This window comes from Rufibacter immobilis (genome assembly GCF_003721565.1).
GTDB classification, from domain to species: domain Bacteria; phylum Bacteroidota; class Bacteroidia; order Cytophagales; family Hymenobacteraceae; genus Nibribacter; species Nibribacter immobilis.
In genome coordinates this window covers 114,596-172,266 of the sequence record NZ_RJJE01000001.1, presented here as the reverse complement: position 1 = coordinate 172,266, position 57,671 = coordinate 114,596, and the positions used below count along the sequence as shown (strand labels likewise).

The window sequence follows — 57,671 nt, the reverse complement described above, 5'->3', positions numbered from 1 at the left end:
GGCACTGGTCCAGAAAGGACCACCCTTGCTGTTCCTTCTCAGGAAGAGCAGACGGTTACGGTTCATGTAGTATGTCTTTAACACAGACTGCTTGCCCACCGAAACAGATTCTTTATGGAAGATGGATGAGTCTGCCACATAATGGCAGGTAAACCCGGCGCGCTTAATGCTTTCGCACCAGTCCAGTTCTTCATAGTACAGGAAGTAAAGTTCAGGCATGAGGCCCACCTGCTGCACTACCCGCATGGGTACCATCATGGCCGCACCGTCTGCCAATTGGGTAAGACTGGAGGTATTGTGCTGTCCATTGTCTTTTTCCAGATGACCGATGGTGATGCTTCTGCCCGTCCAGGGGTTGATTCCCTTGGAACCGGCGTATTGTATCAAAGCATTGGTGCCGTGATACAGAATTTTGGGCGAAGCCACTCCCGCATCAGGGGTTGTCTCAAACAAGCGTACCAACGGTTCCAGAAAGCCAGGGTGCACCTCAGTGTCATTGTTCAGGAAGAGGAGGTATTTTCCTTTAGCCTGCGCAATTCCAAGATTATTGCCTCCCGCAAAACCCAAATTCACTTCAGATCTAATAAGGGTTACTTCCGGGAAGGATTCTTTGATGACGTGCACATCTGCGCCAGTAGAGGCATTGTCTACAATGATGATCTCTATGTTATGGTAGCTGATTGCCCGTAGGGAGGTCAGCATTTCCAGCGTAACTCCCACCTGGTTATAGTTCACAGAAATAATTGAGACTAAGGGGCTATTCATCTGAGTCTGGTTGCGTTTCGTTGTCTAGTCTGGGGCTCATAAAAACCAAAGCCCATGATGCATACACTATGATGGAAGAAGGCATGTTATTGATCACCTCATTGCCGTAACTGCAGATGATGATGCCCGCTGACCCAGCGGTGAGGGCAATGAGCTTGGTTTTAAGGCTCTTGTTTTGGATGCCCCAGACAATGCCACAACACTTGCCTAGGATGTACATCACCATGCCTATCCAGATCATGAACCCTACAATGCCGTACATGGCCCATACTTTAACCCAATAACTGTCTGGCGGAATGGTGGAAAGGTATTTGTCTGCGTTGTGCAGGCGGCCAAAGTGCCCAATAACTCCCACACCACCTCCAAACGGGCGTGAACTCAGGTACTCCCGCAGTATTTTCTGGTTTTGGAACCGTACATTCAATGACGCATCTTCTGGGTTCAGAGAAGACCTGAGGCGCCTTATCTCGTAGTGCTGGTTCCCTATCTGGGTATACTTAAGACCATACAAGCCTGTTAAAACCAGTGCCGTGCCCAAGATCAATGTCTTGATGCTTTTGCTTAAGAACAGCGCCACGGCTACTCCAACTACTAAGGCAAACAAAGCACCCCGGGTGCCAGAAACCAGCATCCCATAAAACAGAATACCTGCCGCCACTAGCAGCAATCCTTTTTTCCACCATTTGAAAGGCCCAAAAGCAAGGATGAGCGCCACCAAGCCAATGTGCGCCTGAGAGGCTCCAAACTGCCCGGCATCGCTGTAAAAGGAGAAAGTCCTGAGCTTCCCGAAAAGCACGTGGGTTTTGGCGGCTCCCTGGTCTAGAAACCATTGCTCACCCGGCGAGAGGCCAAGATGCACCTGTTTGGCGCCGTTCAGGGCAGCTAACACAGACAACGCCAAGACAAGAAACAGGAAGAGATTTAAGTCACTCTTTTGGCGGAATAAGATGAAGACCAAAGGAGTGATCAGAAGCCAGTACAATGCTGAACTTCTCATTTCCTGAAGCCAACCCATGACACTCGCTCCGGCAGGGTTGGCTAGCTCCAGAACCGTTATCCCAAACCAGATTAGCGCCAGAAGGCATAAGTCATTGTTCACTCTATTCCAGATATACCCTCTGGTGCGGGTAAGCAATACAGACACGCAGGAGATCAGAAGCAAAGCATCAATTCCCAACCCGAAAGGTATTCCCTTAGACTCCCTCACCAGTATAAACAGCACAAAGCAATAGGTAATTGTAGAGACTAAGCCCAGCTTGGGCCTGGTCATTACTAAGGCTATGTACACAACGGTTAGGAAGAGTGCCATCAAGAGCCCGGGTACCTGAAAACCATTGGTAGCGGTAAGCCAACCTATACCAATAGCGGCAAGTATACCCAAGGGCAATGCCAGGCTTCTGGTTCTGGAGGCAGAGGTAGAGATGAACTCGTGCATACGTGGGGTCTGTGCTGGAATAGAAATGTGCAGTATGAGTTCTAAGACTCAAGCAGCTCCTGTTTTTTAGGATAGTCTGTGGTGCTTTGGGGCAACTGTAGAGGTTTGTCTCCTCTGTTCTTCTTCACTTGCATGCCTACAAAGTCCTCTACATGGCGTGGGATGACTCCATTCAATACAACCTCAATGGGAGCTTTGGTGACTCCCTTTATGCTGTCATATACATCGCGGTCCGCGTCTTTCCAGTTGCGGTTAGCCTTAATGGTGAGCAGGATCAGGTCAAGGTGCTGCAGGAGGGACGTAGGGTAAATGGTTTCCAGTAGTGCCGGAAATTCTATGATGATCACAGAATGCTTAAAGACTTCTACCCCATCTAGCAGTGTGAAAGGATTATTAGGCGTTAAAGCTTGTAAGGGCGAATAATAACTGCTGTAAGAACTGGTGAACTTTTGGTGGTCTTCATCATCGGGGAGAAGGCAGAGAGTGTCTATTCCCAGCTCATTCAGGTTCATGGTAAGAGTATTGGACACAGAGGTCTTGCCCTCACCCGAGTGACTGCTGAGCACGCCAATCACAAAAGGGGTGTGCGGATTCTGTTTTTGCTGAAGCCTGAGCAGAAGCTGCCGGGTGAGATGGTCTTCGGCTTTCTTCACGTCAATGTATTGGTTTGCTTTTGAATTGCTGAGCAACGGAAGAGATCCTATTACTGGGAAGGAGGTCACCTTCACTACCTTGGCAGGCTCTGTCAAAGATTCGTTCAGCAGACTGGAAGTAACAATGCAGCCGGCTACCACAAAGAATGAACTGCACATGCCAAACATGATCAGCAGTATCAGCTTTGTGGTTTCTGGATCTTTGGGCGTGTAGGGAGGGTCCACCACTTTGAGCTGAGAAGCCATGTTCACATTCTGCTGTGAGAGTTTGCTTTGCTTCAGCCCCTCTACCTGAGAGATATACTCCTGTTCGGCTACTTCTACCTCACGTTTTATCTTGCGTATGTCTGCGCTCAGCGGTACAAGACTGTTGTATTTCCCGCTGGAGCTGCTCTGCTGTTTGCGCATTAGGTTGAGCTGGCTCCGCAGTTCTTCTACCTGTGCAGCGTTCTTGGCATAGTCGTTTAATAGGTCTTTCACCGGCACCCCCTGAATAGAATTGCTGCTGCCGTAATAACTGTTAATAGTTTCATTGATCTTGCCGGTAATGGTTTCGGCCTCCTGTTTCAGGCGGGCCAATCTGGGGGCACTTTCTGGGAGGACGGTACTGGCCATTTCCAACTCTGCTATCTGGGAGTTGACCGCTGAGAGTTGGTTTCTGAGCCGCACAATTTCCTGGCTTTGCAGGTTAGAGGCGTTTCGTTTCTTCAGGAATTGCTCTCTGGCTTTGAGGGCAGAACTGGCGGCGGCATATTGCATCTCCAATTCATTCCGTCTTTCAACGGCCAGTTGATTTTCCTCTGTAGAGGTTACTATTTGCTGGTCATAGTCTACTATGTTATTGCTCTTGTTAAACTCAAACAATTTTCTCTCAGCGGCCTGCAATTTATTGTATGCCTCACGGGTGGCAGAGTCAAAGTAGCCGATCACTGCCTCGTTCTGCACTGAGAACAACTCCTTGTGCTTCTTGGTAAGTACCTGGGTTAACAGTTCCAACGTTTGCCGGCAAACGCTAGGGTCGGTAGAGTTGTATTCTATTTTGATCAAGTCACTCTGCCCAATTCTGTTTGGGGAAATCTCAGACAAAGCGGCTATGGAATAGGCTGAATGGATAGGGTCTGTCTTGGTGGGGTTTACAATTCTATAGATGGAGTTGCTGGTGTTGCGTTTGTAGTGCTGGAACACGTTGCGGGTAGTTTCTTCAAGGGTATTGCTCACCAGCTGTTTCTTAAGCGTTGCAGGCACAATTTGCTGTAAGGTTTGGTAAGATTTAAAGGTCAATACCGCAGGGTCATGCTGTTTTAGCATGAGGTGTGACGCCAGCAGGCGCAGGCCAACCTCTTCCTTCATCTTCCTGGAGTTGATGAGCGACATGAGGTTCCCGAAAGCAATCTCGTCTGTGTTCCAACCCCCGGCTTTATTATTGCCCCCGTCAATCTTATACCCAGACGTGATACCAGTGTACAGCACCGTGTCTGACACATATTTCTGGTCTTGGTTTCTGGTAAAGAAATAGATAGAAGCTGCGGTGGTGAGGGGAATTGTGATCAACAACAGCCAGTTCCGTTTCATTAACTTGTAGAATTGCTTTATTCTCATGGCGTCTTGATTAAGTTTTGTATAGGCATGCCAATGATCTCTTCTAACAGATAGAGTTCTGTCTGATACTTGTTTTTAGCCTGTGTTACGGCCAGTGAAGCTTTGCTATGGAAGTCTAAGGCCGCCATTTGCTCATCTACCTGTAGATCACCTTCCGTGAACCGCTTGTTGGCAATCTGTTTGTTCACGCTTGCCGTTTGCAGGGCGTCTTGGTAGTGTTCTAGTTCGGTTTTAGCTAATAATATTCTTTGGTACTGTTCAATCACAATTTTCCGTACCTCCTTTTCCCCTACTTTGCGGGCCGCTTCCGCCTGCTTAAGCAGTAGTTGCTCTTTGCCTATTTCATGTCTTCTGCTGCCCAGTTCGCCTAAAGACAGAGTGAATCTCAACCCCACGTTGTACTGGGCTCTGGCAGGCAGATTGAAGGCATTGATCTGGTTGACTTCCTGAGCGCCGTCTATGTAATTGAGCATAGTGCCGTACCCGTACCCCGTGTTTAAGGCTAAGCCGTTCATGAGCTTTTTGCGGGCCAGAAGAATGTTTTTATTCGCAATCTCTTTCTCTGCGTCATTGATCTCCAGCGCGGCCGAATGAGTAAGGGCGGCATCAATCAGAAGAGGAAGAATAGTATTGGGAGAATTGAAGAAGGTTGTCTGCCAGGTGCTGTTCGGCTGGGATTTTGTCTGTCCAAAGCCCCAGGTAACCTGAAAGAAGAAGAGGAAGAGTAAAGTATATTTTCTCATTACACGTTTTCTTTTTGGTACAGCGCCGGAATCGTTTTCAGGATGATCTCCATGTCTTTTTTAAAGGAAAAGCTTTGGGCATACTCAACATCAAGGGCTTTGCGCTCTTCTTCTGACATGTCTTCTTTGCCTCTTCTGCTCACTTGCCATAATCCTGTAATTCCGGCCGGAGCCATAAACCTTGACGCAGACTGATCTGTGGTAAGTCTTTCGGCTTCATAGAGGGGGAGCGGCCTATTGCCTACAATAGACATATCGCCACGTAAAACATTGTAGAGCTGTGGGAGCTCATCTATGCTGGTGTTCCTGATGAATCTGCCAATTCTGGTAATTCTGGGGTCGTTGGCAATCTTGATGAAGGCCGAACCACTTTCATTCTTCCGCATGATCTGGAACTGGTTTTCGCAGATCATCTGGCCTTGGGCGTCATAGAGCTTATGCTGGCAGCCGGTGCCCTGTCTGATGCAGCTGGCACAAAGTGCCAAACTCTGGCTTGGGGCTTCTTGCTGGGTTGTTCTGTACTGGTTCAGGTCTTTCATGGAAGAAAGCAACTGGTCTGCATCTTGCCGCATGGAACGCAGTTTCCAGAACTTGAAGATTTTGTAGCCGGTGCCCACGCGGTAAGAATAGTAGAAAATAGGACCCTTAGACTCAAGCTTTATCAGAACCCCAATTAGCAGGAATAAGGGTGCCAGGCAAAACAACGCTAGGGAGGCAAAGACAATGTCAAAGACTCTCTTGCCTACGGCCATCTTATTAGTATACACTTTAGGTGCCGGCACTGGAGGGATGAATTCATTTAGCGCCGAGGTGCTGTTCAGGCGGTGCAGAATCTGTTCTTTGGCTGGGGTTTGGTAGAAGATATCAGTAGTGCCAGCAGCGATGAGCAAGGCTTTCAGCTTGGGTGAAGCATTAGTGTTCAGAATCCAGAAGACGGGCACGTTCACCTGTTTTTCCTGCCTAAGTAACTTGATGAGGTTGAGACCCAACGGCGAGGCAAGGCCAGCGGAGTTCAGAATACCGTGGATAACCTCGCCTTTGTCTAGCCATGCGAGAAGCCGCTTAGGGTTGTTAAAATGGATAATTTCCAGCGCTTCCTCACATTGCGCTTGGAAGAGCTTGGCTTCCTGCGCATCTGCCGAGAGATAAAGTAATTTTCTTTTCATGGCGCTCCCTGCTTAGAGGTTGATCTTCTTTACCATATTTTTGATGCGCAGGTCAAGTTCCTCAGGATTGAACGGCTTAACCATGTAATCATCTGCTCCTAACCGCAGGCATTGGATTTTGTCTCTGGTTTCGTCTTTGCCAGATAGCATGATGAGCGGAATGTCTTTTAAAAGGGAACTTACCCGTAGAATCTTAATGAATTCTAAGCCATTCATGAAGGGCATTTCCAGATCGGCCACAATACAGTCGGTAAGGTTCCCTTCCTGTAGCCATAGCATAGCCTCCTGTCCGTTTTTCTTTACTACCACTTCATATTCTTTGGAAAAGAAATGCTCCAGAATGAGGCCAATAGAGGGTTCATCATCAATCACGAGTAATCTTTTTTTCATATAGGGGAATGGTAAAAAGAGGAATAGGAATATGTTATTAGTTATCTCATATTTATAATAACTTGGTTTATATAAGGGGAAAAGTGTGCCAAACGCATCATTAGCTGTCAGATATTTTAAAATGATGCCTGGAAGCGAATAGGAGCTATTTATATGCAATTCTAGCCTGGAAGGAGAGCCGCCTTTCTAGCCATGGTTTCCCAGAATGAAACAAACTAGTTCATATTGGGAAATCGATTGAGCTTTACTTTTTAAAGGAATGCTGGAATGAGGAGAGCCTTTTCCGAACACAGGACGTGTGGTAGACGAAGGAGAAAACACGCTTAGCCAAGTTCCCGCGTGAAAATAGCCACCACTCTATCTGTGATGTCGCGGGCGTGCTGCAGCAAAGTAGGAATCTGCTCCAGGTCTTTTCTGGTGGTGGCGTTTTCCTCAATCTTTTTCATGGCGGTAGTAGCCTCAGTTATTTTTATATTGGCGTACGTTGACTTCAGCTTATGAGCAATGGTGGCTGTTTCCTTCCAATCTCTTTTAGCCACAGACGTTGTGAGGGTGGTAAGTTGCTCAGGCACAATGTCTATGAACAAACGCTGCATCTTCTGAATAAAAACAGCATCTTCCGCAATATTGCCCAAGCAAGAGAAATCATAGAGTATAGGTTCTGGGGGTGAAGGCTGAAGCTCTTGTGTTGGGGACATGTCTTCTGCCACTGGAGGGGAGACAAGAGCGGCAAGCTCGGCCTCCATTTTACCTGAAAGGGAGTTAAGAGCCCTAAGGCTTTTTTCCTGTGCCGGGGTAAGGGGAACAGATAATAACAAGGGCAAGAGTTCTTGGGTGGCTTTGATATAATTGAGGAAATATTGGCGTATTTGGTCCACTTGTTCTTGCTGTAGCTGGGCATGCTCCTGGCTTTTCTGAAGGGCTGTTTTACAGGCTGTGATCTCCCCAGAGATAGACAACAGGTATTTTTCCCCCTCCGGACCAATAAATACTTTCTTGGTGGTTTGGAACCAGGCGCCAGCACCGGTGGCGGTTTTATAGTATTCCTCAAGAGAAGCAACTTCATGGGCGTTCAGAAGGCCTAGGTCCCGCTCCAGTGAATAATCTTCTTCCAGAACACCTTTCTCAATGATTGCTTCTGGCGTAAGACCAAATAAATGCGCGAAGGCCCTGTTCACAATCACAAATCTTCCCTTCGCGTCTTTCACATACATGGGGTGAGGAGTAACCTCAAAGAGGATACTTAGGAGCTTTATCATGGAGAGCCTGTTCTTTGGGAGATCAATGACTGCGTTACTGTACTGGTAATTGGATTGCTGTTGAAAGTAATGGGTGATTGTTGGGGTAGTTTGCGTTTAGGAGCCGTTTTTCCAAAAAGAGCCCCTAAACGCAGACCCCACAACTGCAAGGGAGCAGCCAAGCGCTTGGGTTAAGGATAGGTAGGTTCCAGCTTGTGAATGGTCACTTCCTTTTTCCTGATCATCCGGTAGATGGTAGACTTGCCAATTTTGAGCTTGTCCGCTACGTGCACCACGTTGTAGTTATACCTGATCAGGTAGCGCTGCACAATGTCTGCGATGTACTCATCCAGAGTCTTTTCCTCATTTGAATCAATAGGCTGTGCTTCCTGGAGGTGAATGTCTTCTGGCGTAATGGTTTCTTTGTCTGAGAGAACGGCCGCCATTTCCACCACTGCCTTCAGTTCCCGTATGTTGCCCGGGAAAGGGTAACGGCGTATCGCCCGCAGGGCTTCGGCCGAAAAGCTTTTGGCAGGCAATTGGTTCTGGAGGCAGAATTCTTTCAGCAGTTTGTTGGCAATGAGCAGGGCATCGTTCTCGCGCTCGCGCAAAGGAGGCAGATGAATCTGAATCCCCAGCAACCGGTAATACAGGTCCTCCCGGAAGTTGCCTTTGCGAACCTCCTCCAGCAGGTTCTTGTTGGTGGCGGTTAGCAGGCGCACGTCTACCGGTATGGTCTCATTGGAACCAATGCGGGTAACCTCGCGCTCCTGCAGCACCCTGAGCAGTTTGGACTGCAACAGAATGTCCATTTCGCCAATCTCATCCAGAAAAAGGATGCCACCGTTCGCCTCCTCAAACTTACCTATGCGCTGACTTACGGCCCCCGTGAAAGCACCCTTCTCATATCCAAACAACTCGCTTTCCAGCAGTTCTCTGGGAATGGCCGAGATGTTGACGGCCACAAACCGTTTCTTGGCCCGGTCTGAGTGCTGGTGAACAGCCTTGGCAATGAGTTCTTTGCCGGTTCCGGTCTCGCCGGTGATGGTTACGTTGATGTTGCTGGAAGCCGCTTTTTCTACCAGATTGAAAACTTTCTGCATGGCGGGGGAGGTGCCTACCAGTTCATTGCCCAGGCTGTATTTCTGCTTTACCTCCTGCCGCAGCTCCTCAATTACCTGCTTTAGGCTGGTGTTGTGCTTTATCTTCTCCACAATGCTCCAGAGGCGCTCTTTGGTGTCGCCGTTTTTGGCCACGTAATCATAGGCACCTAGCTTTATGAGATTCACGGCTTTGCCGATGTCTTCCTGCCCAGACACAATAATGGTGTAAGACGCAGGGCTTACTTCCATGATCTTGCCCAACACCGCTTCGCCGGAATGTTCCGGGAGGCAATAGTCCAGGGTGACAATGTTGGGGGCTTCCGGTAAGCGCTGCAGGAACTCCTCTACGCTGGTGAAAACCTCCACGTCATGGTCTGGGTTGAGCGAAAGGTGGTACGTGAGAAACTGCGAATACCAAGGGTCGTCTTCCAGTACGAAGATTTTGGTACGGGCTGTGGGGGAAGATTCTACCATAGTTTCATCTGGTAAGGGTGGGCGAAAAGAAGCAGGTGACCGGTCTCTATCTCTGCTCATGGGAAGTAGGTATTCTTCCGTTACAAGGCATATTCAGTGAGGATGCAGTAGGTTTGCGTTTAGGGGCTCTTTTTGAAAAAACAGCCCCTAAACGCAAAATGACTTACACCATAACCACCGTTTTCTCCTCCAGCAGTTGCAGGTGTTTTGAGAGCTTCTGGTACAACTGCTGCGGGCTGAAAGGTTTAGCCAAATAATCATTGGCACCAACGGCTGCAATTCTCAACTTCTCCTCCTGGCCCACGGTAGCGGTTAAGGCCACAATGGGTATCTTTAGGCCCAGTTTCCTGATTTCAGCCATGGCATCATAACCGTTCATGAAGGGCATGTGGAGGTCCATGAGAATTATGTCATAGGCTTTGTCTTTGAGTTTCTCCAAGGCCACCAAACCGTTTTCGGCCAGTTCAGCGGTGGCCTGCCAGCCCGCCAGCAATTGGCTTACCACCATCTGGTTGAATTCATTGTCTTCCACCACCAAAACCCTTGCTTCCTTCAGGCTGTTGGGGTCTTGGGCTTGAGCGGTGGCGGGTACCGCTTTCACGGCAGGGGCCTGTTCCTTCAGATACCGTAGCTTCACAGTAAACACAGAGCCTTTGCCTGGCGTGCTTTCTACCTTTACAGTGCCTTTCTGAAGCTCCACCAACTGCTTGGTGATGGCCAGGCCAAGCCCGGTTCCGCCGTAATGCCGATGGATGGACGCATTGGCCTGCACAAAATTCTCAAAGATTTGCTCCTGCTGGTCTGGATGGATGCCTATACCGGTATCTGAAATAGCAAACTGAAGCACGCAGTCCTTGTCTGACTGATAGAGCACCTCCGCTGAGATACTGACCCGCCCTTGCTTGGTGAACTTAAGGGCGTTGCTGGTGAGGTTGTTGATGATCTGCGTCAGTCTTGCGGAGTCACCGGTGATCTCCTGCGGAAGATGCGGATCAAGGATCAAGTCAAAAGCAAGTTGCTTTTCTGCGGCTCTCAGGGCCAAGGATTGGTAGATGTTCTTCAGGAGGTCTTTCAGGTTGAAGTTCACTTGCTCCAGCTCTACCTTGCCCATGTCTATTCTGGAGTACTCCAAGGTGTTATTAATGAGCGAAAGCAGACTTTGCGCCGAAAAATTGATGCTCTGTAGATTCCGGTTTTCCTGCCCTGCTTTTTCCTCCTGCAGCAACAGGTGCGTAAGGCCAATGATGGCGTTGATGGGAGTTCTTATCTCATGGCTGATGAGGGAGACAAATTCCGTTTTAGCTCTGGTGGCTTCCTCTGCGCTGGTTTTAGCGCGGATTAATTGCTGTTCTTGGTGCACATGCTCAGAAACATCTTGTACAGTGCCAACAACCTTCAAAAGCGCAGTGTCTTTGAAAACAGGCTTAGCTTTCATCTGCAGCCACACCTCTGTGGCTGTGTGGTCGGCTAGGCGTACTGTTTGGTCAAATGTAGCGCCGTAGGCCACCGCCAGCTCCCAGTGTTCTCTCAGGCTCTTCTGATCTTCTTCCCGTAACAAATTTATTATCGTTGAGAAACTGTTGAAAGATTTTGATGGCGCCTTGAAAAGAGAGGGGAGATTGTCTGTACTTAAAAAGTGATCTGTTTGCACGTTGTATTCCCAACTTCCTGCTTTGAGAAGATCTGCGGTGAGTTGCCACAGGCCAATTGGTTGCGCAGGGATATGGGCTGTTCCTATTGGGGAAATAAGCCCCCAGTTGCCTGCAAGTAATCCGCCAGGCATATCTACGGGAGTGTATTTATGGCTGGGTGAATGGGTACGTTCCTTTGGAACAGAACTATAAAAGTTCAAGTCTTGAGTTCCGGTTTCTTCCGGGAGTAAGTAGTGGGGGACGGGTGTATGGAAGAAAAGCTCCTTCAAAGATCCTTTTTGCAACTGACAGAACTGATAGGTAAGCCATTGTTTCATCTGCACTACCATAGATGCCAAAAGGGGAGTTGAGCGGTAATCAGGGGGTAATACTGATTTTTCCATAATTCCGAGATTAATAACAGCCTAGTCTTTTTTTGCTGGACGCAGCTGTTCTTATGTTCATGCAGCACATTATCAAAAGAGATGGTAGACGCATTGACGCACGCGGCTACGTTACCAGAAATCATTCTTGAAAGAAGCCTGCTCAGACAGATCAGTAAAGTTGCATTGAACTCTAATGGTCTGCCTATGGATTCTTTTTCAGGTTCTATCCAGAGAACACTCCAGATCTATATATGTTTAAATTGATATTTATTATGGTGTTGCTAAGGGTGAGCGAAGTAGATACGTTGAAACTAGTTGATTTGGTTTGTAAAAAATGAACTTTAGTCCTGAGAATATTTAATTTTACTTAGCTATAACGTATGGGTAATGTTAAGGTAACAGAACCAGATAACCTCAACGTTCTTGTTCTTCCATAGACACAGCAAAAGCAAAATTCTGGAGTGGGGAGCTGTGAAAGGCGCTTATTGAGAGTGTTTTAGAGTGTTGCTAACGCCTTGCTGAACTAATATGTTAAGGTTAGAAGGGGTAAAAGCTTTTCATTTTGACTAATGAATTATGTGAAGGACTCATTCATTTTCAGCTATCCTTGCCTTATTAATAGCAGCAATACCGGCAGATCTTTATATTAGGTTTATTCTATTTTTGTACTTGTCTTTGCTTAGCTACTTCTTCTAATGCAACTACTAAATTAAATCAATCCAGATCTAAATCAAAAAAATATAATAATAAATAAACATAGTTTAAATATTGGCAATTAATGCACTCTATGTGAAGGCAATTTTTAATTGTAGCTATTGAAAGTACTATGATGTTATATATTTAATAAAATATTGACTTATTTAATTGAGCCATGAACAGAGAAAGCCTCAGGAAAAGTGCTTAACATCACGTTTGGCTTAATAAAATACTTATTAGTGAGTAGTCATCTTCCGCTGGTTTTGCCCAAAACCAGCGGAAGGGGGAATGCCATAGCCTCGGAATCTTGGGCTGGGAAGAAAGCCCTTTAGAGAAGGATAGGTAACCAAGGAGGGTGGAGAGGCGTTTAGCGGCTTATTTTCCAAAAACAGCGCCAAAACAAGAACGCCCGCTACTTGGTAACGGGCGTTCTTGTTTTGGCGCTGTCAGCTGTTTTTGTCATAGAGTGACTCCAGGGCCTCTTGCAGGTGGTTGTACTCAAAAGTGAAACCCGTTTGCAGTACTTTGGTGGCACTTACGCGGGAGCCACCCAACACTACCTCACTCATTTCGCCTAAGACTAATTTCAAGCCAATGGCCGGAATATTGGGGAAGACCATGGGCCGGTGCATGACTTTGGCAAGTGTTCTGGTCAGTTCCTCGTTAGAGGCTGGGTGCGGCGCTACGGCGTTGTACACTCCCTGTATCTGGCGGTCTTCCATGGCCCTGATAAACAGGCGGCACAAGTCGTCAATGTGAATCCAGGACATAAACTGCTTGCCGGAGCCCAAGGGAGCGCCCGCCATCATTTTCACGGGTTTGGCTATTTGAGGGAGGGCGCCTCCTTTGTTGCTCAACACAATGCCAATCCGGAAGATAACGGTCCTGATGCCCAGGTTATGCACTTGCCACGAAGCCTGCTCCCATTGTTTGCATACTTCGGCCAGGAAATCTGAGCCGTAGCTGCTTTCTTCGGTCATGAGCCGGTCACCGGAGTTGCCGTAGATGCCCACCGCCGAGGAAGCCAGAAAGCCCTTCACATGATTAGGCGTTTTCTCCAGATAGTGGCAGAGCAGGTTCGTGGACTTGATGCGGCTGCTCAGGATCTGGCTTTTGCGCGCCGCCGACCATTTCTCGCCGGCTACGCTGGTGCCCGCCAGGTTAATGACATAGTCAGCGTACCTAATGGCGTTTTCGTCAATAAGACCTTTTTCTAAGTCCCACTTAAAGGTTTTGTAACGAGCGTACTTGTTAGGGGTACGGCTGAGGTGGCCCACCTCATAACCGCTGTCAATCAGCATCTCTGACAAACGTGTTCCCACTAAACCGGTACCCCCGGCAATCAGTATCTTTTCTGACATGTTGCGTTCTCTACAGTCTAGGCTCAGACCAACTTATACGGGAATGTACCGGGTTGGTAAGGCAGTCACTCTTTTTAAGACTAGCGAAAATGGAAACACAGCGTTCGCCTGAAAAATTCATCTTTATGCCTATTCCTCTTTTAGGTTATTTATGGTGCCGGATGGCCTGCAAAAACTCCAGTCGGTACGCTTCCTGCTCAAACAAGCCGGAGTACTCAGAGGTGATGGTGCTGCTGCTCACATCGTTCACGCCGCGGCTCATCACGCACAGGTGGTCGGCCTCAATGTAGACGGCTACGTTCTCGGTCTTGAGCACATCGCGCAGTTCCTGGGCAATCTGGCGGGTGAGGCGTTCCTGCACCTGCGGGCGGCGGCCATAGTACTGCACAATACGGTTTAGTTTAGACAACCCGATCACGTGCTCATTGGGGATATAGGCCACGTGGGCTTTGCCAATGATGGGCACAAAATGGTGCTCGCAGCTAGAATATAAGGTGATGTCTCGCTCCACCAGCATCTGGCGGTACCCGTATTTGTTCTCAAACAGGCGGGCGTTAGGCCGGTTCTCTGGGTTAAGTCCGTCAAAAATCTCCTTCACGTACATTTTAGCCACCCGGCGCGGTGTGCCTTTGAGGCTATCGTCTTCCAGGTCCAGGCCCAGCAGTTGCATGATCTCCCGGAAGTGGTGCTCAATGCCGTTTATCTTCTGCTCATCAGTGAGGTCAAACGCGTCTGGGCGCAGAGGCGTGTCTAAAGAACCAGCCAAATGCTCTTCTTCGGGATCTTCCTCGTTCCAATCCCTTCTATCCATGGTATTCAACAAAATTTCGTTCGGTTTCAAATAAAGTGACGGACAATGCAAAGTCTTCCGGGAGGTGAGGGCGCAGGCGCTGCCAGATGACTACGGCGATATTCTCGGCGGTGGGGTTAAGCTGTTGAAACTCCTCAGTGTCCAAATTCAGGTTTTTGTGGTCAAATTTATCTAAAATTTCCGCTTTTATCAGAAGACTCAGCTTTTTCATGTCATAGACATAGCCGGTTTCCTCGTCTACGGGGCCGGTGAGCTTTACCACCAGGTCATAGTTATGGCCGTGATAATGGGGGTTGTTGCACAGCCCGAAGACCCGTTGGTTCTCCTCCTCGGTCCAGTGGGGGTTGTGGAGCCGGTGGGCAGCATTGAAATTTTCTTTTCGGCAGACGGTCACGTTCATAGCTCTGAAAACAGGAATGGAGGCAATTTAGTTTTGATTTGCTTCTTTTAAACTATGGCGGGGCCGTTTAAATTTGTGAGGGCGCAGGGTGTCCTGGGCTGCTATTCCAGTATTTCATCAAGACAAATCAAGGGAAGGAGAAACATGAAAGGAAACTATACAAAGATCATTGCGGGCCTGGCGCTGCTTATTTTTCTGGGGGTAAGCGCTTCTGCCTGGGCGCAGAGCCCGCAGGTGGAGGAAATCGAGGTGGAGGTGAACGGCATTACCCGCAAAGGCCAACGCATCATGGTTCCCTCAGACAGCAAAGCGGTGGAGAAGGCGTGGGCTTCGTATCTGAAGGAAAAGTCTGGCGGCGCGGTCAAAGGTCCTTCCCTTCTGCCTACCCCCAAAGCCTTGGCGTCTAAGGGGATTTATACCGTGGAAAGTGGCAAGATGGACACCATCAGCAGTAAGCCCTTACGCATTGTCTCCAAAGTGGAAGCCGCCCAGGGAGGAACCATGGTGTGGTGGTCTTTAGACATGGGAAATGCTTATGTGAGTAAGAAAGAGACCGCCCAGGAGTGGGCCCGGGCTGAGGCGCTGTTGCAGCAGTTCGCCCGCAGCATGTACCTCCAGGACATTCAGCAGCAGGTAGCGGACGCCGAGAAAGTAGTGGTCAACTCCCAACTGGAGGAAGACCGGGTGGTGCGCCAGGCTAATGAGATCCAGACCAGAATTGCCAAAAACCACCAGCGGAAACTGGAACTGGAGGCGGCTTTGGTGGCCAATGCCCAGGAGCTGGAACAACTGAACAAAGAAGTGGAAACCAACCTGAAACAGCAGGAAGCCGCCCGGCTACAGGTACAGAACATGCGTCGTGCCGTGGAGCTTGTCAAAGCCAAAGCCGATAAAGTTAAGTAGCCGTTAAACCATTGGAGGAAATAACGGCAGCGCCCGGTGCACCAACACCGGGCGCTGCCGTTTAGGGGCTGTTTTTGGAAAAAGAGCCCCTAAACGGCAGGCAACAGCCGGAGGCACGGGAGAGGGGAGACCATTTGCTTTTGACTTGTAACCGGCGCCCGTACCTTTGCGGGTGGGCAACCTGCCTGGGAGAAAACACCGTAGCAGTTGTGCAATGATTGTAAGAGAAAGAGAGAACTGGTTTAAAATGCTCTTCGTCTGGAAGGGCTCTGTGTTACCGGCCATTCTGCCCCGGCTGGGCGCGCTGTTCCTGGTTTCTGTGGGCGTGGTGTACGTGCAGGGGAAACTGTTTGAATACAAGATTCCGTTGAACCCGGCGGCCTTTACCTTGCTGGGCGTGGCGCTGGCCATTTTCCTGGGTTTCCGGAACAGCGCCAGCTATGACCGTTTCTGGGAGGGCCGAAAGCTCTGGGGCGCCCTGCTCATTGACACCCGCTCCCTCACCCGGCAAGCCATTACCATGTCGGGGTACACGGCAGGCTCACGGGAAGTGCTGGTGTTTGTGCGCCTGCTCATCGCCTTTACCTACGCCCTCAAGCACCAACTCCGAAAGACAGATCCGCAGGAAGATTTCAGGCGGTTGCTCCCGCCAGACTTGGTGCAGCAATTGCAGAACGCCAGATTCAAACCTATTCTGCTCTTGAGGGAGATGGGGCATTGGGTGCAGACCGGTAAAGAAACCGGAAAAATAGATTCCATCACCCAGGCCGCCTTTGACCACAACCTGAACCAGCTCTCCAATATTGTGGGAGGCTGCGAGCGCATTGCCAGCACGCCCATTCCGTATACCTACAGCGTGTTGCTGCACCGCACGGTGTACCTCTACTGTTTCCTGTTGCCGTTTGGTCTGGTGGACAGCATTGGCTGGATGACCCCGCTCATAGTGGTGTTTGTGGCCTACACCTTCATGGCCCTGGATTCCATTGTGACCGAAATTGAGGAACCCTTCGGCACGGAGCCGAATGACTTGGCCCTGAACGCCATCAGTCAGACCATTGAGGCCTCGTTGCTGGAAATGGTTGGGCAGGAGATTCCGCCTGCGCTCCGGCCCAGGAAGAAGTTTATCCTGGATTAGACCGCGGCCGCCATAAAAAAACAAAATTGCGTTTAGGGGCTCTTTTTCCAAAAACAACCCCTAAACGCGATTTCTTCTGATCTTTATTCTTTCCTTAGTGGTTCCAGGAACCGAACTTGCCCTGTTGATAATCTTGGTACGCCTGGTAGATTTCGGCCTCGGTGTTCATCACGAAGGGACCTTGGGCCACCACCGGCTCCCTGAACGGCATCGCGTGCCCCAAGAGCAGGATGCTGTCTTCTGAGGCCTCTATCTGTAGTTCTGGCGCGTCATTGTTGAACTCCACCAGATTCCTGAACGGCACTTCCTGTCCGTTCACGGTGAGGGTGCCTTTGATAATATAGAAGAAGAGGTTGCGCTCAGCGGGTACCTGTAGCGTAAGCTTTCCGCCAGCCTGGAAGTACACGGTGCTGAGCATGATGTCTGACAGCGTTTCAAACGCGCCGGTGTGTTCCTCCCAGTTCCCCGAAACCAGGTTTACGGAGACCTTCCCTTCGTCTAGCGTGAAGCTGGGAATGTCTTCCTTTTGCAGGCCCTCATAGCGCGGTTCGGTCATTTTGAGTTTGGCCGGCAGGTTTACCCACAGTTGCAGAATCTCCAGCGGCCCGCCCGTTTTCTTGAACTCAGACGAAGAAACCTCTGCATGGATGAGGCCCCGGCCCGCGGTCATCCACTGCACGCCGCCTGCCGTGATCACGCTCTCGTGGCCCCCTGAGTCTTTGTGCATGATGTCGCCCTCCAGGATGAAGGTCACGGTCTCCATGCCCCGGTGCGGGTGCGGCCCGAACGGAAGTCCGCGGTTATTGGGCTTGTATACCTGGTGGCCGTGGTGGTTGAGGAACAGAAACGGATCTATCTGCTGCAGGCTGCGCGAAGGCAAAGGCGAATACGTGACCAGATCGGCGATGGGCGAATATTCGGCTTTATGGATTTTCTTGATGGTTCTCATGTGGGTACATTAAATATGCTGCTATATACGCAAACGGCACGGGACAAGTAAGATACCGCACTTACTTTGAGGAAAGCGCCCGCCTTAGAGGCAGTATTGCTCAATGGCGATGGCCACGCCGTCTTCTACGCTGGGGGCGGTTACCTCCTGAGCCACGGCCTTTACCTCGTCGCGCGCGTTGCCCACGGCTATGCCCAGCCCCACCGCTTGCAGCAACTCAATGTCATTGTAATTATCGCCGAAGGCTATGACCGCCTCCATCCCGAAATCATAGCGGTGTTGCAGGAGCAGCTCCAGCGCGGTGGCCTTGGAAATGGTTTTGGGCGCAATCTCCAGGTACGTGCTCTTGGAACGGTAAACGTGCAGTTGGCTGCCGTACTCCTGGGTAAGTGTTTCCCACAGCCGCTGGATTTCCGCCTCGGGACCCATGCACATGACCTTGTGTGCGCCGGTAGAGGTACTTTGCCATTCCTGTAGCACGTCTGTGATGGTGCAGATATGGGGCATTACCTTGGTGTTCCTGATTTCGCGGGCGGTCCACTCGTCTTCCTGCGGCGCGTGCCAGGCATCGTCTTGGTAGAGACTCACGTGGATGCTGGTGCCTTGGGCCAGTTCGGCTATGCGCCCGCAGACCGGAGCCGGAATCTGGACGGTGTCCAGTACCTGAGGGGCTTGGGCGCTGTCTTCATACAGCAGCACGTAGCCGCCGTTGAAGCAGATGAGCGGGTGGTGCAGAATACCCAGTTGCTCCTGCAAGTGGCGCATGGCGCTGGGCATGCGCGAAGAAGCCAAGATAAACGGCACGTCTTTGGGCAGGCGCTGCACGGCGGCAATGGTTCTGGCAGAAAGTTCGCGGTCACGGTTGAGCAGGGTGCCGTCAATATCTGTGCAAATGGCGCGTATGGTCATGGAGCGAAACGAAATTTGTTTGCCCAAAGGTAAGGCGGGATTTCGCTTGCGCGGAAGGTTTTACAGAAAAAGCGTTTAGCGGCTCTTTTTCCGGAATCTGGCCAAAACCAGGCGCAAAGGGGGATTAGGGGTTGGTGGTGTTTTGCATTGCTATTGCCAGAGTTTGATCAGTTCTGCCGTGCCTAAGGAAATACCCTCATATAATTTGCCTTTCTGGAAGTTAGGAACCATAATCTGGTCAACAACCCGTTGGCATACCTCATCTGTGAGAATTTTTTCAGTACCAAGCCCGGTGGAGATTCTTACCCTGGTTAATGTCTTGCTGAAAACAATGGTTAGCCCATTATTCTTGCCTTTTTCTCCTACGCCCCATTCTTTTGACAACTCCAACGCATACTCGTCGAAATCTGAGTAAGGCGCAATAGAAGGTACGGTCACTACTGCTATCTCATTTGTTCTTTTTTGCTTGTAATCAACAAGTATCTTGTTTAGCGCTTCAACCTGCTCAGGGGTTAGAATATTCTCAAAGTCATTTACATACCCAACAGGCCTAGGGAATTTCCTTTCATTTGATTCTGAGGAAACTAATTGTTTAAGTTGGCTTTGGCCTTCAGTCTCTGGAGCGGTACAGCCAAGAGAAAGGGAGCTTATTGTAAGGATTAGTAATGCAATAACTTTTGTGGATTTCATGAATAATAAGATTGGTGAATATTGATGTAATATAAATGGCGGGATGGCAATGTGCTGGAGCAGGGGTTATGTAGTTAGTGCTGTGTAGGTTTTATTTCTCCAGATTCCACCAGAAGTAAACATGGCTTATGCACCTTGTTAGCCAAATTTATTTTAATGCAAGCAGTTTCCAGGCCCCAATTTGCTTAAGGATATCAATCTTTCCCTTCATTGTAGAACTCTCTTTTAGAATACCGACGGGAAAGGCAATATCTTCACTTTTGATATTATTGGTTATTATTAAAAATCCTTTGCACTTGCCAATGGTGTAAGTCTCCTTTGGGATTGGCTTGTTCTCCGATTTTAAAACTCTTTCTGGAACATTGGTATTGGTTTCGCTTTCTTCATTATGATAATAACTCACTAACTGTGGTTCAAACTCCAACGTTATCTGGTTTCCTTTCAGTTTGTAGTTTCCTTTTCTCACGTAATGCCCTTCGCATAGGTTGTCGTACACAAACAGCTTTTCTGATATGAACATTAAGTCTGCGTTGCAGCAATCGCATGCCTCTGTTATTTCGCAAACGTTTCCGTCGATTCCTCCTCCCAGCACAAATGCTTTGCCTTTCAAATCAGTAAGTTCTATGGGCGTAGCCGGATTGGTCTGTTCAGCTTCATTTATCTGTTTACTAGAGACGATTAATGAAGTCCGGTTTGTCGTATCTTCAACTGCATCAGCACTTGGCTCTGAACCTTGATTATTCTCTTTTGAATCGGAACATGAGAAGAAAATGCCTATTAAAATGATGCTTATCGTTTTTTCATCTAATGATTTTAATTTTGGCTAACTAGATCATAAACAAAAATTCATCCTGGTGATTCGTTCATAGGAACAAATCACCAGGATGAACTACCTGTAAAATCTACAACTTTTAACGCTTATTTCCTAAACGCCTTGAACTGATTGATCAGGCCGTTGGTAGAGCTGTCATGGCTGGTAACTTCCTCTGCTGAGGTAAGCTCCGGCAGGATCTTCTTGGCCAGTTGCTTGCCCAGTTCCACGCCCCATTGGTCAAAGCTGTAGACGTTCCAGATCACGCCCTGCACGAAGATTTTGTGCTCGTACATGGCAATAAGGCTGCCCAGGGTTCTGGGGTCCAGTTGCTTGAACAGGATGGAGTTGGTGGGGCGGTTGCCTTCAAAAATCTTGAACGCTTTCAGGGTTTGGATCTCTTCCTCTGAGCAGCTCAGGCGGTGCATCTCGTCAATGACCTGGGCTTCGTCTTTGCCGTTCATCAGGGCCTCGGTCTGCGCGAAGAAGTTGGCCATGAGTTTAGGGTGGTGGTCACCGATGGGGTTATGGCTGATGGCCGGGGCCAGGAAATCGCAGGGGATGAGTTTGGTGCCCTGGTGGATGAGCTGGTAGAAGGCGTGTTGCCCGTTGGTGCCCGGTTCGCCCCAGATGATAGGACCAGTCTGGTAGTTCACCGGCTGGCCGTTGCGGTCTACGTACTTGCCATTACTTTCCATGTCGCCCTGCTGGAAGTAGGCGGCAAAGCGGTGCATGTACTGGTCATAGGGCAGCAGCGCGTGGCTTTCGGCCCCGAAGAAATTGTTGTACCAGATGCCCAGCAAGGCCAGAATCACCGGCAGGTTCTCTTCCAGTGGTGCCTTCCGGAAGTGGTTGTCCATGGCGTGTGCCCCGGCCAGCAGTTCTTTGAAGTTCTCGTAGCCCACGGTGCAGGCAATAGACAGACCAATCGCCGACCACAGCGAGTAACGGCCCCCCACCCAGTCCCAGAAGGCAAACATGTTCTGCGTGTCAATCCCGAACTCGGCCACGGCCGTGGCGTTGGTAGACAGCGCCACGAAGTGCTTTTTGATGTGCTCCTCGTCCTGAGCGTTCTCCAGGAACCAGCTGCGCGCGCTGTGGGCGTTGGTCATGGTCTCCTGCGTGGTGAACGTCTTGGAGGCGATCATGAACAGCGTGGTCTCTGGGTTGATCTTTTTCAGCGTCTCGGCAATGTGCGTGCCGTCTACGTTAGACACAAAGTAGGTGGTGATGTTGGGTTTCTGGTAGGCTTTGAGCGCCTCCGTCACCATCACCGGGCCCAGGTCAGAACCGCCAATGCCAATGTTCACAATGGTGTCAATAGACTGTCCGGTGTAGCCTTTCCAGGCACCGCTGAGGATGGCGTTGGAGAATTGCTCTACCTGCGCCAGCACGCGGTTCACCTCGGGCATTACATCCTGGCCGTCTTCCAGAATGGGCGTATTGGACTGGTTGCGCAGGGCCACGTGCAGCACCGAGCGGTTCTCCGTGAAGTTGATTTTCTCGCCGGTGAACATGGCCTCAATGGCATCCTGCAAGCCACATTCCTGGGCCAGCTGTACCAGCAGTTGGCGGGTTTCCTCTGTGATGCGGTTCTTAGAGTAGTCCAGCAGGATGTTCTCAAACGTGACGCTGAAGGTCTCAAAACGGGTGGGATCCTGCGCGAACAGATCTTTCAGGTGCGTGTCTTTGAGCTGGGCGTAATGCTGCGATAGTTTCTCCCAGGCTTGGGTAGTGGTAGGGTTTATAGAAGGAAACATGCGTTCTTGGTTAGTTCAAATTCTATTGTTGAGAGCGAAGTTAGGGATTGTGCCGGTTTTAGGAAAACCGCTTGGGCATGGCCCGCCTCCGCGGGATTTGCGTTTAGCGCCTGTTTTCGGAAAAAGAGCCCCTAAACGCAAGCCTCACTGCACCCATTGCTGAATAAGCTGATCGGCGAAGGTTTCGTCTTTCCAGGCGGCCAGGCGCGTGGGTTGTCTGGGGTTCTGGTGCAGGTACCATTGCTCCAAGATCTTCTTCACCGCCGGGTAGCGCCCAGAAAAATCACTGAAGGAATTGGGGGTGATGGTTTGTTCGCTGGGGCGGGCGGGCACGGCCACCACCAGATGGTGCAATTCTCCGTCGCGCTCCAGCACCAGCACGCCCACCGGCAGAATCTCCAGCACGGTGCCCGGCTCCTTTTGGTTGCCGAGAATAATGACGGGCACCGGGGCCGCGGGCCTTCCCTGCGCAGAATCTACCAGCGTAGACGGGATAAACCCTTCATTGCCGGGGTACGGCAGAAACTCCAGCTTACGCGGTTGTCCGGTCTCCAACTGGGGCACAAACTCCTTCTCCGTGGCGTCATACACCAAGGGCTGCGTAGAACCCGACGGCGTGGTCACCACCGCCTGCCAGTGTTTGGTTTCTGAGAGGGCGGGTAAGGTTTGGTAATCGGTTTGGCAACTGAAACAAGCCAGTGCCAGCAAGAGCAGAGAAAGCTGCCAGGTCTTGTGAAGGAGGGAATGCATAGGTTCTGCCAAAGATTGTAGTTGCTGTTCGCTTTTCTGTAAGATAGCCCAAAAACGGCAGGATGTCCAGAAAATTGACCAAACCACCGCAATCTCGCCAGCAGAAGCGCCTTCCGCAACCGCCACAACGGCAATTGGCGTTTAGGGGCTGTTTTTCCAAAAAGAGCCCCTAAACGCCGGTGGGCCTTGCCCTTAACTTATTGCAGTTCCTCCAGGAGCCGGAATGGGTTCACTGCTTTTAGGTTGAGGGTGTACCTAATGCTGTTCCGGAAGTCTTTGAAGCTCCTGGGGAAAGAGTCTGCGTAATTGCTGCCCGCCACGGGGAAGTAAATCTGGATGGCTTTGTTCAGGAAAGACCACTGGAGGCCCGTGCCGTAGAACAGTTTGTCAACTTCCTGCACGCGGCCCAGATCCAGGTAAACGGCAAAGGGCGTCACGGGCAGATCAGCGGTGAGGTTGAGGGCGGCCATCCATTCCTGGCTCACCACCGGCACCCCGTTGCGGAAGCCGCCGTCCTGGCGGTCGGTCTGCCGGATGGCCGCTGGTCCGCTTGCCGAGGTGAAGATTTCCGCTCGGTTGAAGAAGGGTGTCTGTTTAAGGTAGTCGGGACTGCCGGCCAAGCCTAGATAAAAAGGGCTCTGGGCCACATTCTCGGCCATGAAACCCACGAAGGCCCGCACCCTGATCTCCTTGTCTTCCTGGTACCGGTGCCAGTTCTCCAGACTCAGCCGTATGCGGGTGGGGGAGAAGCGTTGCTCTACCAAAGCGTCGCCCGTGGCTCCGGTTGCCGGGGTTACGCCGCCTTCCTGAACTTTGGTCTTATAACGGAATTGCGTTACCTCTAAATCAACCTGAGTACCGCCCACCGCATTTTTAGAAACGAGCTGGTACGCCAGGCGCGGGGCCTGGAAGTTGGGCAGCAGATCGTCCTGCACGTAATGCCAGGCCAGCGTGAGCTGCTGGCGGGGAGTAGTGGAGTTGTGCAGCCGGTTCTGGAACGTGAGGCTGGGCGCCAGCGTGTGGAAATTGGCGAATCGCTGGCCCTGTACGCCCAGCTCTATCCTGCGCAGAAAGCCCTGCGGAAGTACCCTGAACCGCACATCGGCGAGGCCGGTAAGGCGGCTGCTCCCAAAACCGTACAAGGGCATGACCAGGTAGTTCAGTTTATGTTCCGTAACAAATGAATTGTAGAAGGCCGCGCCTAACTGGAAGCCGTCTGTGGTGTTGTAGCCCAGGGCCGGGGCGTAGAACAGTTGCTGTTTATCAGAGCGCGGCACGCCCAGCAGCGGTTGCAGGTGCAGCGGCTCAGATTTTGGGAAGAGACGGCCCAGGCGGTATTGGTTGTCGCGGCGGTCCAGTTCCGGGAAAACGTAGTCGGGGTCCAGCACTACGCGATCTATGCCGCGGGCCTTGAACGTGATTGTTTGCGCGCGTGCGCCGGGCTGGGTCCAGTGGGCTTCCAGGGTTTGGCCTTCGGCGTTCAGCGCCGCCACCTGTACCGGCAGCGCCAATTTTCCCGTCTGTCGCACTGTAGCCTGCGTAATTTCGCCGGAGGTCCTAACCTTTTGCAGATGCGCGTCTGGCAGCGTGGTGGACGGCAACAGCTCCTGGAAAAACCAGGCTAAAGATTCTCCGGTAGATTTCTCCAGCACGGTCTGTAAATCTTGGGGGGCCGGGTGCCGGAACTGCCACTGGCGGTAATACGCCTGCATGGCGCTGTCATAGCGGGCGGTGCCCAGGTACTTTTCCAGGTACAGGAAGAGTTGCGCAGTCTTGAGGTACACGCCGGTGCCGTAGTTCATGCTTCTGAACTGCGCAGACGGGGCCGTGACCGGCTGGTCCAATCCTCGGCTGGCCGCCGAAAGAAAAGCGGGGGCATCAATGGCTGCCGGAGGCAAATCGGCTACGCCTAAGAGACGGCCCAGTTTGTTCTGATTTACCTCGCTGGAGATCATGCCGGCGTAGGGAGTACGCTGGGCTTTCACCCGGGTCTCATAGTAAGAATTGATGCCTTCGTCTAGCCAGGGGTGCGCGCGTTCGTTGCTGGCCAGAATGCCGTAAAACCAATTGTGGCCCACCTCATGGATAATGGCCTCCGGCTCCGTGACCGTGACCATGGGGTATTCCATGCCCGCCCCCGCACTCAGGGCTCCGTCTACGGCGGTGGCGTGGGCGTAGGGGTAATCGCCTAACCAAAGCGAGTAATAGTACACGGCATCGTTGATGTCCTGCACACTTTTGACCCACTCATCGGCATCCAGATTGGTGAACAGCAGCCAGGTGGTGACTGGGCGTTTGGAGTACGGCAGCGTTACCTGGCTCTTGAGTACGTTGAACCGCTTGTCTGCGAACCACGCGAAATCATGGATGCGGTCTTGGGTGTAGTGCAGGGTTTTGGTGGCCTTGCTTGAGGGCGGGAACGCCAGATCATGCGGGTCAAACTCTTTTTTGGCGGCGGTGAGCTGGGCCAGGCTGTCCAGACGTTTTTGTTCCTCTTGGTTCTGTAATTCGCCGGTGGCGCCCACGGTATAGTTGGCGGGCAGGGTAATGCGCACATCAAAAGACCCGAACTCAGAATAGAACTCGCCCTGGTCCAGGTACGGCATGGGGTGCCAGCCTAGCTGGTCAAAGACCGCCGGTTTGGGGTACCATTGCGTGATCTGGTAAGACTGCCCCACGTGCCCTAGCCGGGAGAAAGAATCCGGCAACTTCACCTGGAACGGAGTACTGATGGTGATGCGCCCGCCCGGGGGCAATGGCTGGTTGAGGGTAAGCTTCGCGATGTCTGGGTTTTGGGTGTCCAGTTCCCACTTCACCGGCTGGCCATTTACCTTAAAATCCAGTCCTGATATATGTCCCCGCGCCTTTGGGGGGGCAAAATGGAATTCAGCGTCGTTGTTGGCTAACTGCTGCTTCGCAAACGCAGTCTGGCGGTTTTGGTAGGCGTTGGGCCACAGGTGGAAGTACAGAAACGGAAGCGCCTGCGGCGAGTGGTTCACGTATTCTATCTGCTGGGTGGCAGAAAGGGTGTGGCTGCGGTCATCCAGGGTTACGTCCATGGAGTAGTGTACTTCCTGCTGCCAATAGCCCTGCTGGGCGAACACGGCAGACGGCAACAGAAACACGAGCGCAAGCAGAAGGCGGGAATACAGCATTACCAAAGGTGAAATTTTTCTCCTAAAGTACGATTTTCCGGCGGCATGGCGGTGGTTAGTAGTGGGTGCGCCCATGGGGAGGGTATTATGTTTTATGCGGCCTAAAACCTATTTTAGACGTTTAGAGCCTGTTTTTCGAAAAAGAGCCCCTAAACGGAAACGGCTATCGGTTTTCAGTTCTACCTCCATAATGAAATTGATCTTAAGCTATCCTCTATGAATTCACTCAAAACGTGGGCCTCGGCGGCGGCGCTGCTGGCGTTGGTGCAGACAACCCAGGCCCAGACTCCCGACCTGTACAGGCAGATAGACCAACTCGCCGACCAACTGGAACCCAAGGTGATCCAGTGGCGCCGCGATTTCCACCAGAACCCCGAGCTCAGCAACCGGGAAGTCAAAACCGCCGAGAAAATTGCCAAGCACCTGAAGCGCCTGGGCTTTGAGGTAAAAACCGGCGTGGCCAAAACCGGCGTGGTAGGGATTCTCAAAGGCGGCCAGCCCGGCCCCGTGGTAGCCCTCCGCGCCGATATGGATGCCCTGCCCGTGACGGAGCGCAACAGCCTGCCCTTCGCCTCCAAGGTGCGTACCACGTTCAATAACCAACAGGTGGGCGTGATGCACGCCTGCGGACATGATACGCACATGGCCATGCTCCTGGCCGCCGCCGAAATTCTGGCCCAGCACAAGAAAGACCTCAAAGGCACCGTGAAATTCATCTTCCAGCCCGCCGAGGAAGGCGCTCCCGCCGGGGAACAAGGCGGGGCCGATGTGATGGTGGACGAGGGGGTGCTGGAGAACCCCAAGGTAGACGCCATCTTTGGGTTGCACATCAACTCAGCCACGGAGGTGGGCACCATGAAATACCGTCCGCAGGGCACCATGGCCAGCTCAGACAATTTCAAGATTACCGTGAAGGGCCGGCAGGCGCACGGGGCGTATCCCTGGGCCAGCGTTGATCCTATTGTGGTGTCGGCGCAGATTGTGAACGGTATTCAGACCATTGTGAGCCGCCAGATGGAGCTCACCAAAGACGCCGCCGTAATTACCGTGGGTGCTATTCACGGCGGGGTGCGCTCCAACATCATCCCGGAGGAAGTGGAGATGATTGGTACCATTCGGGCGCTGGACACTACCATGCAGAACCAGCTCCATGAGAAACTACGCCGCACCGCCACCCTTATTGCCGCCAGCGCCGGGGCCACCGCCGAAGTGGAGATCGTAAAAAACACCCCCGTTACCTACAACCACGAGGCCCTCACCGCCCACATGGTGCCTACTCTGGAACGTGTGGCCGGCAAGCCGAACGTGCTGCTCACCAAAGCTGTGACCGGGGCCGAGGACTTCGCGTTTTACCAGCAGAAAGTGCCGGGGCTGTTCATCTTCGTGGGTGGCATGCCCAAAGGACAGGACCCCACCAAAACTCCCGCGCACCATACCCCAGACTTCATGATTGATGAAAGCGGCCTGAAACTGGGCGTGCGCACCCTGGCCTACCTTACCCTTGACTACCTGAATACACCCTTGGAATAACGGACGTAGGGACAATTCTACATCTTATTTCTACCTGTTTCCCTGCGGTGCGTTTAGCGGCTCTTTTTCCAAGAACAGCCGCTAAACGCACTTTCTGCTTTTCTGCCCGCCTGGCTCCTGCAAGAACCATCTGTACCAGAGGTCGTACCAGTTTAGAGTTGATTTTCTAAATCAGTTTTTCGCAACGACATCTAAACGAGAAAGATATGCCACAGCAGGTCAGTGATTTTATAGTGGAAAGAATGCGCCAGTGGGGCGTGACGCGTATTTTTGGCTACCCCGGCGACGGTATCAACGGCGTGATGGGCGCGCTGGACCGCGCCGAGGGAAAGCTGGAGTATATTCAGGTTCGGCACGAGGAAATCGCCTCGCTCATGGCCTGCGCCCACGCCAAATTCACCGGTGAGGTGGGCGTTTGCCTGGCTACCTCGGGCCCCGGAGCCATCCATTTGCTCAACGGGTTGTATGACGCCAAACTAGACCATCAGCCGGTGGTGGCCCTGGTAGGGCAGAAAGGCCGAACTTCCTTGGGCGGGCACAGCCAGCAGGAAGTAGACCTCATGTCCTTGTTCAAAGACGTGGCCAGTGAGTTTATCCAGATGGCCACCGACGCCAGCCAGGTGCGCCACCTCATAGACCGCGCCTTCCGCATCGCCAAAGATCAGAGAACCGTGACCTGCGTCATCTTGCCCAGCGATGTGCAGGAACTGGAGTATGAGGAGCCCAAGCACGCCCACGGCACCGTGCACTCCGGCATCGGCTATCTGCCGCCGCGCGTGCTGCCCCGCGACGAAGACCTGCAGAAAGCCGCCGAGGTGCTCAACGCCGGTAAAAAAGTAGCCATTCTCATTGGGGCCGGGGCCAAAGACGCTGCCCAGGAAGTAACCCAGATAGCCGAGGTGTTAGGTGCCGGGGTGGCAAAAGCGTATCTGGGCAAAGCCTCCCTACCCGACGACCTGCCGTTTGTGACGGGCGCCATCGGGTTCTTCGGGACGGAGGCCAGCCACCAGATGATGGCCCACTGCGATACACTGCTCATGATCGGTTCCAGCTTCCCGTACGCCGAGTTCCTGCCCAAGGAAGGCCAGGCGCGGGGCGTGCAGATTGACCTGGACGGCCGCATGCTCAGCATCCGCTACCCCATGGAAGTACCGCTCATTGGCGACAGCGCCGAAACCCTGCGGGCGTTGATTCCATTGCTGAAACGCAAGGAAGACCGCAGTTGGCGGCAAACCATTGAGCAGAACATCCGGAACTGGTGGAAAGAATTAGACGAACTGGCTACGCACCCGGCTAACCCGGTAAACCCCAGGCTGGTGTTCCAGAAGCTTTCGCCGCGCCTCCCGGAAAACGCTATCCTGGCCGCCGATTCCGGTTCCTCCTCCAGCTGGACTGCCCAGTACCTCAAAATCAGGGAGGGCATGAAGTTCTCGGTGTCGGGTACCTTGGCGACTATGGGCTGTGCCGTACCTTACGTCATTGCCGCCAAATTCGCGTTCCCAGACCGGCTGGCGCTGGCCTTTGTGGGCGACGGGGCCATGCAGATGGGCAGCACCGAAGAACTGCTCACCATCCAGAAATACTACCGCCAGTGGAGTGACCCGCGCCTGATTGTGCTGGTGCTCAACAACCGTGACCTCAACTTTGTGACCTGGGAGCAGCGCATGAACGAAGGCAACCCCAAATTCAATGAATCACAGGTGGTACCGGATTTCAACTACGCCGCCTACGCCGAGAGCATCGGCCTGAAAGGCATCCGGATTGAAAGCCCCGACCAGATTGACGCCGCCTGGGAAGCCGCCTTACAGGCAGACCGCCCCGTGGTCATAGATGCTGTCACAGATCCGGAGATCATGCCCATTACGCCGCAGGTGGCCGCGCAGTCAGCGGAGAACATCGCTGAGGCCATTGCCAAAGGCGATACCGCCGCCCAGCAGCACCTGGAAGAACCGCTTAAATCTGAGGTGGAGAAAGCAAAAGACAAGTAGCAAGGCAGCGTATTTCCTGAGAAGCGTTTAGGGGCTGTTTTTCCAAAAACGGCCGCTAAACGCATTTTCGTTATCAAAGCAGGCGCGAAAGCTTTGGACAAACGGCAGGTTCATAGCATCAATGGAAATGAGAGTTGGCTGTAGAATTCCTTTTCCCGGTTGGGCGGTGTATTTTTGTGTTTAGGGGCTGTTTTTCCAAAATCGGCGCTAAACCAGAACATGTATACCCCTAAAACTGCTTCTTTCCTGCTGCTGCTGGCAACCGTGCTCGGTTTTTCCTCCTCGGGCCGCGCCCAAAGCGGGGAGCTCCATGCCCAGATAGACCAACTGGCCGGGAAGGTGGAGCCCAAAGTGATCCAGTGGCGCCGCGACCTGCACCAAAACCCTGAACTGGGCAACTATGAGGTGAAAACCGCCGCCAAAATAACTAAACACCTGAAAGCGCTGGGGCTGGAAGTACAGACGGGCGTAGCCAGAACCGGTGTGGTCGGGATCCTGAAAGGTGGTCAGCCAGGTCCGGTGGTGGCCCTCCGCGCCGATATGGATGCCCTGCCCGTGACGGAGAACAATACCCACAACCTGCCCTTCGCGTCTACGGTCAAGACCACGTTTGAGGGGCAGCAGGTGGGGGTGATGCACGCCTGCGGGCACGATGCGCACGTGGCCATGCTCATGGGCGTGGCCGAGGTGTTGAGCAGCATGAAGAAAGACCTCAAAGGCACCGTGAAATTTATCTTCCAGCCCGCCGAGGAAGGATCGGCGCCCGGACAGGTAGGCGGCGCGAAACTCATGGTGCAGGAAGGGGTGCTGGAGAACCCCAGGGTAGACGCCATTTTCGGGCTGCACATCAGGTCAGATGTGGAGGTGGGCACTATTACCTATCGCCCACAGGGCATGATGGCCAGTTCAGACAATTTCAAGATTACGGTGAAGGGGCAGCAGGCGCACGGTGGTACCCCGTGGCTGGGCGTAGACCCGGTGGTGACCTCGGCGTATATTGTGACGGCCCTCCAGACCATTGTGAGCCGACAGGTAGACGTGACCAACGCCGCCGCCATTGTGACGGTAGGGGCTATCAACGGGGGCGTGCGCGCCAACATTGTGCCTAGCCAGGTGGAGATGATCGGCACCATCAGGGCGCTGGACGTGCCCATGCAGCGGCAGATCCATGAACGGCTGAAACAGACGGCCACCAGCATCGCCACGGGCGCCGGCGCCACGGCCGAGGTTTCTATTCAGGAAATGACGCCAGTGACCTACAACCACGAGGCACTCACTGCCCACATGTTGCCCTCGCTCCAGCGTACGGCGGGCCAGAACCAGGTGAAACTCACCAAACCCGTGACCATTGCCGAGGACTATGCCTATTTCCAGCAAAAAGTGCCGGGGCTGTACCTGTTTCTGGGCGGCATGCCCAAAGGCGCAGATCCCGCCAAAGCCCCTTCGCACCACACGCCAGATTTCTACATTGACGAAAGCGGCCTCAAACTGGGCGTGCGTGCCTTGGCAAACCTGGCCGTTGATTACCTGAACAATCCTTTAAAATAGTGTTTAGGGGCCGTTTTTCTGAAAATTGCCCCTAAATGACTTTCCCACTGTTGCCCCTCCTGGAAAGGCTAGGGGAGGTTTTACTTTTTCAGACCACGCTTTCAAAACATATTTACACCATACCTTGAAACTAGCATTAGTAACCTATGACGCCATTACTAGCTATGGCTCATTAAGCGGCGCTGAAGACGGGCTGCTCATTCAATACCTCAGCTCCAAAGGCCTGGACATTACCCCTGAAGTCTGGGACAACCCGGCGGTGAACTGGGAAAAGTATGACCTGGCCCTCTTCAAATCTCCCTGGGACTACTTTGACAAGTTCCCTGCCTTCCGGGCTTGGCTGGACCGCATAGAGGCGCTGGGCCTGCGCACGCTCAACCCCATCTCCACCATCCGGTGGAACGCTGACAAACATTACCTCTTGGAGGTAGCCCAGGCCGGTTTGCCCGTAGTGCCTACCGCTCTGCTCAAAAAAGGAACCCGCGTGCACTTGGAAGGTTATTTCACCCAGTTCAGTACCACAAAGCTGATCATAAAACCCAGCGTGAGCGGCGGCGCGAAGAATACGTTCATTGTAACCCAGGACGAAGCGAAAGCGGTGGTGCCCAGACTGGAGGAACTGCTAGCCGATGAGGATTTTCTGGTGCAGCCGTTCATGCCCCAGATTCAGGAAGAGGGCGAGTGGTCTTTCCTGTTCTTCAACGGCAAGTACAGCCACTGTCTGCTTAAGTCGGCCAAGTCAGGTGATTTTAGGGTGCAGCATTTCTTTGGGGGGACCATCCATCCGCAGCCCGCACCGGCGCACCTGCTGCCCCAGGCTCAGAAATTGGTAGACCAATTCGCCAGGGGTTGTCTCTATGCCCGCGTAGACGGCGTGGCGGTAGGGGAGGAACTTCAACTCATGGAACTGGAGCTGATTGAGCCGTTCCTGTTCCTGCACACGCATGAGCCCGCCCTGGAGAACTATTACCAGGCGCTTCGGGAATTGATGTAGGCGGATAATCCTAAAACGCGTTTAGGGGCTCTTTTTCTGAAAATGGCCCCTAAACAGAAAATCCTCCCAGGTTCTGTAGCCGGGGAGGATTTTTTATGTGTTTAAGGTAAGTTACCCGAATAAGTTGATGCTCATGCCTCCGTCTACGGCAATGCACTGGCCGGTGATGTAGGCGGCGGCGGGCATGCAAAGGAAAGCCACGGCGGCGGCACAGTCTTCGGGGTTGCCAATGGTGCGGGTGGGGGTGCGGCTGAGCACGCTTTCCAGATACTCCTGGTTTTGCAGCACCTGTTCGGCCAGCGGTGTCCTGATGTACCAGGGAGCCACGCAGTTTACCCGTATGCCGTCTGGCGCCCATTCACCGGCCAGGTTCTTCGTGAGCTGCACCAGCGCTGCTTTGGTCATGCCGTAGATAGCCCCCGTGCGCACGTGCCCCAGCCCCGCCACCGAAGACACATTCACCACATTGCCCTGCGCAGACTGCTTCAGGAGTGGATAGGAGAGCCGGCACAGCTCAAACGCTGAGGTGAGGTTGGTCTGCAACAGGTAGTTGTATTCTTCTGGCGTGTACTCGCCTATTTTCTTCCGGATGTTGGTGCCCACGTTGTTCACCAGAATGTCCAGCGCGCCCCAGGTGTTTTCCACCAGTTGGAGCAGGTTGTGGCGGTCGGCGGGCTGGCTCACGTCGGCCACCATGCCGGAGGCGTTGAGGCCGCGGGCGCGCCAGTCGGTCACAGCTTGGTTTACCTCCAGTTCTTTGCGGGCCACAATGAGCACTTCGGCTCCAAAGGAAAGGAGTTCTTCGGCAATGGCAGCGCCAATTCCCTTGGTACCCCCGGTCACCAGCGCCTTGCGCCCCTCTAAACTCCAGCGGTTGTTCTGCATGTTCTTCGTTCTACTTGTAGTTGGGTTCAACGTCTAAGTGTACGCATAAAAAGGCAAACGGGGAAACGGCAGACCAATAGTTTGTTTAGGGGCTGTTTTTCAAAAAAGAGGCTCTAAACGCAACATCAAGAGAATGTGCGTTTTGCCGGAGCAGATGCCAGAGGCAAACAGCAAAAAAGCCGATCTCGTGGGAGATCGGCTTTCCTGGAACTAAAACTATGGAAAAACTAAACCGGAAGGAATTAGCTTCTTTTTTCTTTGATACGAGCGGCTTTACCAGAAAGACCTCTCAGGTAGAACAGACGGGCTCTTCTAACTTTACCGCGGCGGATTACCTCAATTTTCTCGATGTTTGGAGAAAGAACTGGGAAAATACGCTCAGTTCCGATTTGGTTAGACACTTTTCTTACAGTGAAAGTCTCGCTGGCACCAGAGTTTCTGCGTTGCAATACCACGCCTTGGAATTGCTGGATACGCTCTTTGTTACCCTCACGGATTTTCACGTGAATATTCACGGTGTCGCCAGCAGCAAAAGCAGGGATTGAGGCGCGTTTCTCAGCGTATTCCTGCTCTACTAATTTAATTAAATCGCTCATGACTATAATATAGTGTCTATTTATCTGCAAAATTCGGAGTGCAAATATAGACGTTATTTTTCTAATTGTAAATCAACAACTACTAATTTTTTTCATCGCGCAGCAAATCAGGCCGTAGTTGGTGGGTGCGCTGCACGGCTTGTTCAAACCGCCACTCCTCCACTTTAGGCGTGTTGCCGGAAAGCAGAATATCGGGTACCGTATGTCCTTCAAAGTCAGCGGGACGGGAGTATACCGGCGGAGCCAGCAGATTGTCCTGGAAAGAGTCTGACAAGGCGCTGCTTTCATCGTTCAACACCCCCGGGATGAGCCGGATGAGGGAGTCTGCCAGCACGGCGGCGGCCAGTTCCCCACCGGACAGCACGTAATCCCCAATGCTGATCTCGTGGGTCACGAACATATCCCGCACGCGTTGGTCCACGCCTTTGTAGTGGCCGCACAGAATGATGATGTTCTTCAGGAGAGACAACCGGTTGGCCATGGGCTGGTTCAGCGTCTGGCCGTCTGGGGTCATGTAAATCACCGCATCATAGGTGCGCTGGGCCTGCAGTTCCCTAATACATTTGGCGATGGGTTCCACCATCAGAACCATGCCGGCGCCCCCGCCAAAGGCGTAGTCGTCAATCTGGCCGTGTTTGTTGATGGCGTACTTCCGGAGGTCGTGCAGGTGCACTTCCACCAGACCTTTGTCCTGCGCCCGCTTTAAAATGGAGTGGTCAAAGGGGCCGGTAAGTAAGTGGGGCTGGCAGGTGATAATATCAAACCGGGTCATTGTCTTCGTCCTCCTCGCCTTCCAGGGGCGGTTCCTCTACTTGGCAGTTAGAAGGCTGGGTGTATACCTCCAGCAGGCCCTCGGGCAGGTTCACGTAGATTTTGCGTTCCTCTTTGCTGGAGCGCAAAATGATCTCATCCTGTACCGGAATCAGGACCTCATGCCCTTGGTAGTCCATGGCCAGCAGATCCTGGTTGGGCAGGTCAAAGAAAGCCTGCACCGTGCCCAGTTCGCCTAGTTGCTGGTCTACCACCGTGTAGCCAATCACCTCATGGAAGTAGAACTGGTCTTCCTCCAGCTCTGGCAACTGGTTCAGGGGAAGGTAAAGCGAAACGCCTTTCAGTTTCTCGGCTTCCGGCACGGAGTTCACATCCTCAAACTTGATGATGCTGCGGCCTTTGTCCTGCGGGTTGAGGTCGTCAATGAAAAAAGGAACCAGCTTCCCGTTGATTAACAGGAAAACTGATTCCAATTCATCGTACTCTTCCGGAAAGTCAACGTCAAAAAACGCGACTACCTGGCCTTTGGTGCCATGCGTTTTCACAATATACCCCAATTGGAAGCATGCGTCTAACGTCATGGCAGTAAAATTAAGCTTGAGCTTCTTCGGTTGCGTCTGCAGCAGGAGCGTCAGCGGCGCCTTCAGTGGCATCACCTTCAGCAGCAGGAGCTTCTTCAGCAGCCGGCTCAGGCGTGTTTTTCAAACGGATCGCTTCAGCACGGGCAGCGTTCACTTTAGCCTCAGCTTCCAGAGCAGCTTGTCTCTTAGCGGCTTTGTCTGAACCTAATTTGGCAACTTTTCCAGTGATTTTGGCTTCTTTGGCGGCTTTCCACTCAGCGTAACGGGCATCTGCCTGCTCCTGAGTAACAGCACCTTTCAATACACCAATCTGTAAGTGTTTTCTGAACATAACACCAGTGTAAGAAAGCATAGCTTTCACGGTGTCAGTTGGCTGAGCGCCTTTCAATACCCAATCCAACGCTTTGTCTTCGTTGAAGTTGATAGTGGCAGGGTTGGTAAGTGGGTTGTACGTACCCAATTTCTCGATGAAACGACCATCACGTGGTGAACGAGAATCAGCTACTACGATGTCGTACATAGCTGCTTTTTTGCGGCCTCTGCGGGCCAGTCTGATTTTAACAGGCATAACTAAGTTTGTTAAAGCGCCGGAACCCGTCCGGCATTGGGGTGCAAATGTACGGCAATTATTTTTAATGTGCTAATAATTTGGCAATGAGCTGCATTGCCTGGTGCGTTTAGGGGCTCTTTTTCTAAAAACGGCCCCTAAACGCACCTCAATCGGCTAGGGCCGGAAAGGGATAGGTGAAGGACCGAAGGCTATGGGAACCCCGGCCAAACAGATCTCCGGCTAAAAAATAGCGCTGAGCGGAAGGAACATCTGCGTCTAAAAGCGAAGGCCCATACTGTTGCCGCACCCAGGCCGGAGCATATCCCTGTAGGGAAAGCAGTGTTGGGAAAACATGGGCGTGGCTGTGGCGGTGTTTGGTGGTTGCCCCGGGCGAAAGTCTGGTGAGACGGGCGGGATCCCAGATCCAGAGCGGCACGGCGGCTTCCTGGGCAGACGTTTCATGCACCGAGGCGTGCGTGATACTAATGCCCGATTGGCTCAGATTCTGGCCGTGGTCTGAGGTGTAGACCACCACGGTGCTGTCGGTGGGTGAAATAGCGCCCATCAATTTCTGCCAGAACATATCTACCGTCCATCTCAGGGCATTGTGGTACGTATTGAGGGTGAGTTCCCGGTCTTTGTAAACACTGCGCGGCGAGAGGACCGGCTGGAAGTGCGCCAACTCTGCGGGGTAGGTACGGGCGTAAGGCCAGTGCGCCCCGGCTTTTACCACGTACACAAACACTTTAGCAGGCGTTTTGGATAACTGCGCCAACCGGGTTGCCACCAGCATGTCGCGGTTGTGGTAAGGTTCCTCCGGGTGTTGGGCACCGGGCCGTTCCACGTGGTCAATGTAACGCAGGTCTTCGGGAGTCATGAAATTCTGGAGCACGTTTCCGCCTAGTTGGGCATCTATGTAGTAGGTGGTGTAACCTGCTTTCTGGGCATACTGGAAAATGTTGGTGCGGGAAAAGGTGCGGTACGCCGTGTCTGGAAGTTCGGTAGGGCGGGTGCCGCTCATCAAGGCAATATTGGAGCCGCCGCTCTGGTTGGTGAAGGAGCTGGCTATGCCAAAATCAAGGAGCTGTTCCCGCCGGGAGTAGAGAAAGGGCGTGGTCTGGAGGTTGGGTTGCTGCAACGTGAGTTCTGTGGCGGTAATGCTTTCGTCTACCACCAGGAAGAGGTGCCGTACACCGGGGGCAACCGGGGAAACAGGAGCGGGCTTTCTGGTAGGTTGCGGTAATTGATCAGTGGCGGCGGCCAGAAGCGTGATAGGTACCCGGTACAGGGCAGGATAATCATCTACAATGCCGGTGGTTCTTTTGAGTAGCAGGAACGCCGCCAACCCCACTAACAGAACCAACCAGCCGCTGGTGGGGGCAGTACGCCATGGTGTCTTTTTTCTGATCCCGTGCACCAGGGCCAGGAGCAGTGCGGCTGCCAGAAAGGCGGCCGACATTTGCCAGAAGTAATTTCGGAGGGCAGTGTCAGCCAGGTTCAGGTTGTTCCAGGCCAGCACCGCATCTGGGTACATAAAGTTGTAGCCACTGATGAACCGGTAGGAGAGGCTAATGAGCAGGCAGGGGAACAGCAACACCAGTGTTGCCGCGTAAAGGCTCTTGCTGCGGTTGAAAAGTAAGGCCAGCAGTCCCAGCAGGGAAGAAGCGAATACCAGCAGGTACAGCAGCAGGTGCAGGACACTGTCCTGGAAAAGCAGGTACGTGAGAAGGAAATACAGCCTCCCAGGACGCATTTCTATGGTAGCCACGTATAGCCCGAGGAGCAGAAACAGTAGTAGAAACGTCTTGAAATGCTTTCGGGGCACGGAGAATGGGGTGGATGCCATATTTTTGTGTGAACTTCGGCAAATTAATAAAAGCAACCGTGACAAAAGTCTCTCCAGGCACTCTTTCTGAACCTGCTTTCTCTTCATCCCGGCGGGAACTGTCCCTGGATGTTCTCCGTGGCTTCAGTCTGGTAGGGGTGGGGGCCGCCAATTTGATGGTGTTCAACGCAGAGGCTGGTCATATTGAGGCGTATGCCCAAGCTTTCACGGGAACTTTGAATCACTACATCGTTTCATTCTTTATCATATTTCTGTGGGGGAAGTATTTCCCCGTGTTCGCGTTCCTGTTTGGACTCTCAGCGGCCCTGGCCCTGGAATCAAAAGGAGTTCGGCCATTCTGGAAGCGGGCTTGGGTGCTCGGGGCGTTGGGCGTGCTTCAACTAATTTTCATTTGGAAGGGCGATGTATTGCACCAGTATGCACTCATGAGTCTGCTTCTGTTGCCCTTGAGGCATTTATCCGTCCCAGCGCGCATATATCTAGTGGTGGCACTCTATCTGGTGAGCTTTGCCGATGTATTTTTGCCACATGGGCTGGGAGACGCTTCTTTGCCCTTGCAACTTTCTACCTCAGATGTGTTCAGGGAAGGAACTTTTGGAGAGGTGTTCCAGAGGCGGATGGAGTTGTACTGGAAAGAAGCCTGGTCTTGGGAAGCGTTGTTTTACCAACTCAGGATCTTTGCCTGGCTTCTGCTGGGTTATTTGGTGGGGGAGAAAAAGAGATTCAGGGCCTATGTGCAGCCATCCAGAGTATATCTGGTTTTAGGTGTGGGAGTTTTGGTCATGGTATCGGCCGCATTCCTGATTCATGTAACCGGGCTCCGCGGAGAAGCGGTGCGGCCTTTAGGTGAGAATCTGCTCAAAGCATTCTTTTCTTCCTTATTCTATGCCGGAGACGTGCTCTTACTGCTGGTTTTGCCGCTGGCCTTGTACGTAACCGGGATTGGTAAAAAGGTCTTGGAGGCCTTGGCCCCATTCGGGAAAATGACGCTCACTCATTATCTGACTCAGAATCTGTTGTTCAGCTTCGTTTTCTATGGGTATGGATGGGGGCTGTACGGGAAGGTGGCACCGGTAATTCTCTGGATGGGTTACCTGTTGCTGGTAACGGTTCAGGTATTGGTTTCAATCTGGTGGCTCCGGCGGTTTGGGCAGGGCCCTATGGAGAAGGTGGTCCGGTATTTCACTACCGCCCGTACATAAGAAAGCCCCGGCAGTTTCTGTTGCCGGGGCTTTCTTATCTGTATGCAAGAACTAGGCGCGGGCCTTTTTCAGCTTAATGATGCCTATTTTATCCAAGGTCCAGATAACGGGATAGGTTGGGTCCACTTCCCACCATTTCACCCCGAAGTTGACGCGGTTAGGCAGTTTGTGGTGGTTGTTCTGGAAGAGCTCGCCGCCGGTCAGGAAATCAAAGAAGAGCGAGTTCTTGGACTTGTCATGGTTGTCAAAGTTCTGATAGCCGTATTTGTGGCCGCTCCAGTTCACAATGGCACCATGGATAGGGCCCATCAGGAAGTGCACCGGCAACAGCAGGTACATCCACCACTGCGTGGCGAAGGTGATGTAGAAGACCACGTAGAACGTTCCCCAGGCAATGCGCGATATCCAATGGTCGCCAATGCTTTCTACCAGGCGCCAAACCGGATAGTTGCCGTCAAAGCGCATCTCAGGCTCCACGCGGTGCTTCAGCACGTCATTGTAGATGTTCTTGGTTTTCCACATCATGGTGAAGGCGTTGCTGGAGAAGTGCGGCGAGTGCGGGTCGCGGGCGGTGTCTGAGAAAGCGTGGTGCATGCGGTGCAAAATGGCGTACGCCCGCGGCGAAAGGAAAGAAGACCCTTGGCTAATGTAGGTGAACAGGAAAAAGAACTTCTCCCAGAAAGCGTTCATGGTGAACATTTTATGGGCCGCATAGCGGTGTAGGTAAAAGGTCTGCACAAACAGAGACAAGTACCAGTGTGCTACAAAAAAGACAAGAATGATCATGCTGGGTGATGCAATCGATTAAGTATGGGCTACAAGTAAGCAGCTGTGTATGTAACAGCCGCACTATAAATAAGTTCACAAAGCTACAACGCAAGGGGCAATCCTCGCAAAAGCAAAAGAGAAAATTGCGCCAAAATGACGAAGATCATCTTTTGGAAAGGCAAAACAGCTTGGAACTTTGGCTGGCGTTTAGCGCCTGTTTTTGGAAAAGAAGGCCCTAAACACCAGCCCTCCTCAGCGCCTTGTAACGTTCTAGCGCTTCTGTCAGGCAGAGGGTTACGGCTGGAACGGCTGCCAAACCGGAAGCGCGGGCGGCGGGGCCTGTACGGTGACCCAGGTTTTCAAAACAGGGTGTTCAAAGCCCAACTCACGGGCGTGCAGACAAATGCTCTTGTTGGGCAATGGCTCCGAGGCGCCGTATTTTACATCGCCTAAAATAGGGCATTTCAAAGACGCGAGCTGGACCCGTATCTGGTGGGGCCGGCCGGTGACAGGGCGTACCTCTACCAGGAATTTCCCCTGGCTCCCCGAAAGCAGGGTGTAGCTCAGTTCGGCGCGTTGGCTGCCCGGTTTCTCTGCGGTCAAGGCTTTGGTGACGTTTCTGGTGGCGTCTTTCACCAGCCAATGCACCAGGGTGCCTTCCTGTGGCTGCGGGGCTCGTTGGGTAAGGGCCCAGTACGTCTTTTTGGTTTTGTGCAGCCGGAACTGCTCGTTTAATCTGGAGAGGGCTTTGGAGGTTTTCGCCAGTAGGACTACACCACTCACGGGCCGGTCTAGCCGGTGCACCACGCCCACAAACACGTTGCCCGGCTTCTGGTATTTCTCGCGCAGATAGTCTTTGGCCAGCTCAGAGAGAGGAATATCGCCGGTTTCGTCGCCCTGCACCAACACACCGCTCGGCTTGTTCACCACCAACACATGGTTGTCTTCATAAAGCACTTGGAACGGAACGGTGGGCATGGTGTTTTAGGCGTGTTTTCAGAAAAAGAGCCGCTAAACGGCTACTGGCTGGCAGTTCATTGCTAATTGCTTTTTGGGTACAACAAGCAATCAGCAATGAACTGCCAAACAATCAATAAGCTTCATTGGGGCTGGGGAAATCCTGTGACTTCACATCCCGGATGTAGCTGCTCACTGCCGTGGTGATGGTCTCGTGGAGTTCGGCGTAGCGGCGCAGGAAACGGGGTTTGAACTCTTTGGTGATGCCCAGAAGGTCATGGATGACTAGCACCTGCCCGTCTACGTGCGGACCAGCCCCAATCCCGATGATGGGAATCTGCAGTTCCTCGGCCACGCGCTTGGCCAATGACGAAGGAATTTTCTCCAGCACAATAGCAAAGCACCCCAGCTCCTGCAACACACGGGCGTCTTCCAGTAGTTTCTCGGCCTCGGCCTCCTCTTTGGCTCTCACGGAGTACGTCCCGAATTTATAGATAGACTGCGGGGTAAGGCCCAAATGGCCCATCACCGGTACCCCGGCGCTTAAGATACGCGTGATGGAATCTTTGATCTCCACGCCGCCTTCCAGCTTCACGCCGTGCGCACCGGACTCTTTCATGATTCTGATAGCCGAACGCAAGGCCTCAGAGGAATTGCCCTGGTAAGAACCGAAAGGCAGGTCTACCACCACAAACGCGCGTTTGGTGCCGCGCACCACAGAGGAGGCGTGGTAAATCATCTGGTCCAGGGTGATGGGCAGCGTGGTGTCATGACCGGCCATCACGTTGGAGGCGGAGTCGCCTACCAGCAGCACATCTGTACCGGCGGCATCCAGAAGGGTAGCCATGGAGAAGTCATAGGCGGTGAGCATGGAGATTTTCTCGCCGCGCTGTTTCATGCTGTGCAGCTGGTGGGTGGTAACAATTTTTACCTCGCTTTTGTGAACCGACATATCAAATTTGTTTAGGCTTGGGCAAAGGTAAGGAGTGAGAAATTAGAATACCGGAATAAAAGCCCAAAAAATGGCCTGTTAAGTTAAATGCTTTCCCGCAGGATACCAGCGCTCATTCCCAGTTTGGGCGTGTTTTCAGAAAAAGAGCCCCTAAACAGACGGGCCACCCAAAGTAGGTGGCCCGTCTGTTTAGCTGTGGGAGTCAAAGGTTTAGAATGGTCGGCCGGTGGCGCTCTCGCTGCGTCTGATGCGAAGGTCTCTGAGGAGCGCAGATTTGGCGTTGATGTTGATGGAGTAGCGTTGCAGCACCCCAAACGGCACCCAGTCAATGGACATCTGCCAGCAGTGCAGGTCTCTGGTAATGCCTATGTTGGTATAGCTCAGGATTCTGTTCTTCAGGTCATAGCTGGTGGTGTAATTCACCGCCCATTTGTCTGTAAGCGTCACGGAGCCGTTGATACCCGCAGAAGTGGCGTTGTTCACCAAGCGGTCTGTGAGGTTGTCACGGGTGAAGTTAGATGTTAAATCCACAGACAGGGTCCAGGGAATGTTGAAGTCTACGTAGTCGGCGGCGGTGAGTGTGCGCTGCAGGGAAGGCAGGTTGGTGGGCGCTGCCGCCCCTGATTCGGTTTGCTGTTGGCGGGCCTTCTGGTTAAACTCAAACCCGGTGTTAAAGTTCAGGTTCATGAGGCGGGCTAGCCTAAAGCCTCCGTCTTCCACCAAGTATCTGTTGACGCGTCTGCCGTTTACATACTGATATGGGTCAAAGCTTCCGCTTAAAGTAACGCCTACGTTGTTGAACAGCTTGGTAGACAGGTTCACATTAATGTTGGAGAGCTTAAAGGAGTCTGCGGCCATGTTGTAGGAACCTGCCAGGTTAAAGGCGTCAATAAGGCTCACTTTCTTGAACACTCCGGCACTGTCTGTCTTTACCTTCATCTCCACGTTGTTGTTGATGGAGAAGGAAATGGCGCTGCTCAGGCCCGGCCCCGGCACGTTGCCTTCCAGCCCCTGGAACCGGGAGAGAAGCTGCGTGTTGCCCAGGCTGTCGCGCTGCACTCGCTGGTAGAAACCATATTCGGGCCGGCCGAAGTCTGGGCGGAAACTGTAGGAGATGTTAGGGGTAATGGTGTGCCGAATGGCTTCTACCTTCTTGCCTCTGATCTGGGCCGTTCCGTACAAGTTGGTGGTAAGGGAAATTCCGCCTTGGTACTGGTAAGCACGGTGCAGGCCGTTGGTGGTGTCTACCGCCAGCATGTTAGACCCCGGTATGTTGCGGTACGAAAATTTCTTCATGAACCAGCTCTCGCTGTAGCTTACGCTGGGGGTAAGCTTGAAATGCTTGAAGAGACTGAGCGTTCCCAGCGTGATGGGAATGTCATGGTTGATGCTGGTGCGGGCGTTCCGGAAGATCTGCGACAAATTGCCACCGTTGATGGCCACAATGGTATCTCTGCCCTGCCTGTTGGAAAAAGGATAGCCCAGGCCTGAACCAGTGGAGAGGCTGTTGGTGACATACTGGCGGGCGCTCAGGTTATACCCAATCCTGATGCCTTCAATCCACCGCCCGGTAAGGGTGCCGCCAAACCATTCAATAGGGCTCTGGCTGGCCACCCCAAAGCTGAAATCCGGCAACGTGAAACTCATTTGCTGCACCGGTACTACTTCACCCTCGGCATTGTACTGGTTTCTGGTGGTCTGGCTTTGTGAGATAGTGACCGCGTAATTGATAGGTGAGTTGGGGCTGCTCTTGCGGTAAGACACCGTGGAGTTAAACGCCGGCGACAGCGCATTCTGCGGACTGGTGGAGTTCCGTTGGTTATAAAACTGGCTACCGGCGTTCACGCTGGCGGAGAACTGCCCCTTGCCCGGTCTGGTGATGGGGGAGTGGCTCCAGCTAATCCAGATGTCACGGGAATCTGAACGGTAGTTGTACACGGGGTCTGTGGTGGCGCCCGCGCCAATGTTCTCGCTCGCCTTAATAAAGGTATGGCTCACCGAGAAATTACCGTTGAATTTATAGCGCTTGGTATAGTTAGACTGAACCCTTAGTCCATAGCCGCCCAGTGAGAAAATGTCACCGGTGATGCGCATGTCCATGTAGTCGTTCATGGCCCAGTAGAAACCACCTTCGCGCAGGTAAAAGCCTTGTTGGGCAGACTCGCCAAACGTGGGAATGATGATCCCGGACCCTCTTTTGCGGGGCGAAGGGAAGAACCCGAACGGTAAACCAATGGGAGTGGGCACATCGGCGAAAACTAAATGGAAGGGGCCGGCCACCACGCGGTCATTAGGAATGACCTTCATTTTGGTGGCTTTTATGTAAAAGTGCGGGTGTTCCAGGTCACAGGTGGTGTAGCGGGCGTGGCGGCCGTAAATGCTGCCCTCGTTGTCGCGCTTGATGGTTTCGGCGTGGATGTAGCCTTCGCCCTGCGTGGTGACGGCCCCAAGCACGCGGCCTTTCTTGGTCTTGTAATTGTAGCTCATCCGTTCCGCCTGGTAAGTCTCGGCCCCGTTCTTGAAGAGGGGTTTCTGCTGGAGTACCCCGGCAGAGTCTAGCATGCCTTCGGCGTCAATGATATTGGTTTTCCAGTTGATCTGGATATAGGCTGCGTCCAGGGCAATCTCGCCGTAGTCTATGTGGGCATCGCCGTACAGGTACATGATCTGCTGCACGGCATCATACCGGATAGAATCTTTGGCCTTATAATTGATGGTGGTTTCAATATCGCCGCGGCGTTGCGCGTTAGCGGTATCAGTGGGGGGGGAGACGACAAGGGTGTCTGGTCGAGTAGCCGTAGGGGCGTCTTGCCGCCTGGGACGTACCTGGGCGCTTCCCTCCGGGCCGGAAAAAAAGGCGATCACAGAAAAAAGGGCGATAGCCAAAAACTGGAGGGATCTCTTCGGATTCAAGTAAACTTTTAGTTATTTTGTTAACTAGGACAAAGTTATTAACAATAGCTTTTAACTAACGCATCTCGTGAAAAATATTGTCTCGCTTACCGTTTTTGCTTTTCTGCTTTTCAGCTCTTTTACTACGTTTGACAGGAAGGAGGTAAAAATACGCACGGTGGTCATTGACGCCGGCCACGGGGGGAAAGACACCGGCTGCCACGGGGCCTCTGCCAAAGAGAAAGATGTGGCGCTGAAAGTGGCCTTGCAGCTTGGGGAGCACATTGAGAATAACCTGCCCGATGTGAAAGTAATCTATACCCGCAAAGACGACCGGTTTGTGGAGTTGATAGACCGGGCAGGCATCGCCAATAAGAACCACGCCGATCTTTTCATTTCCATTCACTGCAACTCCGGGCCTAGCTCTGCCTTCGGGACGGAAACCTACACTATGGGGCTGCACACGTCCAACGGAAACCTGGCGGTGGCCAAGCGGGAAAACTCGGTAATCTTGCAGGAAGAGAACTACGAGAAAAAGTACAACGGCTTTAACCCTAATTCGCCGCAGAGCCATATTCTGTTCAGCCTGTACCAGAGCGCTTACTTAGACAACAGCCTGCGGTTTGCCCAGAAGGTGGAGAAAGAGTTTAAGACCCGGGTAGGGCGCTCCAGCCGCGGCGTAAAGCAGGCCGGGTTCCTGGTGCTCTGGAAATCTGCCATGCCCAGCACCTTGATTGAGATCGGTTTCCTCACCAATCCGCAGGAGGAGAAGTTCCTCAACGATAAATCCAACCAATCGTATATGGCATCAGGCATATACCGGGCTTTCAAGGAGTACAAACAAGAGCTGGAAGCCATGAACTAACTAATTCTATCTACGTGAAATTTTCCAAAGAACTCAAAGTAGCACTGCTAGGGGTTGTCTCTCTAGTGGCGCTCTACGTGGGCTTTCTCTTTCTAAAAGGAAGTAATATCTTCTCTTCCACCCGTACCTTCTATGTGACGTATGACACGGTAGAAGGACTTGCGGCCTCCAATCCGGTTTTGATCAATGGCTTTAGGGTAGGCATGGTGAAGGAAATGGTGCTGGAGCCCAAGAAAGGCAACAAAATTTTGGTGACCCTGGACATCAACAAAGACATAGACGTGGGAGACTCCACCGTGGCCATGCTTGTGAGCTCAGACTTACTGGGTAGCAAAGCCGTGGAATTGTACATGGGCCGTAACCGGGTACGCTACAAAGGAGGAGAACACCTGATCCCGTTTGTGAAGCGCAGCATCACAGACATGCTTTCGCAGCGGGCTATGCCTGTGCTGGGAACCGTTGACACCACCTTGCAGCGCCTGAATGCCTTCCTGGACAAAGACGCGAAGAGAAGCATACAGGCCATTCTATTGAACGCCCAGGCAACCTCAGAGGCCCTTCGCTCCGTGGCGCTGGCCAACCAAGGCAATATCAATGAAATTACCGGTAATCTGGCGCAGTTAACGGCCGCTTTGCGGGGCACTGAGGCCAAGTTCAGCCGCCTGGCTAGTAACCTGAACACCATTACAGACACCTTAGATGTGCAGTCTATGAACAGCGCCATCAGAGGCCTGGACAGTACCATCGCGCAGGCGCAATTGACCATGCAGCGCATCAATGAAAGCAACGGCAGCCTGGGCAAACTCATGCATGACGACTCCCTCTACCGTAACCTCAACGCCTCCAGCGCCAGCCTCAATGATCTCTTGATTGATCTGCGCACCAATCCTAAGCGGTATGTGCATTTCTCGCTCATTGGCGGCGGTACCAAAGTGAAGGAAGCTAAAAACGTGAAAGAGGCGGCTAAAGTGCGGAACGCCGAGCGGGTGGAAAACGCCGGTGCGGTTCAGAAGCAGTAGCCTTAGGTAAACCACTTTTATAATTAAAAAGCGTTTAGGGGATGTTTTTCCAAAAACAGCCCCTAAACGCTTTTTTGTTTCTTCCGTTTGAGGAAAAGAAAACATTGCCTAACAAGTGTTAGGCAATGTTGCGGGAATTTCTATATTTGTAAGCCCCGCCGGTTAGCGCCGGTGAATACCTGATGAAGAGTCCATCAAATCCAATCAGGCTAGGGTACACGCAAACCCTCATCATACTTCCATGGATATTGAATTTAATAAGAACGAAGACGCCCTTAAACAACTTTGCTTTCAGCTCAAGTCCAGACACGCCAAGGTAGCCTTAGGCGGTGGCGAGAAAGCCATTGCCAAGCAGCACGAAAAAGGCAAACTCACCGCCCGTGAACGGATTCAATATTTGATAGACGATGCTTCTGATTTCCTGGAGATTGCCGCCTTTGCCGGCGAAGGCATGTACCAGGAATACGGCGGCTGCCCCAGCGGCGGCGTAATTGCGGGTATTGGCTACGTGAAAGGGCGGCAGTGCATGATTGTGGCCAATGATGCCACGGTAAAGGCCGGAGCCTGGTTTCCCATCACGGCCAAGAAAAACCTTAGAGCCCAGGAAATAGCCCTGGAAAACCGCTTGCCGGTCATTTACCTGGTAGACAGCGCGGGCGTGTTTCTGCCCATGCAGGACGAAATCTTCCCAGACAAAGAGCATTTCGGGCGCATGTTCCGGAACAACGCCATCATGAGCAGTGAGGGTATTGTGCAGATTTCGGCCATCATGGGTTCCTGTGTGGCGGGCGGCGCGTATCTGCCCATTATGAGCGACGAGGCCATGATTGTAGAGGGCACCGGCTCCATTTTCTTGGCGGGTTCTTACCTGGTGAAAGCGGCCATCGGGGAAACCATTGACAACGAAACCCTCGGCGGAGCCACCACCCACTCAGAAATCTCCGGCGTCACGGACTATAAGTTTGAAACTGACCAGGAGTGTCTGGACCACATCCGGAACATCTTCGACAAAATGGGCGATACTCCCAAAGCCGGTTTCAACCGCGTGGCATCGGCGCAGCCCAAACTAGACCCCAAAGAGATTTACGGGATTCTGCCGCAGGACCGTGTGAAGCCCTATGACATGATGGACATCATTCTGCGCCTGGTGGACAATTCTGAGTTTGAGCCTTACAAAGACCTCTACGGGCAGAGCCTGATTTGCGGCCTGGCGCGCATTGACGGTTGGGCCGTGGGCATTGTGGCCAACCAGCGCAAGATTGTGAAAAGCAAGAAAGGCGAGATGCAGATGGGCGGGGTGATCTACTCAGACAGTGCAGACAAAGCAGCCCGGTTCATCATGAACTGCAACCAGAAGAAGATTCCGCTCCTATTCTTACAGGACGTGTCCGGTTTTATGGTGGGCAGTAAGGCCGAACACGGCGGCATCATTAAAGACGGGGCCAAATTGGTGAACGCCATGAGCAACTCTGTGGTGCCTAAGTTTACTATTATTGTGGGTAACAGCTACGGCGCGGGCAACTACGCCATGTGCGGGAAAGCCTATGACCCGCGCCTCATCTACGCCTGGCCCACGGCGCAGTTGGCGGTAATGAGCGGCGCCTCGGCGGCGAAGACTTTGTTGCAGATTCAGGTGGCTTCTCTCAAAGCCAAAGGCGAAGAGATCACCCCGGAAGCTGAGAAAGAACTGCTGGACAAAATCACCGCCCGCTACAATGAGCAGCTGAGTCCGTATTACGCCGCCGCCCGCCTGTGGGTAGACGGCATCATTGACCCGCTGGAAACCCGCAAAGTGATTTCCATGGGCATTGAGGCGGCCAACCACGCCCCCATCACCAAACCCTTCAACGTGGGCGTGATCCAGACATGATGAAGAAATAGGAAGTAAGAATCAGGCACAGCTCCAGTACAAAATATTTCCACTCGTGCGTTTAGGGGCCGTTTTTTGAAAATCAGGCCAAAAACAGAAAGGTGTGCGGCTGGTGCATGAATGGATAAGGGAGGCAAACAGAACCTACTGCCAAAGCATAGAAAGAACCGTTGGAAGCGTTTCGGGGCTGTTTTTCCAAAAACAGCCCCGAAACGCTTTTGCCTGCAATCACGTTCTTTGAGAGAGGCGTTGCGTTGGGCTGCCGCGGAGTTTTGCCACTTCGTGCGGCAGATTCAATTCTTAATTCCTAATTTTAAATTCTTAATTCAACCCGAGCTCTTGACCAATAAAGAAATAAAAGCCCTCATCTCCCTCCTGGACGACCAAGACCCGGAAGTGGTGGCGCACGTACACCAGAAAATTGTGGAACTAGGCGATACCATCACTCCTTTTCTGGAGGAGGCGTGGGAGGAAAGCCTGGACCCCGATCATCAGAAAAAGCTGGAAGACCTGATCCATGACCTCCAGTACGGATCTTTGGAGCGCCGCCTCAAGGCCTGGAAAGACGAAGGCGCCACAGATCTACTCAAAGGCATGTGGCTGGTGAGCACTTACCAATACCCAGACGTGACGCTGGAAAAGATTAAGCAGATTTTTGCCGAGCTCTACTATGAGGCCTGGGTAAACGTGCGCCCCGAGATGCACCCCTATGACCAGGTGAAGGCCCTCAACCACGTGCTCTTCAAGCTGCACAAGTTCTCCGCCAACACCAAGAACTTCCACGCGCCCGCCAACTCCATGCTCAACCAGGTGCTGGAAACCAAGCGCGGCAACCCGTTGAGCCTCTGCGTGATTTACCTCACACTGGCCCAGAAACTGGGGTTGCCGGTCTACGGCGTCAACCTGCCCAACCTGTTCATCCTCACGTTTAAGAGCGAGGTCATTCCGCAGTTCTACATCAATGTGTACAACCGGGGTCTCATTCTCTCCAAAAGCGACATTGACAATTACCTGCTGCAACTGAACCTGAGCCCGGTGGATATTTTCTATGAGCCCTGCGCGCCCATAGACATTGTGCGCCGCGCGCTCAGAAACCTTTCTCTGTCTTACGAAAAGCTCAACGACCCAGAGAAAGCCACCGAGATTGAGAAACTCATAGACGTGCTGGGCGATGAAAACGCCGCCCAGGCCGCTTCCTCCCCAGACGATGATGAAGACGACAATGACGAGGAAGGATACGATGATGAGGACGAAGACCTGTAGCGTTTAGCGCCCGTTTTCTGAAAAACGGCCCCTAAACGGAAATCCCCGAAGAAGCTGCTCTGCGAAGAGGGCCTTCTCGGGGATTTCTTTTTTTATTGCGTTTAGCGGCTCTTTTTTCTGAATCTGCCCTAAAACAAATTTTCACAGCTGCGGCAGAATACTATCTTTAAGGTTCATGCCTTACTTATGATACAGAAGAGTACCCGCCTGGACAACGTCTTTTACGAAATACGCGGCCCCATCTTTGAGAAAGCCATGGATCTGGAACGGCAAGGGTACAAGGTGACCCGGCTGAACATAGGCAATCCCGCTCCCTTCGGGTTTGACACCCCAGACGAGATTGTGCATGACGTGATGGTGAACCTGCGCAACGGCCAGGGCTACACAGACTCCAAAGGGCTCTTCGCCGCCCGTAAAGCCATCATGCACTACAGCCAGAGCAAAGGCCTGCGCCACGTGCATGAAGACGACATAATTATTGGCAATGGCGTGAGCGAGCTCATTATGCTCAGCATGCAGGCGCTCCTGAACCCCAATGACGAAATCCTGATTCCCGCGCCAGATTACCCGCTCTGGACGGCGGCCGTGAACCTGTCTGGCGGCAAGGCCGTGCATTACCTCTGCGACGAAGCCTCTGACTGGTACCCAGACCTGGCCGACATGGAACGGAAAATCACGTCCCGCACCAAAGGCCTGGTCATCATCAACCCCAATAATCCTACGGGCGCGGTGTACCCGGCCGAAGTCCTCCAGCAGATTGTGCAGTTAGCCGAGCGCCACAAGCTCATTATCTTCTCAGACGAGATCTACGACAAGATTCTGTATGACGGGGCGGTGCACCATTCTACCGCCGCATTCACGGAGGAAGTGCTGTGCCTCACGTTCAGTGGCTTGTCAAAAAATTACCTGGCTGCTGGTTTCAGGGCCGGTTGGCTGGTGGCCTCCGGAAATAAAACCATTGCGGCTTCTTACCTGGAAGGCCTCAACGCCCTGGCCAGCATGCGCCTGTGCAGCAACGTGCCCTCCCAGTTCGCCATCCAAACGGCTTTAGGTGGGTACCAGAACATAACTGATCTGGTGTTGCCCAGCGGCAGGTTGCACAAGCAGCGGGAGGTGTGTTATGAGAAATTGACGGCAATACCGGGTATCACTTGCGTAAAGCCTGCGGGGGCGTTCTACATGTTCCCCAAGATAGACACACAGAAGTTCCGCATCCACTCAGACGAAAAACTGGTGCTGGATCTGCTCATTGACCAACATGTGCTGCTGGTGCAGGGTTCGGGGTTCAATTGGCCGCAGCCAGATCACTTTAGGGTAGTGTATCTGCCCACCGTAGAAGAGCTGGAAACTACCTTAGACAAACTATCTATTTTCCTGCGGGAGTATAAGGGCGAACTTGTAGAATAGCCAAGAATTTGGGCGGTCTCACAGGGTTCTCCAGAAGGGGAAGTTTATTTTGCTGCCCAGAAGGCTGAACATTGATTTTGTGCTAAAGTCTCTGTAAATTATCTTGTTAAGTAGGCCAGATAATTTATTTGATGGGGAAAACTTTTACTACAAGCGTTTTAAGGAAACTTTTGGTTGCCGCCTGGCTTTTGGCCTCTACTTACCCGGCAGCCGGGCAAGGCGGAAGGATCATAGCTCCAAAAGCGGTCAGTAAACTGGCGCCGGCTTTGCAGCACGCTTCCCAGCGGCAGTCTGGCCAAAGCGTGCGGGTACGGGTAAAGAATACTTTCGCCTTCCAGAACTGGCTCAAAGAAACAATGCCGCAGGTTAGGATGCAGCAAGCCGAAGCCTCAGATACCACAATGCTTCTCTCCAACCTGGAAGCACGGCAAATAGCGCAATTAGCGGGTTGCCCTTGGGTGGTGTTTGTGGATGTGCCAACCAGGGTGCCGCAGGAAGAGGCGCATCTGCAGAATTCAGATTTAACGGTAAATAAAGTAGAGGCGGTGCACTTGCGCTATCCTCAGCTCGCTGGGCAGAACTTAGTGGTTTCTGTCAAAGAAAACCCCTTTGATAGCACAGATATTGATTTCAAAGGCCGGGTAGTGTCTGTAAAAGCTGCCGCGCCTCCTACGCCCCATGCCACCAGTATGGCTACCTTGGTGGCTGGCGGGGGCAATACTTCTCCCTCCGGAAGGGGAGTAGCCTGGCAAAGTCACTTAATCACCTCAGATTTCGCCCGCCTGATGCCTGATGAGACTGCCTGGCTGCGTTCTCAGAAAGTGTCGGTGCAGAACCATTCTTATGGGGTGGGGCTGGAAAACTATTATGGCTTGGAAAGCCAGGCCTATGATGCGCAGATTCTGGAGTACCCAGAGCTGTTGCACGTATTCTCCTCCGGTAACGCAGGCACCCAAACCGCAAAAGAAGGACCCTACGCAGGCGTGTCTGGCTTTGCCAATTTAACGGGCCAGTTCAAGGTCTCCAAAAATACCTTAAGCGTGGGCGCCGTGGACACCTCTGGGCAGGTGAGCGCTTTAAGTTCCAGGGGACCTACCTATGACGGCAGAATAAAGCCTGAAGTCGTCGCTTTCGGTGAATCGGGTTCCTCTGAAGCCTCAGCCGTGGTGTCTGGTATTGCGCTCCTCTTGCAGCAGGTATACCAGGAACAGCATAATGAAACACTTCCTGCTGCCTCACTGGTAAAAGCGGCTATCATTAATTCTGCTACTGAGCAGGGGCGGCCCGAGGTAGATTATGAAGCCGGTTTCGGGAATGTGGACGCACTCGGTGCAGTGCAGGCTGTGCAGGATAAACGGTATTTTACGGGTAGTGTAGCCCAGGGGGAAAGTAGACGTTTCACCATTGCAGTGCCCGCCGGAGTGGCCAAACTGAAGGTGACGCTGGTCTGGCATGAAACCGCCGGAGATCCTACGGCTGCGGCGGCAGTAGTGAATGACCTGGATCTTACCCTGCAGGCAACAGCAACAGGGCAGAAATGGCTGCCCTGGGGACTCAGTGCTTTCCCGCACACAGATTCACTCCTGTTACCCGCCCGGCGGCAAGTAGACCGCATTAACAATGTAGAACAAGTCTCCTTGATGTCGCCTGGCCAGGGAGAATACCAAATGCAGGTAACTGGGCATAAAATCTCCACCGGCTCTCAGTCTTTCAGCTTGGTTTATGGGTTTGAAGAGGCCTTTTCCTGGGCGTATCCTTCCAAGAATAGCCGGATAAAAAGCAATGAAGTGAACAAAGTGCGGTGGCAAACCTCTATGGGTAATGCTACATCCGCCCGGGTGGAGTACAGATGGGCGGGGCGTGAGTGGCAATTGATCAAAAACGATGTGCCGGTGCAGCAACAGTTTTTGCACTGGAGAGCGCCAGATTCCACTGGCTTGGCCCAACTCAGGATAGTGACTAGTTCAGGGCAAACTTTCCTGACGGACGAATTCCTGATAAGCCCGGTGCTTCCCTTGCAGGTGGGTTACCAGTGCGGAGACGAATTTATGCTTTACTGGCCCAAGGCCAAAGGCAGTAACCAGTACCAGCTGTATGCGTTAGGAGAGAAATACCTTGAGCCAGTTGCGCAGGTGGCAGATACCCTAGTGGTACTTAGGAAACAGGCGCACCCTGTGCTGCACTATGCCGTGGCACCCTTGGTGGCTGGCAAGGCCGGAAACCGAAGTCTCACCATCAATTACTCAGAACAAGGAGTTGAGTGCTTTATCAAGCAGTTCCTGGCCCGGCAGTTGGTCTCAGACACGGTGGTGTTAGAGGTGGAGCTAAGCACGCTGCACGGGGTGACCAGTGTTTTTCTGGAAAGACGGGAGAAGGATGGGTTTCAGGTGGTGAAGGCTTTGACCCCATTAGAACAGACCAGTCTGGTTGTGACAGATGCGGCCCCTGTGCCTGGTAAAAACGAATACCGGTTGAAGGTAACCACGGAAAAAGGAGAGGTTTTCTACAGTGCATTAGAAACCGTTTTCTATGCTCCTCAGTCTTATGTGCAGGTATTTCCCAATCCTGCTATGGCTGGAAATGAAGTGCATGTTGTAACCTTAGATGATGAGATGGCCCGTATTCATATCTTAGATTATACAGGGAGAATACTAAGGGAAGTACAGCAAGATGGGGCTATGAAATCTGTAACTATTAAAGGTTTGTCGGCGGGGGTATATGTGCTGCGGGTGTATCATAAAAACGGATCTAATAAGCTTTGCCGCCTGGTGGTAATTTAGCTCATTAAAATAAATACACACAGAAATAGCCGCTGTGAAAACAGCGGCTATTTCTGTGTGTATTACAGCTCTATTTCAGAAATTAATAGAGGTATTTAAGGGCAGTGCGGTCATTGGAGTTGAACGGACGGTTTTGGCCAGTAGCTACGCAAGCGAGCATCCAAGAAGTAGCGTCAGCGGTAGTTGGAGTGCCTGGGATATGCACGGCTCCTACGTTGCTTGCGCCTTCGTTGGTATATGCGCCGCCGCAGCTATAGCTTCTGTCCATGTAGTCTGTATGGCGGAAACCAATGCAGTGACCAATCTCATGCGCCAGAATGGTGGCCAGGTAATTGGTGCCAGGGTTAGAGCCCAGGTAAGAAGAGTTCACCAGTACTCTGTTGTACGGGTTTCCGCCAGAAGGGAAACCGGCAGAGGCCAGATAACCAGCAGTGGTGGGGGCTTTGGTTAATAGGATGTTATAGCCAGAAGACACGCGCTGGAACTTCAGGAGGAGGTTTTCAGCGTTATATCTTCTGATGGCCTCATCCAGAGCCGCGGTGTACGCCGCTGGCAGTGTGCTGGAGATGGCTACCTTAATAGTGCGGCCGGTACCTGCGTTCACCAGGTTAGTGGTGCGGTACTGCTCGGTTTCACCTACCCGCAGGAATTTGTGGTCATGCTGGCTGTTCAGCTGCTCATCCGTCAGGAAGATGTCCCCTTCTACCAGGTAACCACCTTCCACTACTTTCACATCAGTGGTCCCGAAGCCCATGGCGTAGATCTGCTGGAGCTTGTCTTGGGAAATGGCGGCTTTCTCAACTACTTCTTCTTCGTTGACGGAGCAGGCTGTGCTGCCAAGCAATAGCGCAAAGGCTAAAAGCTTGATGGTGTAATTTTTTTTCATACTACTTATTGGGGTTTATGTTTAAATATGAAGCTATTTTAAATATAAAGCCCCAATAATGCAATAGATTGATTTGTGTTACATAAAATAAATTTATTCAATAAGTTACGGAAATAATCACTTAAAAAGGTTTTGTGTTTAACTAACAACTTGTGGTATAATGTAAACTATTTTACAATTTCAATGCGGTTGTTGGGCCAAGCCGTAATGTGGTTTCAATATGAATTAGATTAATCAAATAGATAGAATTGATGCAGGAAGTAAAAGGAGTAATAAAACGTGTATTTACATCTGATTAATCCTCATTATCTGGTCTTTTATAAAGATGATCTCCATGGAGGGAAGTAGGACTATCTTAGATGGGTTGTAGGATAGTCAAAAGCTGCCAAAAGAGGATTCTTTTGGAAACTCCATGATCTGTATTTGAGAATTTTCGTCTGGATGAAAGGTCTTTACAAAAAGAAAGGCTGCGTATGCAGCCTTTCTTTTTGTAAGTAACTATGAGGTGAGCGCTTTAATTAGGCACGTACTGTAGAAAACTTAGGTTCTCTTCCCGCAAGGTATCATTCGCTATCTCCACCAGGTCATGGGCGGTCACCTCCCTTATTTGGCCGAAAATATCATTGAGGCTCTCCACTTGGTTCAGGTCCAGGATGCTTTTGCCCATCATCATCATAAAGCCCATGTTGCTCTCCTCGGCCATGGCCAGTTGGCCCATGAGTTGCTCTTTGGCTGTGTGCAGCTGCACAGAACCCATCGGCTTTTCACGGAGCAGTTTGAGTTCCTTTAAAACCAGCCCGATGGTCCGTTTCAGTTGCTTTTTCTCCGTGCCAAAGTAAATCCCGAACAAACCGGTATCTACGTAGGTAGAATAGTTGGCGTCAATGGTGTACACCAAACCGTGCTTTTCACGCACTGCCAGGTTAAGGCGGGAGTTCATGCCGGGGCCGCCCAAAATATTCACCAGCATGAAGAAGGTGAGCCGACGCGGGTCTGAGAGCGGGTAGGCCGGACAACCAATCACGCAGTGCGCCTGCTGAATCGCTTTCTCCACCACCAGAGTCTGGGGCTGGTACGAATTGAAGAGCAGGCGTTCGCGCGGCTGAATCTTGCTTTGCAGGTGCCCCAGGTACTTCTCGGCTAGTTTTACCACCCGTTCCATGGGCCAGTTGCTCACGGAGCAGAACACCAGTTTGTCTGTGCTGAGGTTGCGTTCAATAAAAGCCTGGAAGTTCTCACGGGTAAAGCTGCTCACACTCTCGCGGGTGCCCAGAATGTTGTTGCCCAGCGGGTGGTTCTTGAACACCACGGCATCAAACTCATCAATGATGGCGTCTTCGGGCGTGTCCAGGTACATGGCCATTTCCTCCAGAATCACGCCGCGCTCTTTCTCTATCTCCTTGGCCGGAAACGTGGAGTTGAACGTGATGTCTGTGAGCAACTCAAAGGCTTTCTCAAAGTGGTTCTCCAGCACGGAGGCGTAGAAGCTGATTTTCTCTTTGGTGGTATAGGCGTTGAGCTCGCCGCCCACGCTCTCCAGCCGGTTCAGGATGTGGAACGATTTACGTTTCTGCGTGCCTTTGAAGGCCATGTGCTCCCAGAAGTGGGCCAGGCCCAGTTCATGCGGTAACTCGTCGCGGGAGCCAATGTCCATCATAAAGCCGCAGTGCGCAATCTTGGTGTGCGGCACCTGTTTGTGCAGCACCCGTATGCCGTTAGGCAAGGTATGGATATAGTAATCAGGTAATTTGGTCAATTTGTCTTCTGTATTTACAAAGGAAACACTTACATGCGGCTCTTCATTCTATAAAGGCGGAGAGCAGCCTGCAAAGGTACGGAGGAATGGCGTGAAAAGGTGAAGATTTGAAAATTTGGAAAGGCTTGCGTTTAGGGGCCGTTTTTCTAAAAACAGCCCCTAAACGCAAGGGGCAGCCCCGGGCGGTCAAGGTGCTTTCTTAGGCTATACTGGTAGCGTACTACAAGCTTAGCGCGCCAGCACCTGCTCGTACACCCGGTGCAACTGCGGAATGGTCACCTCGGGCCGGAACGTTTGGGCGTGCTCCAAACCAGCTTTCACCATTTGCTTCTGCAAGTCAGAATTGCCCAGGATTTCCTGGATGTGGTGGGCCAGGGCTTCAGGATCGGTGGGGGAGACGTAGCGGGTGGCGGGGCCGCCGGCCTCAGAGAAGCAGGAGCCCGTGGAGGTGATCACGGGAACGCCGCTGTTCAGGGCTTCCACAATCGGGATCCCGAAGCCTTCAAAGACGGACGGGTACACAAACAGTGAGGCCAACTGGTAAATCAACGGCAGCTCCTGGAAAGGGATGTAGGGCAGAAACAGCACCTTGTCCTGCAAAGCGTTTTTCTGGATGAAGGCCTCCATCTCTTTATAATAGTCGGTCTTCTTCCCAATGAACACCAACGGAACCGGCGCACCGGCGGCCAGCCAGCCCTGTAACAGGTGCAGTTGGTTTTTGCGGCGCTCCAGCGTGCCCACGCATAGAATGAACTCGGCGGGCAGGTTGTATTTAACCCGCACGGCGTTTAGCGGCTCTTTTTCCGGAATCAGTTGAAAAACAGGATCGCAGTCTTGGTACACCACCTGTACTTTTTCGCGGGCCACGCCAAAAAATTCCTCCAGGTCCTGCGCCGTCTGCTCACTGATGGCCACAATCTGGTGCGCCATGTCACAGGCGTCTTTGAACTTCTTGCGGTAAATGTAGCGGTCAATGGCGGGGTACAGTTCCGGGAACCGCAGAAAGATAAGGTCATGGATGGTAACCACTAGCTTGGTGCGGGTGCGGTCTATGCCGTACGGCAGCTCATTGCTGAGGCCGTGGTACACCTGCACCCCGTGTTTGGGCAGGGCAGCCCGCAGCCCGAAGGTGCGCCAGAACGAGGAGAAGCGTTTGCCCATGCCGTTGGGTTGCACCACCTGGGTCTTGGCCACCGGCGGATAAAAGTTCTTGAACAGATCGTTCCGGCGGGGTGTGAACAGGGCGTACTCCTCCTGGGGAAAATGCGTCATCATACCGGAGATGACGAAGCGGCTGTAGTTTCCCAGGCCCGAGGTATTGGTGAAGGCGCGTTTGGCGTCGTATCCTATTTTCATCATGCAATTACAAAGTAGGGCAAAATACCTGCTTCTGCCAAGTGCGGCGGCTCCTATGCCCCTTGTCTTTAGTCGCGGAACGGCTGCTCTGCTTACAGGAGGGCCTGCAAATTAAACTTAGCTTTTACCGCGGCGAGGAGAGCGTAGGCGTAGGGCGTTTAGCGGCTCTTTTTCCCAAATCTGCCCTAAACCGCATTTCTTCCGTTGCCTGCTTTTCACGCGGTAAGGCACTATGGGGAAAAATCATTTTAAAATAACTAAACATTTAGTTTGAAAACTAGGTATTTAGTTTTATGTTTGAAGAGTTACCATTCCCCATTCCATTCTATGAAAGAGTTAACCAAAGCAGAAGAACAGGTCATGCAGATTCTGTGGCGTCTGGGCCAGGGCTTCGTGAAAGACATCCTGGACCAGCTGCCCGAGCCCAAGCCCGCCTATAATACCGTTTCCACCATTGTGCGCATTCTGGAGAAGAAAGGCTTTGTGGGCTACAAGG

General features: G+C 52.4%; 46 protein-coding genes (2 of these 46 running past the window's edge). 14 read left to right on the top strand and 32 right to left on the bottom strand.

Annotation, left to right across the window (positions count from 1 at the left end; translation table 11 throughout):
- The 12 genes from EFA69_RS00695 to EFA69_RS00640 form a co-directional block, all read right to left on the bottom strand.
- Positions 1 to 765 carry the 5' portion of a glycosyltransferase family 2 protein gene (locus tag EFA69_RS00695; RefSeq protein WP_123131174.1) on the bottom strand. It extends 183 nt beyond the left edge of the window, so 765 of the gene's 948 nt are visible here — the first part of the coding sequence; its start codon is at positions 763 to 765; the stop codon falls past the left edge of the window.
- Positions 758 to 2,200: an O-antigen ligase family protein gene (locus EFA69_RS00690; protein ID WP_123131173.1), complete on the bottom strand. Its 1,443-nt coding sequence runs from the start codon at positions 2,198 to 2,200 to the stop codon at positions 758 to 760. Before EFA69_RS00690 ends, EFA69_RS00695 begins: the two co-directional genes overlap by 8 nt.
- Positions 2,201 to 2,241: 41 nt before the next feature.
- Positions 2,242 to 4,452 (bottom strand): GumC family protein, encoded by a 2,211-nt coding sequence (locus tag EFA69_RS00685; protein WP_123131172.1) that lies wholly within the window; start codon positions 4,450 to 4,452, stop codon positions 2,242 to 2,244.
- Entirely contained in the window at positions 4,449 to 5,195 is a 747-nt protein-coding gene (locus EFA69_RS00680; protein WP_123131171.1) for a TolC family protein, read from the bottom strand. The genes EFA69_RS00685 and EFA69_RS00680 overlap by 4 nt, the downstream gene beginning before the upstream one ends.
- A complete protein-coding gene (locus EFA69_RS00675) occupies positions 5,195 to 6,361 on the bottom strand; it encodes a sugar transferase (RefSeq protein ID WP_123131170.1) in 1,167 nt (388 codons plus the stop codon). Before EFA69_RS00675 ends, EFA69_RS00680 begins: the two co-directional genes overlap by 1 nt.
- A gap of 12 nt (positions 6,362 to 6,373) precedes the next feature.
- A complete protein-coding gene (locus tag EFA69_RS00670) occupies positions 6,374 to 6,751 on the bottom strand; it encodes a response regulator transcription factor (RefSeq protein WP_123131169.1) in 378 nt (125 codons plus the stop codon).
- A gap of 323 nt (positions 6,752 to 7,074) precedes the next feature.
- A complete protein-coding gene (locus EFA69_RS00665; RefSeq protein ID WP_123131168.1) occupies positions 7,075 to 8,010 on the bottom strand; it encodes a PAS domain S-box protein in 936 nt (311 codons plus the stop codon).
- A 170-nt stretch (positions 8,011 to 8,180) separates the two neighbouring features.
- Complete coding sequence (locus EFA69_RS00660) at positions 8,181 to 9,566, bottom strand: sigma-54-dependent transcriptional regulator (protein WP_123131167.1); 1,386 nt, start codon at positions 9,564 to 9,566, stop codon at positions 8,181 to 8,183.
- 163 nt (positions 9,567 to 9,729) lie between these two features.
- Positions 9,730 to 11,124, bottom strand: a complete 1,395-nt coding sequence (locus tag EFA69_RS00655) for an ATP-binding protein (RefSeq protein ID WP_183906645.1) — start codon at positions 11,122 to 11,124, stop codon at positions 9,730 to 9,732.
- Between the two features lie 1,601 nt (positions 11,125 to 12,725).
- Positions 12,726 to 13,640 carry a TIGR01777 family oxidoreductase gene (locus EFA69_RS00650; RefSeq protein WP_123131165.1) on the bottom strand — a complete coding sequence of 305 codons (915 nt, stop codon included), beginning with the start codon at positions 13,638 to 13,640 and terminating at the stop codon, positions 12,726 to 12,728.
- A gap of 145 nt (positions 13,641 to 13,785) precedes the next feature.
- A complete protein-coding gene (gene folE, locus EFA69_RS00645; protein ID WP_123131164.1) occupies positions 13,786 to 14,451 on the bottom strand; it encodes a GTP cyclohydrolase I FolE in 666 nt (221 codons plus the stop codon).
- Positions 14,444 to 14,851, bottom strand: a complete 408-nt coding sequence (locus tag EFA69_RS00640; protein WP_123131163.1) for a 6-pyruvoyl trahydropterin synthase family protein — start codon at positions 14,849 to 14,851, stop codon at positions 14,444 to 14,446. The genes folE and EFA69_RS00640 overlap by 8 nt, the downstream gene beginning before the upstream one ends.
- Before the next feature lie 144 nt (positions 14,852 to 14,995).
- Here EFA69_RS00640 and EFA69_RS00635 point away from each other — a divergent pair, with 144 nt between their 5' ends.
- Positions 14,996 to 15,754, top strand: a complete 759-nt coding sequence (locus EFA69_RS00635) for a DNA repair ATPase (RefSeq protein WP_123131162.1) — start codon at positions 14,996 to 14,998, stop codon at positions 15,752 to 15,754.
- A gap of 214 nt (positions 15,755 to 15,968) precedes the next feature.
- A complete protein-coding gene (locus tag EFA69_RS00630) occupies positions 15,969 to 16,889 on the top strand; it encodes a bestrophin family protein (RefSeq protein ID WP_123131161.1) in 921 nt (306 codons plus the stop codon).
- A gap of 94 nt (positions 16,890 to 16,983) precedes the next feature.
- On the opposite strand, the gene EFA69_RS00625 is transcribed toward EFA69_RS00630, so the two are convergent.
- The 7 genes from EFA69_RS00625 to EFA69_RS00595 form a co-directional block, all read right to left on the bottom strand.
- Positions 16,984 to 17,838 carry a pirin family protein gene (locus tag EFA69_RS00625; protein ID WP_123131160.1) on the bottom strand — a complete coding sequence of 285 codons (855 nt, stop codon included), beginning with the start codon at positions 17,836 to 17,838 and terminating at the stop codon, positions 16,984 to 16,986.
- Between the two features lie 84 nt (positions 17,839 to 17,922).
- Positions 17,923 to 18,747, bottom strand: a complete 825-nt coding sequence (locus EFA69_RS00620) for a Cof-type HAD-IIB family hydrolase (protein WP_123131159.1) — start codon at positions 18,745 to 18,747, stop codon at positions 17,923 to 17,925.
- A 150-nt stretch (positions 18,748 to 18,897) separates the two neighbouring features.
- Positions 18,898 to 19,437: a TPM domain-containing protein gene (locus tag EFA69_RS00615; RefSeq protein ID WP_123131158.1), complete on the bottom strand. Its 540-nt coding sequence runs from the start codon at positions 19,435 to 19,437 to the stop codon at positions 18,898 to 18,900.
- A gap of 148 nt (positions 19,438 to 19,585) precedes the next feature.
- Positions 19,586 to 20,047, bottom strand: coding sequence for a hypothetical protein (locus EFA69_RS00610; RefSeq protein WP_123131157.1), 462 nt, complete (start codon positions 20,045 to 20,047; stop codon positions 19,586 to 19,588).
- Between the two features lie 308 nt (positions 20,048 to 20,355).
- Positions 20,356 to 22,008 carry a glucose-6-phosphate isomerase gene (gene pgi / locus EFA69_RS00605; protein WP_123131156.1) on the bottom strand — a complete coding sequence of 551 codons (1,653 nt, stop codon included), beginning with the start codon at positions 22,006 to 22,008 and terminating at the stop codon, positions 20,356 to 20,358.
- Between the two features lie 144 nt (positions 22,009 to 22,152).
- Positions 22,153 to 22,758, bottom strand: a complete 606-nt coding sequence (locus tag EFA69_RS00600) for an inorganic diphosphatase (protein WP_123131155.1) — start codon at positions 22,756 to 22,758, stop codon at positions 22,153 to 22,155.
- Between the two features lie 197 nt (positions 22,759 to 22,955).
- On the bottom strand, positions 22,956 to 25,988 hold the full coding sequence (locus tag EFA69_RS00595; RefSeq protein WP_148041218.1) for a M1 family metallopeptidase: 3,033 nt from the start codon (positions 25,986 to 25,988) through the stop codon (positions 22,956 to 22,958).
- 141 nt (positions 25,989 to 26,129) lie between these two features.
- On the opposite strand from EFA69_RS00595, the gene EFA69_RS00590 reads away from it, so the two are divergent.
- The 4 genes from EFA69_RS00590 (at position 26,130) to EFA69_RS00575 (ending at position 31,973) form a co-directional block, all read left to right on the top strand.
- A complete protein-coding gene (locus EFA69_RS00590; protein WP_123131153.1) occupies positions 26,130 to 27,443 on the top strand; it encodes an amidohydrolase in 1,314 nt (437 codons plus the stop codon).
- Positions 27,444 to 27,649: 206 nt separating this feature from the next.
- On the top strand, positions 27,650 to 29,431 hold the full coding sequence (locus tag EFA69_RS00585; RefSeq protein WP_123131152.1) for a thiamine pyrophosphate-requiring protein: 1,782 nt from the start codon (positions 27,650 to 27,652) through the stop codon (positions 29,429 to 29,431).
- 219 nt (positions 29,432 to 29,650) lie between these two features.
- Entirely contained in the window at positions 29,651 to 30,979 is a 1,329-nt protein-coding gene (locus EFA69_RS00580) for an amidohydrolase (protein WP_123131151.1), read from the top strand.
- Positions 30,980 to 31,103: 124 nt separating this feature from the next.
- On the top strand, positions 31,104 to 31,973 hold the full coding sequence (locus tag EFA69_RS00575; RefSeq protein WP_123131150.1) for an ATP-grasp domain-containing protein: 870 nt from the start codon (positions 31,104 to 31,106) through the stop codon (positions 31,971 to 31,973).
- A gap of 111 nt (positions 31,974 to 32,084) precedes the next feature.
- Here the strand turns inward: EFA69_RS00575 and EFA69_RS00570 are convergent, their stop codons facing one another.
- The 6 genes from EFA69_RS00570 to EFA69_RS00545 form a co-directional block, all read right to left on the bottom strand.
- A complete protein-coding gene (locus EFA69_RS00570) occupies positions 32,085 to 32,858 on the bottom strand; it encodes an SDR family oxidoreductase (protein ID WP_123131149.1) in 774 nt (257 codons plus the stop codon).
- Between the two features lie 242 nt (positions 32,859 to 33,100).
- Positions 33,101 to 33,454, bottom strand: coding sequence for a 50S ribosomal protein L19 (gene rplS / locus EFA69_RS00565; protein WP_123131148.1), 354 nt, complete (start codon positions 33,452 to 33,454; stop codon positions 33,101 to 33,103).
- An 82-nt stretch (positions 33,455 to 33,536) separates the two neighbouring features.
- Complete coding sequence (gene trmD / locus EFA69_RS00560; RefSeq protein WP_123131147.1) at positions 33,537 to 34,226, bottom strand: tRNA (guanosine(37)-N1)-methyltransferase TrmD; 690 nt, start codon at positions 34,224 to 34,226, stop codon at positions 33,537 to 33,539.
- Complete coding sequence (gene rimM / locus EFA69_RS00555) at positions 34,213 to 34,806, bottom strand: ribosome maturation factor RimM (RefSeq protein ID WP_123131146.1); 594 nt, start codon at positions 34,804 to 34,806, stop codon at positions 34,213 to 34,215. The genes trmD and rimM overlap by 14 nt, the downstream gene beginning before the upstream one ends.
- A gap of 10 nt (positions 34,807 to 34,816) precedes the next feature.
- Positions 34,817 to 35,374 carry a 30S ribosomal protein S16 gene (locus tag EFA69_RS00550; RefSeq protein ID WP_123131145.1) on the bottom strand — a complete coding sequence of 186 codons (558 nt, stop codon included), beginning with the start codon at positions 35,372 to 35,374 and terminating at the stop codon, positions 34,817 to 34,819.
- Between the two features lie 148 nt (positions 35,375 to 35,522).
- Positions 35,523 to 37,202 carry a sulfatase-like hydrolase/transferase gene (locus tag EFA69_RS00545; RefSeq protein WP_183906644.1) on the bottom strand — a complete coding sequence of 560 codons (1,680 nt, stop codon included), beginning with the start codon at positions 37,200 to 37,202 and terminating at the stop codon, positions 35,523 to 35,525.
- A 38-nt stretch (positions 37,203 to 37,240) separates the two neighbouring features.
- On the opposite strand from EFA69_RS00545, the gene EFA69_RS00540 reads away from it, so the two are divergent.
- On the top strand, positions 37,241 to 38,404 hold the full coding sequence (locus tag EFA69_RS00540; RefSeq protein WP_183906643.1) for a DUF418 domain-containing protein: 1,164 nt from the start codon (positions 37,241 to 37,243) through the stop codon (positions 38,402 to 38,404).
- Between the two features lie 51 nt (positions 38,405 to 38,455).
- Here EFA69_RS00540 and EFA69_RS00535 read toward each other — a convergent pair whose 3' ends face one another.
- From EFA69_RS00535 to EFA69_RS00520, 4 genes are all read right to left on the bottom strand, one after another.
- Positions 38,456 to 39,190, bottom strand: coding sequence for an acyl-CoA desaturase (locus EFA69_RS00535; RefSeq protein WP_123131142.1), 735 nt, complete (start codon positions 39,188 to 39,190; stop codon positions 38,456 to 38,458).
- Between the two features lie 276 nt (positions 39,191 to 39,466).
- Positions 39,467 to 40,150, bottom strand: coding sequence for an RluA family pseudouridine synthase (locus tag EFA69_RS00530; RefSeq protein ID WP_123131141.1), 684 nt, complete (start codon positions 40,148 to 40,150; stop codon positions 39,467 to 39,469).
- A 112-nt stretch (positions 40,151 to 40,262) separates the two neighbouring features.
- The gene (gene panB, locus EFA69_RS00525) at positions 40,263 to 41,081 is read right to left on the bottom strand and encodes a 3-methyl-2-oxobutanoate hydroxymethyltransferase (RefSeq protein WP_123131140.1); all 819 of its coding nucleotides are present in this window, start codon (positions 41,079 to 41,081) and stop codon (positions 40,263 to 40,265) included.
- 210 nt (positions 41,082 to 41,291) lie between these two features.
- Positions 41,292 to 43,946, bottom strand: coding sequence for a putative LPS assembly protein LptD (locus EFA69_RS00520; protein WP_148041217.1), 2,655 nt, complete (start codon positions 43,944 to 43,946; stop codon positions 41,292 to 41,294).
- A 115-nt stretch (positions 43,947 to 44,061) separates the two neighbouring features.
- Between EFA69_RS00520 and EFA69_RS00515 the strand changes: the two genes are divergently transcribed.
- The 6 genes from EFA69_RS00515 (at position 44,062) to EFA69_RS00490 (ending at position 53,177) form a co-directional block, all read left to right on the top strand.
- On the top strand, positions 44,062 to 44,838 hold the full coding sequence (locus tag EFA69_RS00515) for an N-acetylmuramoyl-L-alanine amidase family protein (RefSeq protein WP_123131138.1): 777 nt from the start codon (positions 44,062 to 44,064) through the stop codon (positions 44,836 to 44,838).
- A gap of 14 nt (positions 44,839 to 44,852) precedes the next feature.
- Positions 44,853 to 45,857, top strand: coding sequence for an MlaD family protein (locus EFA69_RS00510; RefSeq protein WP_183906642.1), 1,005 nt, complete (start codon positions 44,853 to 44,855; stop codon positions 45,855 to 45,857).
- A 241-nt stretch (positions 45,858 to 46,098) separates the two neighbouring features.
- On the top strand, positions 46,099 to 47,727 hold the full coding sequence (locus EFA69_RS00505) for an acyl-CoA carboxylase subunit beta (protein WP_123131136.1): 1,629 nt from the start codon (positions 46,099 to 46,101) through the stop codon (positions 47,725 to 47,727).
- A 339-nt stretch (positions 47,728 to 48,066) separates the two neighbouring features.
- On the top strand, positions 48,067 to 48,990 hold the full coding sequence (locus EFA69_RS00500; RefSeq protein WP_123131480.1) for a transglutaminase-like domain-containing protein: 924 nt from the start codon (positions 48,067 to 48,069) through the stop codon (positions 48,988 to 48,990).
- Between the two features lie 186 nt (positions 48,991 to 49,176).
- Positions 49,177 to 50,397, top strand: a complete 1,221-nt coding sequence (locus tag EFA69_RS00495) for a pyridoxal phosphate-dependent aminotransferase (protein ID WP_123131135.1) — start codon at positions 49,177 to 49,179, stop codon at positions 50,395 to 50,397.
- 266 nt (positions 50,398 to 50,663) lie between these two features.
- A complete protein-coding gene (locus tag EFA69_RS00490; protein ID WP_183906641.1) occupies positions 50,664 to 53,177 on the top strand; it encodes a S8 family serine peptidase in 2,514 nt (837 codons plus the stop codon).
- 82 nt (positions 53,178 to 53,259) lie between these two features.
- On the opposite strand, the gene EFA69_RS00485 is transcribed toward EFA69_RS00490, so the two are convergent.
- The 3 genes from EFA69_RS00485 to EFA69_RS00475 form a co-directional block, all read right to left on the bottom strand.
- Positions 53,260 to 54,063, bottom strand: coding sequence for a M57 family metalloprotease (locus tag EFA69_RS00485; protein WP_123131133.1), 804 nt, complete (start codon positions 54,061 to 54,063; stop codon positions 53,260 to 53,262).
- A gap of 514 nt (positions 54,064 to 54,577) precedes the next feature.
- Positions 54,578 to 55,819: a M16 family metallopeptidase gene (locus EFA69_RS00480; RefSeq protein ID WP_245964454.1), complete on the bottom strand. Its 1,242-nt coding sequence runs from the start codon at positions 55,817 to 55,819 to the stop codon at positions 54,578 to 54,580.
- Positions 55,820 to 56,047: 228 nt separating this feature from the next.
- Positions 56,048 to 57,178, bottom strand: coding sequence for a glycosyltransferase family 4 protein (locus EFA69_RS00475; RefSeq protein ID WP_123131132.1), 1,131 nt, complete (start codon positions 57,176 to 57,178; stop codon positions 56,048 to 56,050).
- Positions 57,179 to 57,502: 324 nt separating this feature from the next.
- On the opposite strand from EFA69_RS00475, the gene EFA69_RS00470 reads away from it, so the two are divergent.
- Positions 57,503 to 57,671: the 5' portion of a BlaI/MecI/CopY family transcriptional regulator gene (locus tag EFA69_RS00470; protein WP_123131131.1), read on the top strand. It continues 209 nt past the right edge of the window; the window shows 169 of its 378 coding nt (coding positions 1-169); the start codon lies at positions 57,503 to 57,505; its stop codon lies off the right edge, out of view.

Excerpts from the sequence above, each read along its gene's own strand:
- EFA69_RS00690 (WP_123131173.1), bottom strand. The coding sequence starts at position 2,200 with ATGCACGAGTTCATCTCTACCTCTGCCTCCAGAACCAGAAGCCTGGCA.
- EFA69_RS00685 (WP_123131172.1), bottom strand. The coding sequence starts at position 4,452 with ATGAGAATAAAGCAATTCTACAAGTTAATGAAACGGAACTGGCTGTTG.
- EFA69_RS00680 (WP_123131171.1), bottom strand. The coding sequence starts at position 5,195 with ATGAGAAAATATACTTTACTCTTCCTCTTCTTCTTTCAGGTTACCTGG.
- EFA69_RS00675 (WP_123131170.1), bottom strand. The coding sequence starts at position 6,361 with ATGAAAAGAAAATTACTTTATCTCTCGGCAGATGCGCAGGAAGCCAAG.
- EFA69_RS00670 (WP_123131169.1), bottom strand. The coding sequence starts at position 6,751 with ATGAAAAAAAGATTACTCGTGATTGATGATGAACCCTCTATTGGCCTC.
- EFA69_RS00665 (WP_123131168.1), bottom strand. The coding sequence starts at position 8,010 with ATGATAAAGCTCCTAAGTATCCTCTTTGAGGTTACTCCTCACCCCATG.
- EFA69_RS00660 (WP_123131167.1), bottom strand. The coding sequence starts at position 9,566 with ATGGTAGAATCTTCCCCCACAGCCCGTACCAAAATCTTCGTACTGGAA.
- EFA69_RS00650 (WP_123131165.1), bottom strand. The coding sequence starts at position 13,640 with ATGTCAGAAAAGATACTGATTGCCGGGGGTACCGGTTTAGTGGGAACA.
- folE (WP_123131164.1), bottom strand. The coding sequence starts at position 14,451 with ATGGATAGAAGGGATTGGAACGAGGAAGATCCCGAAGAAGAGCATTTG.
- EFA69_RS00640 (WP_123131163.1), bottom strand. The coding sequence starts at position 14,851 with ATGAACGTGACCGTCTGCCGAAAAGAAAATTTCAATGCTGCCCACCGG.
- EFA69_RS00635 (WP_123131162.1), top strand. The coding sequence starts at position 14,996 with ATGAAAGGAAACTATACAAAGATCATTGCGGGCCTGGCGCTGCTTATT.
- EFA69_RS00630 (WP_123131161.1), top strand. The coding sequence starts at position 15,969 with ATGATTGTAAGAGAAAGAGAGAACTGGTTTAAAATGCTCTTCGTCTGG.
- EFA69_RS00625 (WP_123131160.1), bottom strand. The coding sequence starts at position 17,838 with ATGAGAACCATCAAGAAAATCCATAAAGCCGAATATTCGCCCATCGCC.
- EFA69_RS00620 (WP_123131159.1), bottom strand. The coding sequence starts at position 18,747 with ATGACCATACGCGCCATTTGCACAGATATTGACGGCACCCTGCTCAAC.
- EFA69_RS00615 (WP_123131158.1), bottom strand. The coding sequence starts at position 19,437 with ATGAAATCCACAAAAGTTATTGCATTACTAATCCTTACAATAAGCTCC.
- pgi (WP_123131156.1), bottom strand. The coding sequence starts at position 22,008 with ATGTTTCCTTCTATAAACCCTACCACTACCCAAGCCTGGGAGAAACTA.
- EFA69_RS00600 (WP_123131155.1), bottom strand. The coding sequence starts at position 22,758 with ATGCATTCCCTCCTTCACAAGACCTGGCAGCTTTCTCTGCTCTTGCTG.
- EFA69_RS00595 (WP_148041218.1), bottom strand. The coding sequence starts at position 25,988 with ATGGGCGCACCCACTACTAACCACCGCCATGCCGCCGGAAAATCGTAC.
- EFA69_RS00590 (WP_123131153.1), top strand. The coding sequence starts at position 26,130 with ATGAATTCACTCAAAACGTGGGCCTCGGCGGCGGCGCTGCTGGCGTTG.
- EFA69_RS00585 (WP_123131152.1), top strand. The coding sequence starts at position 27,650 with ATGCCACAGCAGGTCAGTGATTTTATAGTGGAAAGAATGCGCCAGTGG.
- EFA69_RS00580 (WP_123131151.1), top strand. The coding sequence starts at position 29,651 with ATGTATACCCCTAAAACTGCTTCTTTCCTGCTGCTGCTGGCAACCGTG.
- EFA69_RS00570 (WP_123131149.1), bottom strand. The coding sequence starts at position 32,858 with ATGCAGAACAACCGCTGGAGTTTAGAGGGGCGCAAGGCGCTGGTGACC.
- rplS (WP_123131148.1), bottom strand. The coding sequence starts at position 33,454 with ATGAGCGATTTAATTAAATTAGTAGAGCAGGAATACGCTGAGAAACGC.
- trmD (WP_123131147.1), bottom strand. The coding sequence starts at position 34,226 with ATGACCCGGTTTGATATTATCACCTGCCAGCCCCACTTACTTACCGGC.
- rimM (WP_123131146.1), bottom strand. The coding sequence starts at position 34,806 with ATGACGTTAGACGCATGCTTCCAATTGGGGTATATTGTGAAAACGCAT.
- EFA69_RS00550 (WP_123131145.1), bottom strand. The coding sequence starts at position 35,374 with ATGCCTGTTAAAATCAGACTGGCCCGCAGAGGCCGCAAAAAAGCAGCT.
- EFA69_RS00545 (WP_183906644.1), bottom strand. The coding sequence starts at position 37,202 with ATGGCATCCACCCCATTCTCCGTGCCCCGAAAGCATTTCAAGACGTTT.
- EFA69_RS00535 (WP_123131142.1), bottom strand. The coding sequence starts at position 39,190 with ATGATCATTCTTGTCTTTTTTGTAGCACACTGGTACTTGTCTCTGTTT.
- EFA69_RS00530 (WP_123131141.1), bottom strand. The coding sequence starts at position 40,150 with ATGCCCACCGTTCCGTTCCAAGTGCTTTATGAAGACAACCATGTGTTG.
- panB (WP_123131140.1), bottom strand. The coding sequence starts at position 41,081 with ATGTCGGTTCACAAAAGCGAGGTAAAAATTGTTACCACCCACCAGCTG.
- EFA69_RS00505 (WP_123131136.1), top strand. The coding sequence starts at position 46,099 with ATGGATATTGAATTTAATAAGAACGAAGACGCCCTTAAACAACTTTGC.
- EFA69_RS00495 (WP_123131135.1), top strand. The coding sequence starts at position 49,177 with ATGATACAGAAGAGTACCCGCCTGGACAACGTCTTTTACGAAATACGC.
- EFA69_RS00485 (WP_123131133.1), bottom strand. The coding sequence starts at position 54,063 with ATGAAAAAAAATTACACCATCAAGCTTTTAGCCTTTGCGCTATTGCTT.
- EFA69_RS00475 (WP_123131132.1), bottom strand. The coding sequence starts at position 57,178 with ATGATGAAAATAGGATACGACGCCAAACGCGCCTTCACCAATACCTCG.